Annotated in this window: 52 protein-coding genes and 1 tRNA gene (1 of these 53 cut by a window edge); 46 read left to right on the forward strand and 7 right to left on the reverse strand. The window is 63.8% G+C overall.

Translation table 11 applies throughout. From position 1 onward, the window contains the following. The first annotated feature begins 206 nt into the window (after positions 1-206). The 3 genes from QM467_RS16680 (at position 207) to QM467_RS16690 (ending at position 1378) form a co-directional block, all read left to right on the forward strand. The gene (locus tag QM467_RS16680; protein WP_283367469.1) at positions 207-659 is read left to right on the forward strand and encodes a nuclear transport factor 2 family protein; all 453 of its coding nucleotides are present in this window, start codon (positions 207-209) and stop codon (positions 657-659) included. A 196-nt stretch (positions 660-855) separates the two neighbouring features. Further along, a tRNA-Trp gene (locus QM467_RS16685) sits at positions 856-931 on the forward strand. A 231-nt stretch (positions 932-1162) separates the two neighbouring features. Then, positions 1163-1378 carry a hypothetical protein gene (locus tag QM467_RS16690; RefSeq protein WP_283367470.1) on the forward strand — a complete coding sequence of 72 codons (216 nt, stop codon included), beginning with the start codon at positions 1163-1165 and terminating at the stop codon, positions 1376-1378. Between the two features lie 63 nt (positions 1379-1441). Here the strand turns inward: QM467_RS16690 and QM467_RS16695 are convergent, their stop codons facing one another. Next, entirely contained in the window at positions 1442-2704 is a 1263-nt protein-coding gene (locus QM467_RS16695) for a glycerate kinase type-2 family protein (protein WP_283367471.1), read from the reverse strand. An 85-nt stretch (positions 2705-2789) separates the two neighbouring features. On the opposite strand from QM467_RS16695, the gene QM467_RS16700 reads away from it, so the two are divergent. The 27 genes from QM467_RS16700 to QM467_RS16830 all read left to right on the forward strand — a co-directional run bounded on the left by QM467_RS16700 (position 2790) and on the right by QM467_RS16830 (position 27835). Continuing rightward, positions 2790-3785, forward strand: coding sequence for an NADH-quinone oxidoreductase subunit B family protein (locus tag QM467_RS16700; RefSeq protein WP_283367472.1), 996 nt, complete (start codon positions 2790-2792; stop codon positions 3783-3785). After that, entirely contained in the window at positions 3782-5224 is a 1443-nt protein-coding gene (locus QM467_RS16705; protein ID WP_283367473.1) for a nickel-dependent hydrogenase large subunit, read from the forward strand. The genes QM467_RS16700 and QM467_RS16705 overlap by 4 nt, the downstream gene beginning before the upstream one ends. A gap of 227 nt (positions 5225-5451) precedes the next feature. After that, positions 5452-6543, forward strand: coding sequence for a hydrogenase small subunit (locus QM467_RS16710; RefSeq protein WP_283367474.1), 1092 nt, complete (start codon positions 5452-5454; stop codon positions 6541-6543). 114 nt (positions 6544-6657) lie between these two features. After that, positions 6658-8448, forward strand: coding sequence for a nickel-dependent hydrogenase large subunit (locus tag QM467_RS16715; protein ID WP_283367475.1), 1791 nt, complete (start codon positions 6658-6660; stop codon positions 8446-8448). 315 nt (positions 8449-8763) lie between these two features. Continuing rightward, on the forward strand, positions 8764-9489 hold the full coding sequence (gene cybH / locus QM467_RS16720; protein WP_283367476.1) for a Ni/Fe-hydrogenase, b-type cytochrome subunit: 726 nt from the start codon (positions 8764-8766) through the stop codon (positions 9487-9489). Between the two features lies 1 nt (position 9490). Then, entirely contained in the window at positions 9491-10081 is a 591-nt protein-coding gene (locus QM467_RS16725) for a HyaD/HybD family hydrogenase maturation endopeptidase (RefSeq protein WP_283367477.1), read from the forward strand. Position 10082: 1 nt separating this feature from the next. Continuing rightward, positions 10083-10670: a HupE/UreJ family protein gene (locus QM467_RS16730; protein WP_283367478.1), complete on the forward strand. Its 588-nt coding sequence runs from the start codon at positions 10083-10085 to the stop codon at positions 10668-10670. Between the two features lie 22 nt (positions 10671-10692). Next, positions 10693-10983, forward strand: coding sequence for a HypC/HybG/HupF family hydrogenase formation chaperone (locus QM467_RS16735; RefSeq protein WP_283367479.1), 291 nt, complete (start codon positions 10693-10695; stop codon positions 10981-10983). A 188-nt stretch (positions 10984-11171) separates the two neighbouring features. Further along, positions 11172-11612: a hydrogenase accessory protein gene (locus QM467_RS16740; protein WP_283367480.1), complete on the forward strand. Its 441-nt coding sequence runs from the start codon at positions 11172-11174 to the stop codon at positions 11610-11612. A gap of 3 nt (positions 11613-11615) precedes the next feature. Then, positions 11616-12473, forward strand: coding sequence for a hydrogenase expression/formation protein (locus QM467_RS16745; protein WP_283367481.1), 858 nt, complete (start codon positions 11616-11618; stop codon positions 12471-12473). Next, positions 12470-12685, forward strand: a complete 216-nt coding sequence (locus QM467_RS16750) for a rubredoxin (RefSeq protein ID WP_283367482.1) — start codon at positions 12470-12472, stop codon at positions 12683-12685. Before QM467_RS16745 ends, QM467_RS16750 begins: the two co-directional genes overlap by 4 nt. Further along, positions 12678-13181: a [NiFe]-hydrogenase assembly chaperone HybE gene (gene hybE / locus QM467_RS16755; protein WP_283367483.1), complete on the forward strand. Its 504-nt coding sequence runs from the start codon at positions 12678-12680 to the stop codon at positions 13179-13181. The genes QM467_RS16750 and hybE overlap by 8 nt, the downstream gene beginning before the upstream one ends. Continuing rightward, positions 13178-14212: a nickel-dependent hydrogenase large subunit gene (locus tag QM467_RS16760; protein WP_283367484.1), complete on the forward strand. Its 1035-nt coding sequence runs from the start codon at positions 13178-13180 to the stop codon at positions 14210-14212. The genes hybE and QM467_RS16760 overlap by 4 nt, the downstream gene beginning before the upstream one ends. Continuing rightward, complete coding sequence (hypA, locus tag QM467_RS16765; RefSeq protein WP_283367485.1) at positions 14205-14546, forward strand: hydrogenase maturation nickel metallochaperone HypA; 342 nt, start codon at positions 14205-14207, stop codon at positions 14544-14546. The genes QM467_RS16760 and hypA overlap by 8 nt, the downstream gene beginning before the upstream one ends. Beyond that, positions 14546-15568, forward strand: a complete 1023-nt coding sequence (gene hypB / locus QM467_RS16770; protein WP_283367486.1) for a hydrogenase nickel incorporation protein HypB — start codon at positions 14546-14548, stop codon at positions 15566-15568. The genes hypA and hypB overlap by 1 nt, the downstream gene beginning before the upstream one ends. Further along, a complete protein-coding gene (gene hypF / locus QM467_RS16775; RefSeq protein ID WP_283367487.1) occupies positions 15565-17817 on the forward strand; it encodes a carbamoyltransferase HypF in 2253 nt (750 codons plus the stop codon). Before hypB ends, hypF begins: the two co-directional genes overlap by 4 nt. 31 nt (positions 17818-17848) lie before the next feature. Continuing rightward, positions 17849-18082 (forward strand): HypC/HybG/HupF family hydrogenase formation chaperone, encoded by a 234-nt coding sequence (locus QM467_RS16780; RefSeq protein WP_283367488.1) that lies wholly within the window; start codon positions 17849-17851, stop codon positions 18080-18082. Beyond that, positions 18079-19224: a hydrogenase formation protein HypD gene (hypD, locus tag QM467_RS16785; protein ID WP_283367489.1), complete on the forward strand. Its 1146-nt coding sequence runs from the start codon at positions 18079-18081 to the stop codon at positions 19222-19224. The genes QM467_RS16780 and hypD overlap by 4 nt, the downstream gene beginning before the upstream one ends. Next, a complete protein-coding gene (hypE, locus tag QM467_RS16790; protein ID WP_283367490.1) occupies positions 19221-20270 on the forward strand; it encodes a hydrogenase expression/formation protein HypE in 1050 nt (349 codons plus the stop codon). Before hypD ends, hypE begins: the two co-directional genes overlap by 4 nt. A gap of 12 nt (positions 20271-20282) precedes the next feature. Then, on the forward strand, positions 20283-21956 hold the full coding sequence (locus QM467_RS16795; RefSeq protein ID WP_283367491.1) for an enoyl-CoA hydratase-related protein: 1674 nt from the start codon (positions 20283-20285) through the stop codon (positions 21954-21956). Next, entirely contained in the window at positions 21953-23401 is a 1449-nt protein-coding gene (locus QM467_RS16800) for a sigma-54-dependent transcriptional regulator (protein ID WP_283367492.1), read from the forward strand. Before QM467_RS16795 ends, QM467_RS16800 begins: the two co-directional genes overlap by 4 nt. Then, complete coding sequence (locus tag QM467_RS16805; protein WP_283367493.1) at positions 23391-24758, forward strand: sensor histidine kinase; 1368 nt, start codon at positions 23391-23393, stop codon at positions 24756-24758. Before QM467_RS16800 ends, QM467_RS16805 begins: the two co-directional genes overlap by 11 nt. A gap of 84 nt (positions 24759-24842) precedes the next feature. Then, the gene (locus QM467_RS16810; RefSeq protein WP_283367494.1) at positions 24843-25583 is read left to right on the forward strand and encodes a TerC family protein; all 741 of its coding nucleotides are present in this window, start codon (positions 24843-24845) and stop codon (positions 25581-25583) included. Between the two features lie 162 nt (positions 25584-25745). Beyond that, positions 25746-25937, forward strand: coding sequence for a preprotein translocase subunit SecE (gene secE, locus QM467_RS16815; protein WP_283367495.1), 192 nt, complete (start codon positions 25746-25748; stop codon positions 25935-25937). A 71-nt stretch (positions 25938-26008) separates the two neighbouring features. After that, positions 26009-26542: a transcription termination/antitermination protein NusG gene (gene nusG, locus QM467_RS16820; RefSeq protein ID WP_283367496.1), complete on the forward strand. Its 534-nt coding sequence runs from the start codon at positions 26009-26011 to the stop codon at positions 26540-26542. A gap of 159 nt (positions 26543-26701) precedes the next feature. Then, a complete protein-coding gene (locus QM467_RS16825; RefSeq protein ID WP_283367497.1) occupies positions 26702-27304 on the forward strand; it encodes a DJ-1/PfpI family protein in 603 nt (200 codons plus the stop codon). 117 nt (positions 27305-27421) lie between these two features. Continuing rightward, positions 27422-27835: a ribbon-helix-helix domain-containing protein gene (locus tag QM467_RS16830; protein ID WP_283367498.1), complete on the forward strand. Its 414-nt coding sequence runs from the start codon at positions 27422-27424 to the stop codon at positions 27833-27835. Between the two features lie 43 nt (positions 27836-27878). Here the strand turns inward: QM467_RS16830 and QM467_RS16835 are convergent, their stop codons facing one another. Beyond that, positions 27879-28619 (reverse strand): Crp/Fnr family transcriptional regulator, encoded by a 741-nt coding sequence (locus QM467_RS16835; protein ID WP_283367499.1) that lies wholly within the window; start codon positions 28617-28619, stop codon positions 27879-27881. Positions 28620-28815: 196 nt separating this feature from the next. On the opposite strand from QM467_RS16835, the gene QM467_RS16840 reads away from it, so the two are divergent. The 8 genes from QM467_RS16840 (at position 28816) to rpoC (ending at position 41280) form a co-directional block, all read left to right on the forward strand. Continuing rightward, positions 28816-29070: a hypothetical protein gene (locus QM467_RS16840; RefSeq protein ID WP_283367500.1), complete on the forward strand. Its 255-nt coding sequence runs from the start codon at positions 28816-28818 to the stop codon at positions 29068-29070. A gap of 97 nt (positions 29071-29167) precedes the next feature. Beyond that, on the forward strand, positions 29168-29572 hold the full coding sequence (locus tag QM467_RS16845) for a cupin domain-containing protein (protein WP_283367501.1): 405 nt from the start codon (positions 29168-29170) through the stop codon (positions 29570-29572). A gap of 228 nt (positions 29573-29800) precedes the next feature. Then, entirely contained in the window at positions 29801-30229 is a 429-nt protein-coding gene (rplK, locus tag QM467_RS16850; RefSeq protein ID WP_283367502.1) for a 50S ribosomal protein L11, read from the forward strand. 4 nt (positions 30230-30233) lie between these two features. After that, a complete protein-coding gene (gene rplA / locus QM467_RS16855) occupies positions 30234-30932 on the forward strand; it encodes a 50S ribosomal protein L1 (RefSeq protein ID WP_283367503.1) in 699 nt (232 codons plus the stop codon). Positions 30933-31642: 710 nt separating this feature from the next. Next, a complete protein-coding gene (rplJ, locus tag QM467_RS16860) occupies positions 31643-32158 on the forward strand; it encodes a 50S ribosomal protein L10 (protein ID WP_283367504.1) in 516 nt (171 codons plus the stop codon). A 56-nt stretch (positions 32159-32214) separates the two neighbouring features. Further along, positions 32215-32592 carry a 50S ribosomal protein L7/L12 gene (rplL, locus tag QM467_RS16865; RefSeq protein ID WP_283367505.1) on the forward strand — a complete coding sequence of 126 codons (378 nt, stop codon included), beginning with the start codon at positions 32215-32217 and terminating at the stop codon, positions 32590-32592. Positions 32593-32815: 223 nt separating this feature from the next. Further along, entirely contained in the window at positions 32816-36949 is a 4134-nt protein-coding gene (gene rpoB / locus QM467_RS16870; RefSeq protein ID WP_283367506.1) for a DNA-directed RNA polymerase subunit beta, read from the forward strand. Positions 36950-37074: 125 nt separating this feature from the next. Then, a complete protein-coding gene (rpoC, locus tag QM467_RS16875) occupies positions 37075-41280 on the forward strand; it encodes a DNA-directed RNA polymerase subunit beta' (protein ID WP_283367507.1) in 4206 nt (1401 codons plus the stop codon). Between the two features lie 89 nt (positions 41281-41369). On the opposite strand, the gene hpnJ is transcribed toward rpoC, so the two are convergent. Both hpnJ and QM467_RS16885 read right to left on the reverse strand, forming a co-directional pair. Continuing rightward, entirely contained in the window at positions 41370-42800 is a 1431-nt protein-coding gene (hpnJ, locus tag QM467_RS16880; RefSeq protein ID WP_283367508.1) for a hopanoid biosynthesis associated radical SAM protein HpnJ, read from the reverse strand. Between the two features lie 124 nt (positions 42801-42924). After that, entirely contained in the window at positions 42925-43122 is a 198-nt protein-coding gene (locus tag QM467_RS16885; protein WP_283367509.1) for an AbrB family transcriptional regulator, read from the reverse strand. 128 nt (positions 43123-43250) lie between these two features. Between QM467_RS16885 and QM467_RS16890 the strand changes: the two genes are divergently transcribed. After that, positions 43251-44300, forward strand: a complete 1050-nt coding sequence (locus QM467_RS16890; RefSeq protein WP_283367510.1) for a threonine aldolase family protein — start codon at positions 43251-43253, stop codon at positions 44298-44300. A 15-nt stretch (positions 44301-44315) separates the two neighbouring features. On the opposite strand, the gene QM467_RS16895 is transcribed toward QM467_RS16890, so the two are convergent. After that, the gene (locus QM467_RS16895; protein WP_283367511.1) at positions 44316-45245 is read right to left on the reverse strand and encodes a glutaminase; all 930 of its coding nucleotides are present in this window, start codon (positions 45243-45245) and stop codon (positions 44316-44318) included. A 156-nt stretch (positions 45246-45401) separates the two neighbouring features. Between QM467_RS16895 and QM467_RS16900 the strand changes: the two genes are divergently transcribed. The 5 genes from QM467_RS16900 to QM467_RS16920 all read left to right on the forward strand — a co-directional run bounded on the left by QM467_RS16900 (position 45402) and on the right by QM467_RS16920 (position 52658). Further along, positions 45402-46562, forward strand: a complete 1161-nt coding sequence (locus tag QM467_RS16900; protein ID WP_342395137.1) for an HlyD family secretion protein — start codon at positions 45402-45404, stop codon at positions 46560-46562. Beyond that, the gene (gene rbbA / locus QM467_RS16905; RefSeq protein WP_283367512.1) at positions 46559-49339 is read left to right on the forward strand and encodes a ribosome-associated ATPase/putative transporter RbbA; all 2781 of its coding nucleotides are present in this window, start codon (positions 46559-46561) and stop codon (positions 49337-49339) included. The genes QM467_RS16900 and rbbA overlap by 4 nt, the downstream gene beginning before the upstream one ends. Continuing rightward, positions 49339-50463 (forward strand): ABC transporter permease, encoded by a 1125-nt coding sequence (locus QM467_RS16910; protein ID WP_283367513.1) that lies wholly within the window; start codon positions 49339-49341, stop codon positions 50461-50463. The genes rbbA and QM467_RS16910 overlap by 1 nt, the downstream gene beginning before the upstream one ends. 54 nt (positions 50464-50517) lie before the next feature. Further along, positions 50518-50748: an FmdB family zinc ribbon protein gene (locus QM467_RS16915; protein WP_283367514.1), complete on the forward strand. Its 231-nt coding sequence runs from the start codon at positions 50518-50520 to the stop codon at positions 50746-50748. A gap of 83 nt (positions 50749-50831) precedes the next feature. Further along, on the forward strand, positions 50832-52658 hold the full coding sequence (locus QM467_RS16920) for an alkaline phosphatase family protein (protein ID WP_283367515.1): 1827 nt from the start codon (positions 50832-50834) through the stop codon (positions 52656-52658). Positions 52659-52668: 10 nt separating this feature from the next. Here QM467_RS16920 and QM467_RS16925 read toward each other — a convergent pair whose 3' ends face one another. After that, positions 52669-54741 carry an elongation factor G gene (locus tag QM467_RS16925; RefSeq protein WP_283367516.1) on the reverse strand — a complete coding sequence of 691 codons (2073 nt, stop codon included), beginning with the start codon at positions 54739-54741 and terminating at the stop codon, positions 52669-52671. A 207-nt stretch (positions 54742-54948) separates the two neighbouring features. On the opposite strand from QM467_RS16925, the gene QM467_RS16930 reads away from it, so the two are divergent. Next, a complete protein-coding gene (locus QM467_RS16930) occupies positions 54949-55737 on the forward strand; it encodes a sulfite exporter TauE/SafE family protein (RefSeq protein WP_283367517.1) in 789 nt (262 codons plus the stop codon). Between the two features lie 183 nt (positions 55738-55920). After that, positions 55921-56961, forward strand: a complete 1041-nt coding sequence (locus QM467_RS16935; RefSeq protein WP_283367518.1) for a SphA family protein — start codon at positions 55921-55923, stop codon at positions 56959-56961. Positions 56962-57196: 235 nt separating this feature from the next. Here QM467_RS16935 and QM467_RS16940 read toward each other — a convergent pair whose 3' ends face one another. Beyond that, positions 57197-57271, reverse strand: partial view of a TolC family outer membrane protein gene (locus QM467_RS16940; protein ID WP_342395138.1) — the 3' end only. It continues 1338 nt past the right edge of the window; 75 of the gene's 1413 nt are visible here — the last part of the coding sequence; its start codon lies beyond the right edge, outside the window; it ends in the stop codon at positions 57197-57199.

The raw sequence follows: 57271 nt of genomic DNA on the forward strand, positions 1-57271 counted from the left end.
GTGATCATTTAAAGACTTATTGTAAGTCTATGGAAAGGGAGCCATTTATGGCTCCCTTTCTTTTTGCGTTCCGCCATCACGGGGCTTTGATTGGGCGATATATCCTTCGGGTGATAGCTTTCCGGCCGAGGCGACGCGGGCGCGGGCGGAGACCTGCCCGGGCCTTTGCGGCGCAAGAGCCTTCCCCGAATGAAGGAGAACTCGCCATGAACCATGTTGACTTCGTCAAGTCGCTCTATGCCGCCTTCCTGAAGGGCGACATCGACAAGATCCTGGCCGGGGCGGACCAGAACATCGAATGGGTTTCCAACGCCGATCCGGCGCTCTTGCCCTGGGGTGGCGAGCGCAAGGGCCTCCGCGAGATCCGGGCCTATTTCTCCCAACTGGCGGAAAATGTCGAAATCGAGAGCTTTACGCCGCGCGATTTTTACGTCGGGATCAATTTCGTCGTCGTGCTGGGCCATTCGACAGGGCGGATGAAGCGGTCCGGCGGCCGTTTCGACGATGAATGGGCGCATTTCTTCCGAATCACCGGCGGCAAGGTCGTGTCTTTCCGCGAATATCTCGACACGCACGCGATCGTACAGGCCTATATCGGCGGCGATATCCACGCCGTTGGTCTGCCCGCGGCGGGGGAGAGCATGGAGCGCCGCCACTAGCGCCCTGCAAGGGGTTTTGGCCCCATGCCTTGCCTGCGGCCCCGCCATTTCGGCGGGGCTCGCTTTTTCAGGATCGGCGCAAGGCTTGGGCAGGGGCGAAGCGCTTTTTTGGTTCATTTCTCGCCCGGCGGGCTTGCGCGAGCGAGTTCATTGCGGCTAAGAGAACACCGCTGGCCGCGTCGAAAGACGCGCATGCAGGAGTGTAGCTCAGTTGGTAGAGCACCGGTCTCCAAAACCGGGTGTCGCAGGTTCGAGCCCTGCCACTCCTGCCATTCCAGCCATCGCCCACTTATAGCACAGAAACCAACGCTGCAGCCGCCGCGGACGGCGTTTCCGAAGGCCATCCGGTCATGTCTGCGCTGAAATCGCGCGATAAATCACATTGATGCAGGTCATGGCCGCCTTGTTGTCCCGGCGTAGAGTCGCGCCATCATTTCAACCAACCGAGGCTGGGCGTGAATCATCATCATCGTAAAATTCTGCAGTCGCTCTTTGCTCATCCCGTGAGCACGAATATTGACGTCAACGACGTCAGCCACGTGCTGGGCGAACTCGGCGCGGATGTCGAAACCAAGAATGGCAGCAAGATTGAGGTTTCCCTCAACGGGCATAAGGCGTCCTTCCACCGCAACAACCACAGCTTGCCGAAAGCCGAGGTTCTACAGATCAGGAAGTTCCTGGAAACCTGCGGCGTCTCGCCGGAAGCTTTTCCGGTCTGAACAGCGCATGGGCGCATTTCGATCAGGGGCGGGAGGGCGATCCCTCCGCCCCGCCAAAGGCGTTCAGGCCTTTTCAATCAAGATCGCCCGGAAGTCATTGACATTGGTCAGCGTCGGGCCGGTGACGACGCTGTCGCCCAAGGCCTCGAAAAAGCCGTGGCCGTCATTGTTGTCCAGAGCCGCGAGCGGATCGATCTTCAGCGCCCGGGCGCGGGCCAGACTGTCCGGCGCGAGGAGAGCCCCTGCGATGTCCTCCATGCCGTCCACGCCATCCGTGTCGCCCGTCAGCGCGTAAACGCCGGGCAGGCCGCCGAGCGTCAGGCCGAGCGACAGCAGAAACTCCACATTGCGCCCGCCGCGCCCTTTTCCACGCACGGTCACGGTGGTTTCGCCGCCTGACAACAACACGCAAGGCGGCGCGAAGGGCTCGGCCTTCAGCGCGACGTGGCGCGCAAATCCGCCGAAGACCTTGCCGACTTCGCGGGCCTCGCCCTCAATGCCGTCGCCGAGAATATGCGCCGCATAGCCCGCCGCGCGCGCGATTCCGGCCGCCGCCTCCAGCGAGGCGAGCGGCGTGGCAACCAGAACGGCTTCGCTGCGCGCGAGCCGCGGATCGCCGGGCTTCACGCTCTCGCTCGCGCCGCTTTCCAGCATGGCCCTTATGTGCGCGGGCGGCGAAATGTCATAGCGAGCCAGTACGGCGAGGGCGTCGGCGCAGGTGGTCGGATCGGGAACGGTCGGACCCGAGGCGATGTCGATGGGATCGTCGCCGGGCACGTCGGAGATCAGCAGGGCCACGACCCGCGCCGGTGCGCACAAGGCGCCGAGTCGTCCGCCCTTGAGCGACGACAAATGCCGCCGCACGCAGTTCATTTCCGAAATGGTCGCGCCGCTCTTGAGCAGCGCCGCGCTCAAAGCGCGCTTGTCGGCCAGCGTCACGCCCGGCGCCGGAGCTGCGAGCAAGGCTGAGCCGCCGCCCGAAATCAAAGCGATGACGAGATCGTCCTTGGTCAGGCCGCGCACCATGTCGGCGATCCGCTCCGCCGCCTTAAGGCCGGCTTCGTCCGGCACCGGATGGGCGGCCTCGACGATCTCGATGCGTTCACAAGGGACGCGATAGCCGAAGCGGGTGACGACGAGGCCATCGAGCGGCCCCGACCAATTGTCCTCCAGCGCCCGCGCCATGGCGGCGGAGGCCTTGCCGGCGCCGATGACAATGGTGCGCCCCTTGGGCGGCGCGGGCAGATGCGGGGGAATGCAGAGCGTGGGCTGCGCGGCGGCGATGGCGGCGTCGAACATGCGGCGCAACAGGTTTTTCGGGTCCATGTTTTTCCTCCCCCTCGAATGGGGCGACATTCCTTCGCCTCCGGGGCTATAGTAATCTGGAAACATTCCGGCGAAGGTCAGCAGAATGAGCCCTGCACCCAAAAATCTTCTGTGGCTTCAGGCCGGCTCTTGCGGCGGCTGCACCATGGCCGTGCTGGAGCACGGCGCCGCCGGCTGGTTCGCCGAATTGAAGAGCTTCGGCATCAATCTCCTGTGGCATCCGAGCGTGAGCGAGGAAACGGGCGACGAGGTGCTGGACATTCTGGCCCGCGTCGAGAGCGGCGAGACGCCGCTGGATATCCTGTGCATCGAAGGCTCGATCCTGCGCGGGCCTCATGGCACGGGGAAATTCAATCGCATGTCCGGCACGGGCCGCACCCTGCTCGACATTTCGCGCAGCCTCGCGGCGCGTGCGGACTATTGCGTGGCCGTTGGAAGTTGCGCCGCTTATGGCGGCATTCCGGCGGGAGACCCGGACCCGACGGACGCCTGCGGCCTGCATTACGACGGCGCCGAGCCTGGCGGGGCGCTTGGCCGCGACTATCGTTCCGCGAGCGGCCTGCCGGTGATCAATGTCTCGGGCTGCGCGCCGCATCCGGGTTGGATGATGGAGACGTTTCAGGCTTTGGCGATGGGCGATCTCGCGGCGGATGACCTCGACGCTCTGGGCCGGCCCAAGTTTTTCGCCGCGCATCTCGCGCATCATGGCTGCTCGCGCAACGAGTTCTATGAGTTCAAGGCCAGCGCCCGCGTGCTCTCGGAGCGCGGCTGCATGATGGAGCATCTTGGCTGCAAGGCGACGCAGGCCATCGGCGACTGCAACCAGCGCGCCTGGAACGGCGGCGGCTCCTGCACCCATGCGGGCTTCGCCTGCATCTCTTGCACCGCACCGAATTTCGAGAACACGCGCAATTTCCATGTCACGCCCAAGGTGGCGGGCATTCCGGTCGGCCTGCCGCTCGACATGCCCAAGGCCTGGTTCATGACGCTTGCGGCCTTGTCGAAATCCGCCACGCCCGAGCGCGTGCGGAAAAACGCCGAGGCCGACCGCATCGTTGAAAATCCGAGACGCGGCAAATGACGCGTCTCATCGTGGGGCCATTCAACCGCGTCGAGGGCGATCTCGAACTGACGCTCGACATCGCGGAAGGCCGGGTTGCGCAGGCGCGCGTCGCCACGACGCTTTACCGGGGTTTCGAGCAGATTCTGGTGGGGCGCCTCGCCGCCGACGCCTTGACCATCGCGCCGCGCATCTGCGGAATCTGCTCGCTGTCGCAAAGCATGGCGGCTGCCGCCGCCTTGCGTGGGATCAGCGGCGTGCAGCCGCCGCCCAATGGCGTGCTGGCGGCCAATATCGCCCACGCGGCGGAGAACATCGCCGACCATCTCACCCATTTCTATCTGTTCTTCATGCCCGATTTCGCCCGCGCGTCTTACGCCGGCGAGGGCTGGTTCGCCCCGGTCGCGGCGCGGTTCACGGCTGTGTCGGGCGCGGCGGCGCAGGAGGTTCTGCCCGCCCGCGCAAGGCTGCTGCATGTGATGGGGCTGATCGCGGGAAAATGGCCGCATTCGCTGGCGATCCAGCCCGGCGGCGTCACCCGCGCGCTCGATCTCGGCGAGAAGATGCGGCTGATCGCCATCCTGAGCGATTTCCGCGCCTTTCTCGAAAGAAGCCTTTTCGCCGCGCCGCTCGAACAAGTGGCGGCCATTGCGACGCCGGAGCAATTGGCGGATTTTTCCCAAGGGCAGGGCGATTTCGCCGCTTTCCTTCGGGTGGCGGAGAGCCTGCGGCTCGAAACGCTCGGCGCCGTGGCCCTGCCGCTCATCAGCTTCGGCGCCTATCACAGCGCTCAAGGCGCCCTGTTCCCCGCCGGCCTGTTCGATCCGGGCGCGTCGGAGGCTCGGCCTCTGCCGATCGGGGCGATCGGCGAGGACGTGGCTTTTTCCTATATGCGCGACAGCGCCGCCGATCCGGCCAGGTCCGTGACGCAGCCGGACGCGGATCGGGAAAACGCCTATTCCTGGGCCAAGGCGCCGCGCCTTTCTGGCGAGCCAGCGGAAACCGGCGCCGTCGCGCGGCAGGCGGTCGCGGGCGATCCGCTCATCCGTGCGCTCATCGCTCAAGCGGGCGGGACGAATGTCTTCGTGCGCGTCGTCGCGCGGGTGATCGAGATCGCGCGGCTGGCGCTGGCGGCGGAAGGCTGGGCGCGCGAGATCCGGCTCAAGGAAAGCTTTTCCGAACATGGTCCCGCGCCGCTTCACGGCGAGAGCATCGGCATGGTCGAGGCCGCGCGCGGCGCGCTCGGCCATTGGCTGAGCGTCGAGAAGGGCGTGATCCAGCGCTATCAGATCGTCGCGCCGACGACCTGGAATTTTTCGCCGCGCGACGCGCGCGGCGTTCCCGGGCCGCTGGAACAGGCGCTGGTCGGGGTGGATGTCGGCGCCGCCGGCGCCAAGGCTCCGGTGATCCAGCATGTCGTGCGCTCCTTCGACCCCTGCATGGTTTGCACGGCGCATTGATGGCAGTGCTGCAAAGCAGTTTTTCGCACCGGAAAAAGACTTTCCATATAGAACCGGTGGCGAGCAGAAGCACCCGCCCGCTTTGACGATTCAACTAATTGAAATAAAACGGAAAAATAGAAATATTTCGTTTTCGTCACATTTGGCGCCCTTTTTGCCAACCTCTCCCCAACCGCCCGCCTCGAAAGGCGCGGCGAATAAGACCAAGGGAAAAGGGGAGGCGCTATATGTCCGTTGCCGAGACATTTTACGATGTGATCCGCCGACAGGGGATCACGCGCCGGAGTTTCACAAAATTCTGCAGCCTGACCGCCGCCAGCATGGGCCTCGGCGCGACCGGCGCCGCGAATGTGGCGAATGCGCTGGAGACCAAGCCGCGCGTGCCGGTGATCTGGATGCACGGCCTTGAATGCACCTGCTGCTCGGAGAGCTTCATCCGCTCCGCGCATCCGCTGGTGAAGGACGTCGTCCTGTCGATGATCTCGCTCGATTACGACGACACGATCATGGCGGCGGCGGGCCATCAGGCCGATGCGATCCTCAAGGAGACGCGGGAAAAGTACAAGGGCCAGTACATCCTTGCTGTTGAAGGCAATCCGCCGCTCAACGAAGACGGCATGTTCTGTATCGACGGCGGTCGTCCCTTCGTCGAGAAGCTGAAGGAAATGGCGGCGGACGCCTCCGCCATCATCGCCTGGGGCGCCTGCGCCTCCTGGGGCTGCGTCCAGGCCGCCAAGCCGAACCCGACCCAGGCCACGCCGATCGACAAGGTCATCACCAACAAGCCGATCATCAAGGTGCCGGGCTGCCCGCCCATCGCCGAGGTCATGACCGGGGTCGTCACCTTCATCACCACCTTCGGACGCCTGCCCGAACTCGACCGGCAGGGCCGGCCGCAGATGTTCTATTCCCAGCGCATCCACGACAAATGCTATCGCCGTCCGCATTTCGACGCGGGCCAGTTCGTCGAGCAATGGGACGACCAGAACGCGCGCGAGGGCAAGTGCCTCTACAAGATGGGCTGCAAGGGTCCGACCACCTATAACGCCTGCTCGACGGTCCGCTGGAACAATGGCGTGTCCTTCCCCATTCAGTCCGGCCACGGCTGCATCGGCTGTTCCGAGGACGGGTTCTGGGACAAGGGGCCGTTCTACGAGCGCCTCTCCAACATCAACCATTTTGGCGTCGAATCCAACGCCGACAAGATCGGGCTGACAGCCGCTGCAGTGGTGGGCGTCGGCATCGCGGCCCATGCCGCCGTCACCGCGCTCGGCCGCGTCACCGTCAAGCATGACGACAAGGCGCCGCCAAAGGCCTGAGCGCAGTCGTCAATTGCGGGCCGGCGGAGGTGACCTCCCCCGCTTCCGTCGGCCAGACGCCCGTCTCGCGGCGGGCAACGCGCCGGCTAACAACCAAAATCCGAGGAAACACCCATGGGCGTCCAGACTCCGAACGGTTTCAATCTCGATAACTCCGGCAAGCGCATCGTCGTCGATCCGGTCACGCGCATCGAAGGCCATATGCGCGTTGAAGTGAACGTCGATTCCAACAATGTCATCCGCAACGCCGTCTCCACTGGCACGATGTGGCGCGGCATCGAGGTCATCCTGCGTGGCCGCGACCCGCGCGACGCCTGGGCCTTCACCGAGCGGATATGCGGGGTCTGCACTGGCACTCACGCCCTGACATCGGTGCGCTCGGTCGAAGACGCGCTGCAGATCAAGATCCCGGAAAACGCCAATTCGATCCGCAACCTGATGCAGCTCGCGCTGCAGGTGCATGACCATATCGTGCATTTCTACCACCTCCATGCGCTCGACTGGGTCGATGTCGTCTCGGCGCTTTCCGCCGATCCGAAGGCGACCTCGGCGCTGGCGCAGTCGCTCTCGCCGTGGCCTCTGTCCTCGCCGGGCTATTTCCGCGATTTGCAGGGGCGTTTGAAGCGCTTCGTGGAATCCGGCCAGCTCGGCCCGTTCAAGAACGGCTATTGGGGCAGCAAGGCCTATCGGCTGCCGCCCGAGGCCAATCTGATGGCGGTGGCGCATTACCTCGAGGCGCTCGATTTCCAGAAGGAAATTGTGAAGGTCCACACCATTTTCGGCGGCAAGAACCCGCATCCGAACTGGCTGGTCGGCGGCGTGCCGTGTCCGATCAATGTGGACGGGATCGGCGGCGTCGGCGCGATCAATATGGAGCGCTTGAACTACATTACGGAAATCATTGATCGGACGATAGAATTCAACGATCAGGTCTATATTCCGGACGTCATGGCGATCGGCTCCTTCTACAAGGACTGGCTCTATGGCGGCGGGTTGTCGAGCAAATCCGTGCTGGCCTATGGCGACCTGCCGGAAAACGCCAATGATTATTCGCCAGCGAATCTGCTTCTGCCGCAGGGCGCGATCATCAACGGCAATCTCAATGAGATTCACCCCGTCAATCACCGCGACCCGAATGAGATCCAGGAGTTCGTGACCCATTCCTGGTACAAATATCCGGACGAGACCAAGGGGCTTCATCCCTGGGACGGCATAACGGATCCGCATTATGAGCTTGGCCCCAACACCAAGGGGACGCGCACCAATATCGAGAGCCTCGACGAGAGCGCCAAATATTCCTGGATCAAGTCGCCGCGCTGGAAAGGCAACGCGATGGAGGTCGGGCCGCTCGCGCGGTGGACCGTCGGCTACGCCCAGAACAAGGCGGAGTTCAAGGAACCTGTCGACAAGCTATTGAAGGACCTCGGCCTGCCGCTGAACGCGCTGTTCTCGACACTTGGCCGTACGGCGGCGCGCGCGCTGGAATCGCAATGGGCCGGCTACAAGATGCGGCATTTCCAGAACAAGCTGATCGCCAACATCAAGAACGGCGACAGCTCCACCGCCAATGTGGACAAGTGGGACCCGAAGACCTGGCCGTCAGAGGTCAAGGGCATCGGCTTCACCGAGGCCCCGCGCGGCGCACTGGCGCATTGGATCAAGATCAAGGACGGCAAGATCGAGAACTACCAGGCGGTCGTGCCGACCACCTGGAATGGCAGCCCGCGCGATCCCAAGGGCAATATCGGCGCCTTCGAGGCCTCGCTCATGGACACCCCCATGGCCGACCCGAACCAGCCGGTCGAGATCCTGCGCACGCTGCATTCCTTCGATCCCTGCCTCGCCTGCTCGACCCATGTCATGAGCGAAGACGGCCAGGAAATGACCAAGGTCCAGGTGCGCTGAGGCCGATATCCTTCTCCCCATAGGGCGTCGAAAGACGCCCGTCCAAGGACGGGCTATGGCGGGAGAAGGTGGTGCGCGAAGGGCGTCGAAAGACGCCCGTCTCTCGACGGGCTTTGGCGCGTCGAAAGACGCCCGTCTCTCGACGGGCTTTGGCGCCGGATGAGAGGTTCGTGCCGGCGCATAGCCCCTCGTCCGTCTCGCGCCTTTGGCGCGAGCCACCTTCTCCCGCCCCAGGCGTTCGTGAGGAGGCCCGTCTGTCGACGGGCTAGGGGGAGAAGGGCGACGGCAAAAACATTATAAGTTGGGGAGGCCGCGATGAATGTTATTACGCAGGTCAACGATATTTCGGACTCGCATGGCGAAAAAACGGTCGCGCGCCGCACCGTCTATGTCTATCAGGCGCCCGTGCGCATCTGGCACTGGATCAATGCGTTCGCCATGGTGACCCTGTTCATTACCGGCTACCTGATCGGCACGCCGCCGGACAGCGTCACGGGCGAGGCCAGCGCGCATTTCCAGATGGGCTATATCCGTTTCGCGCATTTCGCCGCCGGCCAGGTCATGGCGGTCGGCTTCCTGCTGCGCATCTACTGGGCTTTCGTCGGCAACGCCCATTCCGCCCAGATCTTCTACATCCCGTTCTGGCGCGGCGATTTCTGGAAGGGCGTGTTGCACGAAATCCGCTGGTACGCCTTTCTGGAAAAATACCCCAGGCAATATGTCGGGCATAATCCGCTCGCCCACACCATGATGTTCCTGGTCTTCACGCTGGGCACGCTGTTCATGATCGTGACGGGCTTCGCGCTCTATTCAGAAGGCGCGGGACGCAGTTCCTGGCAATACAAGGCGTTCGGCTGGGTATTCTCGATCTTTCCGAACAGCCAGGATGTCCACACCTATCATCATCTCGGCATGTGGGCGCTGGTATGTTTCACGGTCCTGCATATTTATGCGGCGGTCCGCGAGGACATCATGTCGCGCCAGTCGATGATCTCCTCTATGATCTCCGGTGAACGCCAGTTCCGCGACGAGGAAGTCTGAGATGGACGCGCGCTCCCCCAAGAAAATCCTCGTCCTCGGCATCGGCAATATTCTCTGGGCGGACGAAGGCTTCGGCGTCCGCGTGCTTGAGACCTTCAACACGCTCTATGCCGCGCCGGAAAACGTCAGCCTGCTCGACGGCGGCACGCAGGGACTCTACCTCGTGCAATTCGTGCAGGAGGCCGATTATCTGCTGGTGTTCGACGCGATTGATTACGGTCTGGCGCCGGGAACGCTGAAGATCGTACAGGGCGACGAGGTGCCGAAATTCACCGGCGCCAAGAAGATGAGTCTGCATCAGACCGGCTTTCAGGAAGTGCTCTCCGCCGCAGATCTGATGGGCGGCTATCCCAAGAAGCTCGCCCTGATCGGCTGCCAGCCGCTCGATCTCGAAGACTGGGGCGGGCCGCTTACGCCGCCCGTGCGCAATCGGCTGGTCCAGGCGGCGGAGCTCGCCGCCGTCATTCTCGAACAATGGGGCGCGCCCTGTCGCTTGCGCGCCCCCGGCGAAGCGGTCGAGCCGCTGCTCGCCAATGACATCGACATGCAGAATTACGAGACGCGGATGGCCAATGTCCGCACGGGAGGATGAGATGAAGAGCTTGTTGAAGACCCGGCTGAAAACCGCCGCGCTGGCCGGCGCGCTCGCTGCATTTCCCTTCGCTGCGTCGGCTCACCCGGGGCTGCATGCGGCTGGCTTCGAGGATGGTTTCATCCATCCCTTCACCGGCGCGGATCACCTGCTCGCCATGATCGCCGTCGGCTATTGGGCCGGCCAGTTCGTGGGCCGGGCGCGCTTCGTCCTTCCGGGCGTTTTCGCCGCCCTGATGGTGGTCGGCGCTGCGCTGGGCTTCCATGCCGAGGCGCCCGCGCTCGTTGAATATGGGATTGCCGCTTCGGTCGTGGCTCTGGGCCTGCTGCTGGCCTTTGACGTCAAGATGCCCGTCGCGCCCGCCGCGGCTCTGGTCGGGCTGTTCGCCCTGTGCCACGGCTTCGCCCATGGCGCCGAGGCGCCCGCCGCAGCGAGCCAGGCGCAGTTCTTCGGCGGCTTCGTTGCGGCAAGTCTGATCCTGCAGGGCGTCGGCCTCGGCCTCTCGATGCTCCGCCACAGCAAGAGTCTCGCCCGCATCGCCGGAGCCTTGGTCGCCATGACCGGCGTCTGGATGCTTGGCGCCGCCTGAGGCGGGCAGAGGAAAACAAGCCATGTGCCTGGGCATTCCGATGCGCATTCTGGAAGGCGACGACATTTCGGCGCTTTGCCAGCGCGGCGCCGAGCAGCGGCGCGTCTCGATGCTGCTGCTCGGCGCGCAGCCCATCGGCGCCCAGGTTCTCGTTCATATCGATACCGCCGTGCGCGTGCTCGAGGCGGATGAGGCGGCGTTGATCGATCAGGCCCTCGATGGCCTTGCCGCCGCGATGCGCGGCGAGGATTTCGATTCAGCCTTTGCGGATCTGATCGACCGCGAGCCGCAATTGCCGGAACATTTGCGCTGAGAGGCTGAAAAGCTTCCATACACTTGTGCAAACATACCTGCCATGCGAAATTCACGGCTGGCGGCCCAGGCGCAAGAAAACCTGCCATTTGCTGGCCATTTCCTTTTCGCCGGCTTTGGCGCCGTTTTTGCGGAACTGAACGGAACTGCGCCCAAAGCGGCGAAAAAATGCGAACAAGAGGAAACGCCATGACTGCGCCCTTTCTGGACGCGCTGATCCAGCGCACCAGCCTTCCCTTGGTCGACGAGACCAATGTCGACGCCTTTCTCGCCCCTGCGGCCGGCGAATGTCCCAATGCCCTGCTGTTTTTCTCGGGGGCCGCCGCCCCGCGTCCGGAAAGCTCGGACGTGGCCGCGGTGCTGCCCGAAATCCTGCGCGCTTTCTCCGGACGGCTGCGCGGCGCGATCGTCGCGCCCGAGGCCGAGGCCAAACTGAAGGGCCGCTTCCAGATCTTCGTCCTGCCTTCGCTTTGCGTCACGCGCGCAACCGAGCCGGTCGGCGTCCTGCCGAAAATCCTCGACTGGTCGGACTATGTTGAGAAGATCGAAGCGGCGCTCGATCCGCAGGCTCCGGTGCTGAGCGCGCCCGCCAAGCCGAAAACGCAATTCACCTTTTCGCAGGGAGCTTGAGCGATGAAAGCGGGATTTTGGGTTGCGCCCGAGGGCGCCGAAGACGCCATGACCGTGATGCCGATCGGCGGCGACGTGCTGGACGAGGCGCCGGGCCGGCGCAGGCTTTCGCTGCTGGCGACCGGCAAGGCGGAAAATCTGATCCGGGCCTGCCCGCGCGTCAGCAAGATGTTGCCGGAAATTGTCGCGGCGCTCGAGACGCAAGCTGAAAACGCGCAGGGCCGACTGTTCGACCTCACCGAGTTTTCCGCCGAAGAAATCCTGCTGATCGAGGATGTGATTGGCGAGGGCGAGGTGACGGGACTGGTGTCGCTGCCTGATGGCGTCGATGCGCAGATTCAGGAATCCGTCATGGCGGGCCTGTGGCGCGTTCGCTTCACGAACCTGCAGGGCAAGCTTTTCGCCGATTATCTCGAAGTGTCGAGCCTGCCCGAGATCGCCCGCCGCGCCGCTCTGGTCAATTGCCAGCCGCTTGACGCCGGCGAGCCGCCCGCCGGCGCAATGAACGTCATGCCGCTGCTGGCGGAGATCGCGGGCCGCTCCGCCGCGCATAAAACCGGCGAGCCGACCCATACCATCACCTTCTCGCTGCTGCCGATGTCGCCGGAAGACATGAGCCATTTGCAAAAATGCCTCGGCGCCGGTTCGGTCCGGCTGATTTCGAAAGGCTACGGCTCCTGCCGCATCCTCTCCACGGCGACCATGAATGTCTGGTCGGTGCAATTCTTCAACGCCATGGACGAGATCATCCTCGACACGCTCGAAATCGGCGACGCGCCCGCGGCGGCTCGCGCGGCGGAAGAGGATTTCCGCGACAGCGCCAAGCGCCTGCGCGAGATTGAGGAGGCCTATTTCGCATGACCGGCTTCGAGAACTTCGGCAAACAGCGGAATGTCGAGGACGATGCGAAAATGGAATGCGGCGTCTGCTGGCATGTCTATGACCCGGCGCAGGGCGACAGCGTGTGGCAGATCCCGCCTGGCACGCCATTCACGGCTCTGCCCGAAGACTGGCGCTGCCCCAATTGCGACGCGGCGCAGGCGCGCTTCATGAGGCTCGGCGAAAATGAATGAAACTGCGCGCATCGAGGAATGCGCGCGGCTCGCCGAAGGGCTGGAAGCGCATTTTCGCGGCGTCCAGGCGCGAGCGATGAAGGATGTGCCGATCTGCAATGAAAATCTCGCCGTCGCCAGCACGGGCTTCCGGCCCTGCGGAGATTGGGCCTTGGGCATCGTCGTCACGCCCTGGTTCATGAATATTGTCGCGTCGCCGCTCGCCGGCGCGGCCCCGGTCGCCGCCTTGCCAGGCGAGACGCAAAGCCTTGTCCTGCCTTGCGGCATGGTGGAATGTCTCGCGGCGAAGCTTGATGGCTTCGACCGGCTGCTGATGTGCTCTCTTTTTTCGCCAATGCAGGATTTTGAAGATCAGGAGGCGGCGCTGGCGACGGCGAAGGCGGCTTTCGAGCTAATGTTGACGCCGCCCGCGCCGCCGCCGGAGCCTCCCGCGGCCAAACTGGACCGGCGCGCCTTCTTTCGCGGCGGTTTTCGCGCGCCGGAGGCGACGTCGTGAGCGCGGTCCCGGCAAACCTGCTGTTGCGCGCAAAGCTGCGTGGCGGCTTCGTCGCGGATATCGACATCGTTTCGCCGCGCGCCGATCCTTCGCCGGTTTTCATCGGCCTCGCTCCGGCTGAGGCCGCGACGATCGCCGGGCGACTGTTCTCGCTGTGCCCAATGGCGCAATCCCTGGCCGCGCAGGCGGCGGGCGAGGCGGCGTTTGGCTTCGAGGCGGGCGCGTCGCAACGGCGAGAGCGGGCGCTGAAACTTCTGTGCGAGCGTTTGGGTGAGATGCTTCGCGCCAGCCTGCTTGACTGGCCGGGCGACGCGCCTCCCGCGCCTCAGGATATTTCGCGCCTGCGCCTGGCGCTCAAGGCTTTGCGGGATTTTCCTCAGACGGATGGCGCGCTTGAACGGATCGATGCGCTCGCCGCCGCCCTGCTTGGCCTGGACGACATGTTCGTCCGCCAGCAAGCCGAGGTCCTTGCAGACGAGTCGAATTGGGAGCTGGCCGCCCTGGGGCCGGATTGCCTTGGCGCGGCGGATGACGCAGCCGTGTTTGAAGCGATGACCCGCGACACTGTTTTTTCGCGCGCGCCCGCTTTGCCGGGCCGCTGCGCGGAAACCGGAGCCGCCGCGCGCCAACAGGCGCCGGGCGGCGGCCTGGCGTCGCGGCTGGCGGCGCGCCGGGTTGATATGGCGGCAACGCTCGACGGCATCCGCGCGCTTCTGGCTGGCGGCGCCGCGCCGGACGGGCTGCTTGGCGCGCAAGGCGATGCGTCAGGCTGGGGCTTCGCGGCGGTCGATTCCGCGCGAGGACGGCTCTATCACGCCTTGCGGCTCGACAGCGCCGGCCGGATAGCGGATTATCGCATCGTCGCGCCGACCGAATGGAATTTTCATCCCGAAGGGCCTTTCGCCCGACTGCTGCGCGGCGCGCGGATCGGCGCGGGGGCGGCGGCCAAGCGGCGGATCGAGCGGCTGGCTTTCGTCTTCGACCCCTGCATTCGCGCTTGCGCCGAAGTTTTGGACGAAGACGATGCATGAAATGTCGCTGACCGAAAGCGTTGTCGAAATTTTATGCGAGGAGGGCCGCCGCCAAGGTTTTGCGCGCGTCAAGACGGTCTGGCTGGAGATTGGGACGCTGTCCGGCGTCGAGCCGGGCGCGATGGAATTCTGTTTCGACGTGGTGACGCGTGGGACGCTGGCGGAGGGCGCGCGTCTGGAAATCGTCCGCACGCCGGGGCAGGGCTGGTGCCTGGATTGCGAAAAAAGCGTGGCGCTCGTCGAACGCTTCGGCGCCTGCCCCGAATGCGGCGGCTACAAGGTGCAGATGACCAGCGGCGACGAAATGCGCGTCAAGGAATTGGAGGTCGAATAATGTGCACGGTTTGCGGATGCGGGACGGCGACTCAGGAGGGCGACAAGGCCCATGGCGACAAGGGCCAAGGCGACAAGCACGGCCATTCGCATTCCCATGCGCATGGCGATCATGACCATTCCCACGCGCATGATCACGACCACCACCATCACGATCATGACCATCATCACGGCCACGACCATGATCACGACCAAGATCACGGCCATGACCACCACCACCATGACCACCACCACCATGACCACGATCATTCCCATGGCGCCGGCGGCGAGGCTTTGGATTATGGCGCGGGCCTTGCGGGCGTGCATGTGCCCGGCATGAGCCAGGAGCGCATCGTCCAGATCGAACGCGACATTCTCTCCAAGAACCGGTCCTACGCCGAGGAAAATCGCGGCTATTTCGGGCGCAAGGGCGTGCTGGCGCTCAATTTCGTCTCCAGCCCCGGATCGGGCAAGACGTCGCTGTTGGTGCGCGCCATCAACGATCTGAAGGACAAGCACGCCATCGCCGTGATCGAGGGCGACCAGCAGACCTCAAACGACGCGGAGCGCATCCGCGCCACCGGCGCCAAGGCGATCCAGGTCAATACCGGCAAGGGCTGCCATCTGGACGCCCATATGGTCGGCCATGCTTTGGAGACGCTCGATATCGCCGACAATTCGCTGCTGTTCGTCGAAAATGTGGGCAATCTGGTCTGCCCGGCCGCTTTCGATCTCGGAGAGGCGCATAAGGTCGTGCTGCTCTCGACTACCGAGGGCGAGGACAAGCCGGCCAAATATCCCGATATGTTCGCCGCTGCCGACCTTATGCTGCTGAACAAGTCGGACCTGCTGCCGCATCTCGATTTCGACGTCGGCGCCTGCATCGCCCACGCCTTGCGGGTCAATCCCAACCTTCAGACTCTGATCGTCTCAGCGAAAACGGGCGAGGGTCTCGCCGCTTTCTACGCCTGGGTCGAAGCGCGCTCCAACTTGGCGCGCTCCGATCTGGCCCGCCGCAAGGCTGAAGCGCGGAAGGCGGGATGATGCACGCCGCTCCGGCCGAGGCGAAGACGGAAATGACGCGCCTGCGTCTGCGCCTGCGTGGCGCGGTGCAGGGCGTCGGCTTCCGTCCTTTCGCCTTCGGGCTGGCGGCGCGCTATGGTCTTGGCGGCTTCGTGCGCAATGACGCTCAGGGCGTGACGCTCGAGGTCGAAGGCGCGGAAACGGCAAATTATGTCGCGGCCCTGCGGCGCGAATTGCCGCCGCTCGCCCGACTTGACGCAATGGAGATCGAGCCGGTCGCGCTGCGCGGGGACAAGAATTTCGTTATCGAGTCCACGCGTTCCGGCCCTGCGCGGACGCGCATTCCCGCCGACGCCGCAACCTGCGAGAAATGCCTCGACGACCTGTTCGATCCGTCGAGCCGCTTTCATCTCTATCCTTTCGTCAATTGCACCCATTGTGGCCCGCGCTATACGCTGACGCGGCGCCTGCCTTACGACCGCGCGCAGACGTCGATGGCGGGCTTTCAGTTCTGCGCCGATTGCGGGCGCGACTATGCGGACCCCGCCAACCGCCGCTTCCACGCCGAGCCGATCGCCTGTCCGCGCTGCGGCCCGCGCCTGTCGCATTCCCCGATGGAAATCACCTCCGCCTTGCGCGCGGGAAAAATCGTGGCGCTGAAGGGAATTGGCGGCTTTCATCTGCTTTGCGACGCGAGCAACGCCGGAAGCGTCACGCGGCTGCGGGCGCGGAAAAATCGCGAGGCCAAACCTTTCGCAATCATGGTCGCCAACGAGGCCTCCGTCGCGCTTTTCGCCAAACCGCGCGCGGACGAGCTGGAGCTGCTGCGGTCGCCCGCCCATCCCATCGTGCTCGTCGAGAGCCTCAGGAAACTTCCCGACGCCGTCGCGCCCGGGATGGCGCGGCTGGGCGTGATGCTGGCTTACGCGCCGGTTCATCACCTGCTGTTCCACGCGGCTGGCGGCGCGCGGCAAATCCATGAGCGCAATTTGGCTCAGGATTTCGCTCTCGTGGCCACCTCCGCCAATCCGGGCGGCGCGCCGCTCATCAAGGACAATGCGGAGGCGCGTGAAAAACTCGCGGACATCGCCGACCTCGTCGTCACCCACGACCGTGACATTGTCGTGCGCGCCGATGACAGCGTCATGCAGTTCGTCGATGGCGCGCCCGCCTTCCTGCGCCGTGCGCGGGGCTTCGTGCCGGAGCCGATCGACCTTGGCGCGGATGGCCCCAGCGTGCTGGCCTGCGGCGGCCATCTCAAGGCGACGCTAACCGTCACCCGGGGCCGCGAGGCTTTCGTTTGCCAGCATGTCGGCGATCTCTCGGACGCCGAGACCTTTCGCTTCTATGGCGAGAGCGCGGCGCATCTGCTGCGGCTGCTGGATGTGAAGCCCGAGGCCGCCGCTTGCGACCTTCATCCCGATTACCTCTCGACACGCTTCGCCGAGCAAAGTGGCGCGCCCGTGCTGCGATTTCAGCATCATGCGGCGCATGTCGCGGCCATCGGCGCCGAACATGGCGTAACCGGCGCGCTGTATGGCGCGGCGCTCGACGGCCACGGTCTTGGCGAGGATGGCGGCAATTGGGGCGGCGAGGCCTTGCGGCTCGACGGGCGCGGCGGCTTTGCGCGGCTCGGCCACGTCGCGCCTCTGGCTCTGTTCGGAGGGGATCGCGCCGCGCGCGAGCCTTTGCGCATGGGGATCGCGGCCTTCGCCGCGCTTGGGCGGCTGGACGAGGCGGCGGGTTATTTCGCTGGGAAGGCGGAGGCGGCGCAACTGGCGAAGATATTCGCGGCGCGGCTCGCGCCCGCCACGACCAGTCTTGGCCGGCTGTTCGATGCGGCTTCCGCGTTGCTTGGCTTTGCCGAACGTCAGGATTTCGAGGGGCAGGCGGCGATGCGGCTTGAGTCTCTGGTCCGCGCGCCGCACGCGCTGCATGGCGGCTATGTCCTGCGCGCCGCCATTGTGGATTTTGCGCCGCTGCTCGCGCATTTCATCGATGCCCGTCCGGACGCGCGCGACGGCGCGGAACTTCTGCACGGAACGCTGATCGAAGGGCTGGGCGCATGGCTCGCGGCTTCGGCCAAGCCAGGCGAAAAAATCGCGCTCGGCGGCGGCTGCCTGATGAACAGAATTCTCGCGGAAGACCTTGCGGGCCTTTTGCGGGACAAGGGCTTCACACCGCTGCTGGCGCAAAAAATGCCGCCCAATGATGGCGGGCTTTCGCTGGGTCAGGCCGCCTTGGCGCGGACGGTCCTGATGGCTGGCTGAGTCTGCGGCGTGGATAAACGGGAGAGAAAAAATGTGCCTGGCCATTCCAGTGCAAGTGACGGAATTGCTCGAGGGCGACATGGCGCGCGTCACGCTCGACGGCGTGCGGAAGACAATTTCGCTGGCTCTGGTCGATGACGTGAAGGCGGGCGATTATGTCATCCTGCATGTCGGCTATGCGCTGAACAAGATCGACCCGGAGGAGGCGGAAGCGACTCTCGCCCTGCTGGCGGAAGCCGGGCAACTTCAGGGAGCGGGCGCATGAAATATGTCGACGAATATCGCAACGGCAAGCTCGCGAGCGCCATAGCGGCGACGATCCGCGCCGAGGCCCGGCCCGAGCAATCCTATCGCTTCATGGAGTTCTGCGGCGGCCACACCCACGCCATCGCGCGCTATGGGCTGGAGGATCTGCTGCCGGAGAATGTGCGCATGATTCACGGGCCAGGGTGCCCGGTCTGTGTGCTGCCGGTGGGGCGCATGGACGACGCCATCAAGCTGGCGCAGCGCCCGGACGTCACGCTCTGCACCTATGCCGATCTTATGCGCGTGCCGTCCTCCAATGGCATGAGCCTGCTGAAGGCCAAGGCGGCGGGCGCGGATATTCGCATGGTCTATTCCACGCTCGACGCCCTGCGCATCGCGCGCGAAGAACCCGCGCGCAAGGTTGTGTTTTTCGCGATCGGCTTCGAGACGACGACGCCGCCGACCGCCATTGCCTTGCTGAACGCCCAGAGCGAAGGGCTGAAGAATTTTTTCGTCTTCTGCAACCACGTCCTGACCCCCGCGGCGATCCAGAATATTTTGGAAAGCCCGGATGTGCGCGAGTTGGGCCTGATCCGGATAGACGGTTTCATCGGCCCCGCCCATGTTTCGGTGGTGATCGGCGCCGGGCCTTACGAATTTTTCGCCGAGGAATTCCAGAAGCCGGTTGTAATCGCGGGATTCGAACCGCTCGACGTAATGCAGGCCGTGCTGATGCTGGTGCGGCAGGTCAACGACGGCCGCTACGAGGTTGAGAATGAATATATCCGCGCCGTCACGCCGGAGGGCAATCTCAAGGCGCAGGACATGGTCAGCCGCATTTTCGAATTGCGCGATACCTTCGAATGGCGCGGGCTGGGGCAGGTTCCCTACAGCGCCTTGAAATTGCGCGAGGAGTTTTCCGCCTTCGACGCCGAGAAGGTTTTCGACATCCGCACCGTTCCCGCCAAGGACAATCCGGCTTGCGAATGCGGCGCTATCCTGCGTGGCGTGAAGAAACCGACGGATTGCAAATTGTTCGGCACTCTCTGCACGCCGGAAACGCCGATGGGCTCCTGCATGGTGTCGTCCGAGGGCTCCTGCGCAGCGCATTGGACCTATGGCCGGTTTCGCGACGCCAAACAGGAAAGGCAGGCCTCATGAACGCGCCGCGTCTCAGGAGCCGGAAGCTCGACCTCAAGAACGGGCGCGTCGATCTGACCCACGGCTCGGGCGGGCGCGCCATGGCGCAGCTCATCGGCGATATTTTCCGCGACGCCTTCGATAATGACCTGCTGGCGCAGGGCAATGACCAGGCGGTGTTCGACATGTCCGCGGGCCGCCTCGCCATGACTACCGACGGCTATGTCGTCTCGCCGCTTTTCTTCCCCGGAGGCGACATCGGCTCACTGGCGGTTCACGGCACGGTCAACGACCTGGCCATGGCCGGCGCCCGGCCGCTCTATCTTTCCGCCAGCTTCATTCTGGAGGAGGGCTTTCCTCTCTCGGACCTGCAACGCATCGCCCAAAGCATGGGCGCGGCGGCGCGCGAGGCGGGGGTGAAAATCGTCACGGGCGACACCAAGGTCGTCGAGCGCGGCAAGGCCGACGGCGTGTTCATCTCCACCGCCGGGATCGGCATGGCGCCGGAGGGGCTGCATCTCTCCGGGGAAAAGGCGCGGCCCGGCGACGCCATTCTCGTGTCCGGCTCGCTCGGCGACCATGGCGTGGCCATCATGTCGAGCCGCGAGAACCTGCAATTCGACACGCAGATCCTGTCGGATTCCGCCGCCCTGCACGGGCTGGTCGCGGATATGGTCGGCGCCTGCGGCCCGCATTTGCGCCTGATGCGCGACCCCACGCGCGGCGGCCTCGCCGCGACTCTAAACGAGATCGCGCATCAATCGGGCGTCGGCATTCGCATCGAGGAAGACGCGCTGCCCATCAAGAAGGAAGTCGCGGCGGCCTGCGAGCTGCTAGGCCTCGATCCGCTTTATGTGGCGAACGAGGGCAAGCTCGTGGCCTTTGTCGCGGCGGAGGCGGCGGACGAACTGCTCGCCGTCATGCGCGCACATAAGCTTGGCGGCGACGCCGCGATCATCGGCCATGTCGTGCGGGATGAGCATTGCTTCGTGCAGATGACCACGAGTTTCGGCGGCGAGCGCATCGTCGACTGGCTGTCCGGCGAGCAATTGCCGCGTATTTGTTGAGCGAACGCGAAAATGAGGATCCTGTTGCTTTGCCATTCGTTCAACAGCCTGACGCAAAGGCTGTTTGTCGAATTGCGCGAACGCGGGGAGGAAGTCAGCGTCGAATTCGACATTTCCGACGATATTTTACGTGAAGCGGTGGCGCTTTTCGCGCCAGACATCATCCTCGCGCCCTTCCTGAAACGCGCCATTCCGCCGGACGTCTTGAGGCAGACCCTTTGCCTCGTGGTCCATCCCGGTCCGCCCGGCGATCGCGGGCCTTCGGCTCTCGACTGGGCATTGCTGGAAGGGCGCGAGGAGTGGGGCGTCACCTTGCTCGAGGCGACGGCGGAACTTGACGCCGGCCCCGTCTGGGCGTTCAGAAAATTCGCGATGCGCGCCGCGACGAAATCCAGTCTTTATCGTCACGAGGTGACGCGGGGCGCGGTCCAATGTTTGTTCGAGGCGCTCGACCTTCTCCGCGGCGACAAACGTCCGGCGCCGCCGGAACGGATCGGGCCGATGCGGCCGCCGTGCCTGCGCGTGGATCGGCAGATCGATTTCGCCGCCGATAGTGTCGCGGACGCGCTGCGGAAAATCCGTTCAGCCGACGGCTCTCCTGGGGCGCCGGCGAAAATTGGCGGCGGTGACTTTCTGTGCTTCGACGCGCGTCCCGCACCCGATCTCGCGGGAAAGCCCGGCGAACTGCTGGCGCGCTGCGGCAAGGCGGTGGCCGTCGCCGCGCGTGACGGCGCCTTGTGGATTGGCCATTTGCGCGAGCCGCGCGTGGGCGCCTTGAAGCTGCCGGCCACATTTCTGCTGTCCGGGCGGGCGGAAGGACTGCCCGAAGCTCGCCGCCGGACGGACATTCATTACGAGCAGGTCGGCGACGTCGGCTATCTGTATTTTTCTTTCCACAACGGCGCGATGGGCGTTGAGGATTGCCGCGCGCTGCAAGCGGCGATCGTCGAAGCGCGACAGGCCAAGGCCCGGGCGCTTGTGCTGATGGGAGGCTCGGATTACTGGTCGAACGGCCTTCATCTGGGCCTGATCGAGGCGGCGGCGAGCGCGGCGGATGAATCGTGGCGCAATATTGAGGCGATGAATGATTGCGTCCGCGCTCTGCTGGAAATCGAGGATCGTCTGGTCGTCGCGGCCTTGCGCGGCAACGCCGGCGCCGGCGGCGTCTTTCTCGCCCTCGCCGCCGATCTCGTATTGATGCGCGAGGGCGTAATCCTCAATCCGCATTACAAGGATATGGGCAATCTCTACGGCTCGGAATATTGGACCTATCTGCTGCCTCGCCGCGTCGGCGCCGTCCATGCGCGGGCTATTTCTCAAGGCCGCCTGCCCATCGGAGCGCAGGAGGCCTTGAGGTTGAAACTGATCGATGGAATCTTGCCGGAGGACCCGACCGAGGCTGTGGCGTCCTTGCATGTCTTTGCTCAATCGCTTGTCGCGTCGGAAGATTTCGCGCGGCGGCTGGGAGAAAAGAACGCAGCGCGGACGCGCGACGAGGCCGTGAAGCCTCTGGCCGCCTATCGGGCCGAGGAGCTTGAAAGAATGCGCCGCAATTTCTGGGGCTTTGATCCCAGCTATCACGTCGCGCGGCATAATTTCATCCGAAAAGTCGTCAAGTCGCGCACGCCATTGCATCTGGCGCCGCACCGCTCGGCGCGGCCGCTTCGCAGGGGATCGACATCATGAATCCGTCCGGCGCGGTCCTCATCGTCGATGATGAATTGCGCTCGCGCGAGAGCCTGCATCGCGTGCTCAGCGAGGAATTCGACGTGCTCTGCGCGCAGAACGCGCAGGAGGCCGAGGCTATCCTCGCCGGCGATCTGGTTCAGGTCATCCTGTGCGACCAGCGCATGCCGGGCGAGACGGGCGTGGATTTCCTGCGGCGCGTGCGCGAGACCTGGCCCGATCCGGTGCGGATGATCATTTCCGGCTTTTCGGAATCCGAGGACATCATCGCCGGCGTCAACGAAGCCGGCATCTATCAATATGTCACCAAGCCCTGGCATCCCGAGAAGCTGATCGAGTGCGTGCGCGACGCGGTGAAGCTCTATCGCATGCAGAAGGAGCCGGGCGGCCTCGGCGCCGACGCGAAGCCTTCGCATGACACGCTCAATCGCGTGCTGGCGGACCGGCGGCGCGAGCAGCGGCGGATGTTCGAATTCGACCGCATCGTCCATGAGCCGGACGGCCCGATGGTGGAGACGCTGTCGCTGGCGCGCCGGGCGACCCGTTACGATATTTCCGTCCTGATCTCCGGCGCCTCGGGCGCGGGCAAGGAATTGCTGGCGCGCGCCATCCATTTCGGCTCCGCGCGTGGCGACAAGCCATTCGTGGTCGAGAATTGCGGCGCCTTGCCGGACGAATTGCTGGAAAGCGAATTGTTCGGTTGCAAGAAGGGCGCTTACACCGGGGCCTATCAGGACCGCATCGGCCTGTTCGAACTGGCGGACGGCGGCACGATATTCCTCGACGAAGTGGGCGAAACCTCGCCCGCCTTCCAGGTCAAGCTGCTGCGCGTGCTGCAGGAGCGCGAGATCCGCCCCCTGGGCGCTACGCGCTCCAGAAAAGTCGACGTGCGCGTCGTCTCGGCCACCAATCGCGATCTGGAAGTCGAGATGGAGGAGGGGCGTTTCCGCCGTGACCTGTTCTACCGGCTCAACGCCTTTCCGATCCACCTGCCGTCCCTCGCGGAGCGCAGCGGCGACATTTCCAAGATCGCGGCCAATCTTCTCGCCGAGGTCAATCAGGCCTTTCGCCGCAAGGTTCCGGGCTTCGCGCCCGAAACGATGGCGCGGCTGCGCGCCTATAACTGGCCCGGAAATATCCGTGAACTGCGCAATGAGATTCAGCGCATGGTGGCCATGTCCGACGAGGACGCCCCGCTCGGCCCGGACCTGCTTTCCCGGCGTATCGGCGCCGCCGAGGGGCCTCGCCTGGCGCCCGAGGGCAATGGCGGCGACGTGTTGAAGGATCAGGTCGAGGCGCTGGAGCGGACGATCATCGCGCGGGCGCTCGCGGAGCTTGACGGCAATATCAGCCGGGCGGCGGAGCGGCTCGGCCTGTCGCGGGTCGGCCTGCGCGCCAAGATCGAGCGCTACGACCTGCGCAAGGATGTGAGCCATGACGGGTGAGCGCCGCGACCGCCCGGATAATATTCTGGCCCTCACCGGATCGGGGCTGGAGACCGAACTGACCGACAATCAGGAATCGGTCTGGCGCGACGTCGTCAAAAGGGTCGATGAAGTTTATTCCGATCTCTTGCGCTACGAGGCCGATCTCGAAAGCAAGAACGCGGAGCTGGAGGAGGCGCAAAGCTTCATCTCCAGCGTCATCGCCTCGGTCTCTGACATTCTGGTCGTCTGCGACGAGAACGGGCTGGTGCTTCAGGCCAATCCCGCCTTTGTCGCGCTGCTGGGGCAGGCCGAGGCGGAACTCGTCGGCCGCCCGCTCCTCGATCTCGTCGGCGCGCCGGATCATGACGAGGCGCGCCGCCACCTCTGCGCCGGCGCGCGCGGGGACGCCGGAGCCCGGGCGACAGATTGCGAACTGCATTTCCTGACCGCGCGCGGGCCATCCGACGTCATGGCGATCAATTTTTCCGGACGGTTCGATCATTCGGGGCGCTGCGTCGGCTCGGTGCTCACCGGACGGCCGATCGGCGAATTGCGCCGCGCCTATCAGGCCCTGCACGGCGCGCATCTGGAATTGCAGAAAGCGCAACGCAAGCTGATCGAACAGGAGAAAATGGCAAGCCTCGGCCGCCTCGTCGCGGGCGTGGCGCATGAGCTGAACAATCCGATCTCATTCGTCTATGGCAATGTCCATGTGCTGGACCGCTACCGCAAGACGCTCGCGGATTATTTCGCCGAGGAGGAGCGGCTGGACGCGGGCGAGGGCGGCGAATTGCGCCGAAAATACCGCGTCGATTCCATCCTCGCCGATCTGGAGCCGCTGATCGAGGGCACGCTCGAAGGCGCCAAGCGGATCAGCGAAATCGTCAAGAACCTGCGCCGCATTTCCTTCAACCGCACCCAGGAGGCGCACAGGATTGACGTCGAACGCATTCTGACCACCGCGACGCAATGGGCGGCGCGGGCGAAGAAGAACCACGCCAGGATTGACGTCGAGGTCGCGCCGGGGCTGGCCGTCTGGGGCAATGAGGGCCAGATCCACCAGATCGTGGTCAATCTGATCGACAACGCCCTCGACGCGGTGCGCGGGCGCAAGCATCAGCAGATCGAGGTGCGGGCGGCGCTTTCGGGGGGCGAGGTCGAGATCGTTGTCGCCGACAACGGCGCCGGGATCGCCGACGCCGCCTTCGACAAGATGTTCGAGCCCTTCTTCACCACCAAGACCGTGGGCGAGGGGACCGGCCTCGGCTTGTGGATTTCCTACGCCATCGCCCGCGAGCATGGCGGCTCCATCGCGGCGGTCAACCGCGAGCATGGCGGCGCCCAGTTCACCCTTCGGCTTCCGGTCGGCGGCTGAGGCTTTGCTGCTTTCTCTTCACATTCGATCGGCTATATTGCTGCTGGAGCGCGCGCGCCGCCGCGCAATGTCTGGGAATCTTGCTTGGAATATCTTGCCGTTTTCGCCCATCCGGAGGCGTGGGCCAGTCTGCTGACGCTGACTGTGCTGGAAATCGTCCTCGGGGTGGACAATCTGGTCTTCGTCGCGCTCGCAACTCAGGGCCTGCCTCCCGACCGCGCCGTCGTCGCAAGCCGGCTCGGCCTTGGCATGGCAGTCTTCTTTCGGCTCGGCTTGCTGGCGGGCATGGTCTGGCTCACCCGCCTGACGGCGCCCTTGTTCGCCGTTTGGGGCCATGACATCTCGGGGCGCGACATCATCCTCACGCTGGGCGGATTGTTCCTGCTCTACAAGGGCACGGTGGAAATCCACGAGGAAATCGACCCCAACGAGGAAGGCGAGCATAAGGCGGGCGGCAAGAGCTTCTGGAAAGCCATCTTCCAGATCGCCGTGCTGGATATCGTTTTTTCGCTCGACAGCGTGCTGACCGCTATCGGCATGGCGGATGAATTCATCATCATGGCTCTGGCGGTCGTCATCGCCGTCGGAATGATGATTCTCGCCGCCGGGCCGGTCGGCCGGTTCATCCGCGAAAACCCGACTGTCAAGATGCTCGCCTTGTCCTTCCTGCTCCTGATCGGCATGACGCTGATCGCCGATGGCGCTGGCTATGAGATCCCCAAGGGCTTCATCTATTCGGCGATCGGCTTCTCGCTGATGGTGGAAGGCCTGAACCAATGGGCGCGCCGCAGCCGCAAGGCGCAGGGCGGGGGCGAGGAAGCCTGAATTCCAGCCTGTCAAGAAAAAAACTTGGCGCGGCCGCAAGCCTTCGCTATAAGCATTTCTTGTGGCGCGCGGCCGAAAGGTCCCGCGCCCCTTTCTTTTCGCAACCCGCCGCGCCAAGTCTTTGATTCTGACGGCTGGCTTGGCGGTCGAATCGGGACGAACATGGCCAATCCGTTCAATTTTCTGCAGGAAGTGCGCGCCGAGGCCAATAAGGTGACCTGGCCCACTCGCCGCGAAACCCTGATCACGACCGGGCTCGTGGCCCTGATGGTCTTCATGGCGGCCCTGTTCTTCGTTTCGGTCGATCAGGTCATCCGTCTCGGGATTCAATTCATTCTCAGTTTCGGACGCTGATCGCTCGCCACGCGCGAACTGCCCCGGCTTCCCAACCTGACTTGTCCATCCAGACCCTTCGCGGAAAAATCATGACCAAACGCTGGTATATCGTCCACGCCTATTCCAACTTCGAGAAGAAGGTCGCGGAAGCGATCAAGGAAGGCGCGGCGCAGCGCGGACTCAGCGACAAGTTCGACGAGATCCTTGTTCCGACGGAACAGGTGGTGGAAGTCCGGCGCGGCCGCAAGTTCAATTCCGAGCGCAAGTTCTTCCCCGGCTATGTGCTGGTGAAATGCGACCTCTCCGACGATGTCTTCCATCTGATCAAGAACACGCCGAAGGTCACGGGCTTCCTCGGCTCTGACAACAAGCCGATGCCGATTCCCGAACATGAGGCGGATCGCATCAAGGGTCAGGTGGCCGAGGGCGTGGATCGCCCCAAAACCTCGATCTCCTTCGAGGTCGGCGAAAAGGTCCGGGTCAACGATGGGCCCTTCGCCTCGTTCGAGGGCCTTATCGAGGAAGTCGATGAGAGCCGCTCGCGCGTCAAGGTCGCGGTTTCGATCTTCGGCCGCGCCACGCCGGTCGAACTGGAATATGGGCAAGTCGACAAACTCGCCTGAACGCGCCGCATCATGCTTTTCATGCAAGGGCCGGGATTTCCCGGCCCTTTGCTTTTCGACGCGATAACCGGGTAACACCCGCGCGCCCGGGCGCAGGCCATAATCCCTCCCGCATGCGAATAGCGGCTCGAGCCGCAGTCTTGCTCCAGGGAGGATTTGATGAGCGCCAAGAATATCCTGATGATCGTCGGCGATTTCGGCGAGGACTATGAGATCATGGTCCCGTTCCAGACGCTGGCGGCGGTTGGCCATCGCGTCCATGCGGTCTGCCCCGACAAGGCGGCGGGCGACGCCATCGCAACCGCGATTCATGATTTCGAAGGCCAGCAAACCTACACCGAAAAGCGCGGCCATAATTTCGCGTTGAACGCGACATTCGCCGAAATTCGCGCCGAGGATTACGACGCCCTCGTCATTCCCGGCGGCCGCGCGCCGGAATATCTGCGCCTGAACCCGAAGGTGCTGGAAATCGTCCGCCACTTCTTCACGGCCAACAAGCCTGTCGCCGCCGTCTGCCATGGCGCGCAGCTGCTGGCCGCCGCAGGCGTTCTGAAGGGCCGGACCTGCTCCGCTTATCCGGCTTGCCAGCCGGAGGTTGAGCTAGCCGGCGGCGTCTATGCCAATATCGCCATTGACGCCGCCGTGACGGACGGCAATCTGATCACGGCGCCCGCATGGCCGGCCCATCCCGCGTGGCTTGGCCAGCTCTTGCTTCAGATCGGCGTTCCGGTGGCGCAGCAGAAACATCTCGCGGCGGCCTGAGCTTTTTGCTGGGCGCGGATTTGCAAAGATCCGCGCCCGCGCCTATCTTTTTTCCCGGAAGCCCGGTTCAGCGCGTCGGAAAGTGGGCGATACGCTGCGCAATGGGCGTGAGGCGCCATGTGCCAGTTATTCGTGAATGCCGACCCCACCATGTGGGAAACGCGCCTGCGCTCCGTGCGCATGCACGGCTTCGCCACCAGCGTCCGTCTGGAAAAAATCTACTGGATGCTGCTTGAAGAAATCGCGCGACGCGATGGCTTGAGCGTCGCCGAAATCCTGGCGCGTCTCTATGAGGAATTGCTCGAAACCCACGGTGTCGTCGAGAATTTCGCCTCGTTCCTGCGGGTCTGCTGCGCGCGTTACCTTATGCTGCAGCTTGCCGGCGACATCCCGGCCGATCTGGCCCAGCCAATCGCAGGCCTCGACGCCCGATCGATCCTCGCGCGCGAGGAAAAGCGGCTCGCCGCGAAGAATGGCGAGCGGACGGAGGAAGTTCGTCGCCGCGAAACGCAGCCCAGCGGGATGATCTGATTCCGTCGCCGCCCGCCCGACGGGCCGGCGATATGGGCGACGATCACGCCCTGAATTTCACTTTCTCGTGCGCGCCATCCGCCGAAAGCGCGCCGCTGTCCGCGATATAGTCTTCGAGCCGGGCGCGCGAGGGAATGACCACGGCGCCATAACGCATCGAAACAAGGTCCTTGTCCGCAAGACTGCGCAGCAGGCGGCTGACCTTCTGGCGCGAACCGAAGCCAAACTGGCTGATATGGGTCTGGGTGAGGGCGGTGGGCTGGCCTTCGCGGGCGATGCCGCAAGCGCTGGACGAAGCGAGCAGCAGTAGATAGGCGAGCCGCTTTTCAGCGCCAAAGGCGGAAAAGGAGAGCATCCAGCCAGTCAGGAAGCGGGTCCATTCGCCGACATGCTCGATTACCTGCCGCAAGGCCTCGGGATTGTCGCTGACGGTTTTCAGAATGTCGCGGCAAGGGAAGGCGATGGAGATCGCGTTGCCGGAACTCCACAGGTCATGCACCAGCGGCTCGGACCCGAAACAGCCGAGCCACGTCGCCCAGCGGCCTTCGAATACAGGCAGGCAGGAGAAGCCGCCCTCGGCGGTCGAAAGCACGAGGTCGATGGAGCCGCTGACGATGTAACGCAGGTGCTCCGGCTTCTCGCCGCGCAAGGTCAGCAGCGTCCGCTCGGAAAAATGCTCGATGCGCGCCTTTCCGCTCAATTCGCGGAGCTGAGACTCGCTCAGGCTCGCGAAGACGGTGCAGGATTTCAATGCGCCAAGGACATCAATGGATTTCGTGTTCATTGCTCAGTTTTTAGTTAATTTAATTAACCATGACCAACAGAAACGGTGGAAGGTTAAGTAAATGTCTCTCCCACGCCATTCCTGTTGCATGCGCTCGATTAGATTGTGACGATTGGCGCGGAAAGCGTCCTTAACGTGGCAGCTTAGGCTTTTACGCTCTACAAGCGCGTAATTTTCCCGGACAGGGTTAACACTTATGAAAAATGGGGCGCCTGACAAGCTTGACACTGAGGTCGTGGAGAATTTCCTGCTCGAGACCGTCGTGTCGGCGCATTACCTCGTGCTGCAGATGCGCATGCTGGCCGGCGCCAGGGATTTTCCCGGCGCCGGCGAGACCGCACTCATGGCTGATTCGCTGAGCCGCTGGGCGCAGCTTGTGGCGGGCCAGTTGCCCGCCGACGAGCGGGAGTCCTTTACTGAACCGGCGGTGGAAGGCGAATGCCGCGCCTGATCCGCGAATGGATGGGCGCTGCTGGCGGCGGTCCATTTCCTTTGCTAGATTTGCCGGGCGTCGGGACGCTCACGAAACCCGGCCAGAGAGGGCGGCCATGCTGACGCGTCGCGGTTTCGCTTCCTGCGCCTTGTGCGCGCTGACCGGATTCGCCGCGACGTCGGTCGAGGCCGAGGGCCCGGCGCCGGCGGGGATCAAAAGGGAAATCCTCAAGAGGATGGACGGGCCGACGTCGGACTACGAGACGATCATCGCCGCCGCGGAGATCGCGCCGGGCTTCACAGTGCCCCGGCACATTCATCCGGGCATTGAATCCGCCTATATCGCCGAGGGCGGGGGCCTGTTCACGGTTGATGGCGAAGACGCGCGCGAGATCAGGGCTGGCGATGTCGCCCAGGTTCCGCCGCGGCGGCCGCATATGCTCAAGAACGGCGACAAGCCGACCCGGATCATCTCGACCTATATTCTCGAGAAGGGCCAGCCGCTCTCGATACCGGCGTGAGGGGCGGCGTATTTCTTCGTCTTTTCCTTGCCAAGGCGGATGAATCCGTATAGACACCCGCAACCTTCACACTGAAGGCGCATCTGCGGGAGGCTCTCCGGTCGCCAGCCGGGTTCCGGGCCGCACCGCAAACTGCAACCCGCGCGGGACGGATGGTCCGTCTACCGCGCGTTTTTGTTTTGGCCCCAGCTGGGGCTGAAACAAAAAAACCCAATGGGAGCAGCCATTATGGCAAAGAAGATCACGGGTTACGTGAAGCTTCAGGTCCCGGCCGGCGCAGCGAATCCTTCGCCGCCGATCGGCCCCGCGCTGGGTCAGCGCGGCCTGAACATCATGGAATTCTGCAAGGCGTTCAACGCCAAGACGGCGCAGATCGAGAAGGGGACTCCGATCCCCGTCATCATCACCGCCTATGCCGACCGCAGCTTCACCTTCGAGATGAAGCAGCCGCCGGTCACGTTCTTCCTCAAGAAGGCGGCCAACATCAAGTCCGGCTCCAAGACCACGGGCCGCGGCTTCGTTGGCAAGGTGACCCGCGAGCAGATCCGCGAAATTGCGGAGAAGAAGGCGGCGGACCTCAATTCGCATTCGATCGAATCGGCCATGGCCATGATCGAAGGCTCCGCCAAGTCCATTGGCCTTGAGATCGTGGGATAAGACGATGAGCGGCAAGAGAATCGTCAAGGCCCGCGAGGGCATCGAGCGCACCAGGCTTTATCCGGTCGGTGACGCCATCAAGCTCGTCCGCGAGCGCGCCAGCGCGAAATTCGACGAAACCGTCGAAATCGCCCTGAATCTCGGCGTGGACCCCAAGCATGCGGACCAGATGGTGCGCGGCGTGGTCAACTTGCCCAACGGCACCGGACGCACTCTGCGCGTCGCTGTCTTCGCGCGCGGCGCCAAGGCTGACGAAGCCAAGGCGGCGGGCGCGGATGTGGTCGGCGCGGAAGAGCTGGTCACCGCCGTCCAGGGCGGCACAATCGATTTCGATCGCTGCATCGCCACGCCGGACATGATGCCGCTGGTCGGCCGTCTCGGAAAGGTGCTCGGTCCGCGCGGCTTGATGCCGAACCCGAAGGTCGGCACCGTCACCATGGACGTCGCCGCCGCTGTGGCCGCCTCCAAGGGCGGCGCTGTCGAGTTCCGCGTCGAAAAGGCCGGCATCGTGCAGGGCTCTGTCGGCAAGGCCTCGTTCGGCGAAGAAAAGCTGGCGGAAAATATCGCCGCTTTCGTCGATGCGGTCGTCAAGGCCAAGCCGGCTGGCGCGAAGGGCACTTACCTGCAGCGCGTCGCCTTGTCCTCGACCATGGGTCCAGGCGTCAAGGTCGAGCCGGGCTCCATCGTGATCGCCCAGAACTGATTGAGCAAGCGGCGCGATTTATGGTCGCGCCGCTTGACAATTTAAAAAATATGTTGTCGCCCCCTCTTGGCAGGTGCGGCGAGAGTGTTTACAAGACACGTTCCTGGCGGCGGATTCGTCGCCTGTTTTTGGGCATGTCGCCGCGATCATTTTCCACGCCCTGGAAAGATGATGTGTTGAAAGGGAATTTGGGACGCGTTGACCGCTTCGGCCCGTTCGTCCCGAGTATTTGCTGCTTCACGAATTGACCGATCGGTTCAATTTCGCGCCATGTTCAAAGAAATTCAGCTTCCGCCGGGCTCGGAATTTTTGCGTTCCGGGTTTTGGCGGTGGGTAGGCCGGAGGCTCCGTTTCGCCCCTGGGGGTGAGGCGTTGTCCTTTCCGGCCATGTCCTGTCCGAGACTGCCGGCGCTTTGGCCTTGTGCAAAAGCTTAATTGTCCGCCCATTCTGTTCATTCAGGAGAGGCGAGCGGCCAGCATAGACGGGGAAAGACCGGATTTCCGGAGGCTGCGGCCTTCGGCGTGTTTGGTTCGAACCCTCTGATCCACAGGGGCGCGCCGCCTGGCGCCGCCTTCGTGGGGACAGGCTTTTCGGCGCCGCATGGCTTTCGCCTTGCGGCATGTCGGCAACCGGCGAGGCCCATGGGGCGTTCGAAAGAGCGCCCGTCCAAGACGGGCTATGGGTCTTCGCTCATTGAAGTGAGAGCACTGTGGACAGAGCGGAAAAGAAAGAAGCGGTAGCCACACTGCACGACGTCTTCTCGAAGACGGGCGTGGTTGTGGTTGCGCGTTATTCCGGCCTGACCGTCGCGCAGCTCCAGAACCTGCGCAAGCAGGCGCGGGCAGCTGGCGCGAGCGTTCAGGTCGCCAAGAACCGCCTTGCCAAGATCGCCCTCGAAGGCACTGACGTCGCCTCGATCGGCTCCCTGCTCAAGGGACCGACCCTGATCGCCTATTCGGACGATCCGGTGGCGGCGCCCAAGGTCGCGGCCGCGTTCGCCAAGGATTTCGACAAGTTCGTCATCCTCGGCGGCGCCATGGGCGCGACCGTCCTGAACCCGGATGGTGTGAAGTCGCTTGCGACCATGCCCTCCCTCGACGAACTGCGCGCGAAGCTGGTTGGCCTTATCTCGGCCCCGGCGACCAAGATCGCGCAGCTCTCGACCGCGCCTGCGGCCAAGCTGGCGCGTGTGTTCGGGGCTTACGCCAACAAGGATGCGGCCTGATCCTGGCCCGGCATTGAAAATCATCGAACCAAACCCAAGATATACAGGAACTGAAAATGGCTAACCTCGAAAAGATCGTCGAAGAGCTTTCGGCCCTCACCGTTCTCGAAGCCGCTGAACTGGCCAAGCTTCTTGAAGAGAAGTGGGGCGTCTCGGCCGCCGCCGCTGTCGCCGTCGCCGCCGCTCCTGGCGCCGCCGCCGCCGCCGCCCCGGCCGAAGAGCAGACCGAGTTCACGGTCGTTCTCGCCGCCGCCGGCGACAAGAAGATTGAAGTCATCAAGGAAGTCCGCGCCATCACCGGCCTGGGCCTCAAGGAAGCCAAGGACCTCGTCGAAGGCGCTCCGAAGCCCGTCAAGGAAGGCGCCTCCAAGGAGGACGCCGCCAAGATCAAGGCCGCCCTCGAGAAGGTCGGCGCCAAGGTCGAGCTCAAGTAATTATGCCTTCGAGGGTTCCGGCCCTCTAATGAAAAAGACGGCTCCGGGGTTTCCCCGGGGCCGTCGCGGCCGTGACGGGGACGAGTTCGTCGTGACGGTTTCGAAGAGGTGGGGAGGCCTCCGATCCTTCCCAGGAATATGCGCGGATTTTCCGCGCGTCCCGGCGACGCCGGGGAGGCGAGAGGCATTTCAGCCCGCCTGAAAATGAGGGACGAGGAGCGATATGGCGCAAACGTTCACCGGCCGGAAGCGTGTCCGCAAATTCTTCGGTCATATCCGCGAAGTCGCGGTCATGCCCAATCTGATCGAAGTGCAGAAGGCTTCCTACGATCAATTCCTGATGGTCGAGGCCCCCAAGGGCGGGCGCGACGACGAGGGATTGCAGGCCGTGTTCAAGTCTGTGTTCCCGATTTCGGATTTCGCGGGCACGGCTTTGCTTGAATTCGTGAAATATGAATTCGAGCCGCCGAAATACGACGTGGACGAATGCCGCCAGCGCGGCATGACCTTCGCCGCGCCGCTCAAGGTCACGCTCCGCCTGATCGTGTTCGATGTCGATCCGGACACCGCCGCCAAGTCCGTCAAGGACATCAAGGAGCAGGACGTCTATATGGGCGACATGCCCTTCATGACGTCGAACGGCACCTTCATCGTCAATGGCACCGAGCGCGTCATCGTCTCGCAGATGCATCGCTCGCCCGGCGTGTTCTTCGATCACGACAAGGGCAAGAGCCATTCGTCCGGCAAGCTGCTGTTCGCCGCGCGCATCATTCCCTATCGCGGCTCCTGGCTCGATATCGAATTCGACGCCAAGGACATCGTCTACGCCCGCATCGACCGCCGCCGCAAGATTCCGGCGACGTCGCTGCTCTATGCCCTCGGCTTCGACGGTGAGGAAATCCTGTCGGCCTTCTACAAGAAGGTCGCCTATCAGCGCGAGAAGGACGGCTGGAGACTGCCTTTCGACGGCGAGCGCCTCAAGGGCACCAAGGCGGTGGTCGACATCATCGACGCCGACACCGGCGACGTGGTGGTCGAGGCCGGCAAGAAGCTGACCGCGCGCACCGCCCGCCAGATCGCCGAGCGCGGCGTGAAGTTCATTCGCGCCGTCGACGAGGACCTGTACGGCCAGTTCATCGCCGAAGACCTCTTCAATCCGGAAACCGGCGAAATCTTCGTCGAGGCCGGTGAGGAAATCACCGCCAAGTCGCTGGAGACGCTGCTCGGCCTCGGCTTCGCCGAACTGCCGATCCTCGACATCGACCATATCAATGTCGGCCCCTATATCCGCAACACGCTGGCCGTCGACAAGAACAGCTCGCGTGAAGAGGCCCTGTTCGACATCTACCGCGTGATGCGTCCCGGCGAGCCGCCGACCATCGATTCCGCGGAAGCGATGTTCCATTCGCTGTTCTTCGATTCGGAGCGCTACGACCTCTCGGCGGTCGGACGCGTAAAAATGAACATGCGTCTCGACCTCGACTGCCCGGACACGACCCGCGTCCTTCGCCGCGAAGACATTCTCGCGGTGGTCAAGGCCCTGGTCGATCTGCGCGACGGCCGTGGCGAAATCGACGATATCGACCATCTCGGCAACCGCCGCGTCCGCTCGGTCGGCGAATTGATGGAAAATCAATATCGCCTCGGTCTGCTCCGCATGGAGCGCGCGATCAAGGAGCGCATGTCCTCGGTCGATATCGACACGATCATGCCGCAGGACCTGATCAACGCCAAGCCGGCGGCCGCGGCCGTGCGCGAATTCTTCGGCTCGTCGCAGCTGTCGCAGTTCATGGATCAGACCAATCCGCTCTCGGAAATCACCCACAAGCGCCGCCTCTCGGCGCTGGGTCCGGGCGGCCTGACCCGCGAGCGCGCCGGCTTCGAAGTCCGCGACGTGCATCCGACCCATTATGGCCGCATCTGCCCGATCGAGACGCCGGAAGGGCCCAATATCGGTCTCATCAATTCGCTCGCGACCTTCGCGCGCGTCAATAAATACGGCTTCATCGAGGCGCCCTATCGCCGCGTCAAGGACGGGCTGGTCTCGGATGAGGTCGTCTATCTCTCGGCGATGGAAGAGCAGAAATATTCAGTCGCCCAGGCCAACGCCGCGCTCGACGCCGACGGCCGGCTGACAGAAGACCTCGTGGTCTGTCGCCGCGCCGGCGACGTGGTCATGCTCACGCCCGACCATGTCGACTTCATGGACGTGTCGCCGAAGCAGCTTGTTTCGGTCGCCGCGGCGCTGATCCCGTTCCTTGAGAACGACGACGCCAATCGCGCGCTGATGGGCTCCAACATGCAGCGCCAGGCCGTGCCTCTGGTGCGCGCCGACGCGCCGCTGGTCGGCACCGGCATGGAAGGCGTGGTCGCCCGCGACTCCGGCGCCGCCATCGCCGCCCGCCGCGCCGGCGTGGTCGATCAGATCGACGCGACCCGTATCGTCATCCGCGCCACGGAAGAGCTCGACGCGGGCCGTCCTGGCGTCGACATCTACCGCCTGATGAAGTTCCAGCGCTCGAACCAGTCGACCTGCATCAACCAGCGTCCGCTGGTGCGCGTGGGCGACCTGATCAGCAAGGGCGACATCATCGCCGACGGTCCCTCGACCGACATGGGCGATCTGGCGCTCGGCCGCAATGTGGTCGTCGCCTTCATGCCCTGGAACGGCTACAACTTCGAAGATTCGATCCTGCTCAACGAGAAGATCGTCAAGGAAGACATCTTCACGTCGATCCATATCGACGAATTCGAGGTGATGGCCCGCGACACCAAGCTCGGTCCGGAAGAAATCACCCGCGACATTCCCAACGTTTCGGAAGAAGCGCTGAAGAATCTCGACGAAGCCGGCATCGTCTATATCGGCGCGGAAGTTCAGGCGGGCGACATTCTCGTCGGCAAGATCACGCCCAAGGGCGAAAGCCCCATGACGCCGGAAGAAAAGCTCCTTCGCGCCATCTTCGGCGAAAAGGCTTCCGACGTTCGCGACACCTCGATGCGCGTTCCTCCGGGCGTGCAGGGCACCATCGTCGAAGTGCGCGTGTTCAACCGTCACGGCGTCGACAAGGACGAGCGCGCCCAGGCGATCGAGCGCGAGGAGATCGAGCGTCTCGCCAAGGACCGCGACGACGAGTTGGCGATCCTCGACCGCAACGTCTATGCGCGCCTGGCCGACATGCTGATCGGCAAGACGGCTCTTTCCGGCCCCAAGGGCTTCAAGAAGGAGCAGGCGCTCACCCGCGAGCTGGTCGATGAATATCCCCGTTCGCAATGGTGGGTGTTCGCCGTCGACGACGACGCCGTCATGGGCGAGATCGAAGCCATGCGGAAGCAATATGACGAGGCGAAGAAGGGGCTGGAAAGCCGCTTCCTCGACAAGGTCGAGAAGCTTCAGCGCGGCGACGAGCTGTCTCCCGGCGTGATGAAGATGGTCAAGGTCTTCGTCGCCGTGAAGCGCAAGATCCAGCCCGGCGACAAGATGGCCGGCCGCCACGGCAACAAGGGCGTCGTCTCGCGCATCCTCGCTCAGGAAGACATGCCCTTCCTCGCCGATGGCACGCCCGTCGACATCGTGCTCAATCCGCTCGGCGTGCCTTCGCGCATGAATGTCGGGCAGATTCTCGAGACGCATCTGGGCTGGGCCTGCCGCAACCTCGGCAAGCAGGTCGCGGAAGCGGTCAACGCCTATCAGCGTTCGCTCGATTCGGCGCCGCTTCGGCAGAAGCTGGTCGAGCTCTATGGCAAGGGCGCCGCGACGGCCGATCTGGATCAGGTCGGCAACAACGAGCTGGTCGAGATCGCGCAGAACCTGACGCGCGGCGTGCCGATCGCGACGCCGGTCTTTGACGGGGCGCGCGAGCCGGACATCGTCGAGATGCTGGAACAGGCGGGCCTCGACGGCTCCGGCCAGACAGTGCTCTACGACGGCCGCACCGGCGAGGCGTTCGACCGCAAGGTGACGGTGGGCGTGATCTACATGCTCAAGCTGCACCATCTGGTGGACGACAAGATCCATGCGCGCTCGATCGGGCCTTATTCGCTCGTCACACAGCAGCCGTTGGGCGGCAAGGCCCAGTTCGGCGGCCAGCGCTTCGGCGAAATGGAAGTCTGGGCGCTGGAAGCCTATGGCGCCGCCTACACGCTGCAGGAAATGCTCACCGTCAAGTCGGATGACGTGGCGGGCCGCACCAAGGTCTACGAGTCCATCGTGCGCGGCGACGACACGTTCGAATCCGGCATCCCGGAGAGCTTCAACGTGCTGGTCAAGGAAATGCGTTCGCTCGGCCTCAATGTTGAGTTGAACCAGTCCCTGCCGCCGGGGACCGAAGAGCTGCCGCCGGCTGAAGCCGCCGAGTAATTAAAGGGGAGGCGCTGACGCCTCTCTTTCCGCCAAGACGGGAGGCGAAGGCGCCTCCCGGAAGCGCCCAAATTTGGAGCGGGATTCCGCCGCAGCCGCCGGAATCGCCAGCCCAGGAGACAGTGATGAATCAAGAGGTCATGAATCTCTTCAATCCGGTCGTCGCGCCTCAGGCTTTCGATCAGATTCAAATCTCCATCGCCAGCCCGGAAAAAATTCTCTCCTGGTCGTTCGGCGAGATCAAGAAGCCGGAGACGATCAACTACCGGACCTTCAAGCCGGAGCGCGACGGCCTGTTCTGCGCGCGCATCTTTGGTCCGATCAAGGATTACGAGTGCTTGTGCGGCAAGTACAAGCGCATGAAATACAAGGGCGTCATCTGCGAGAAGTGCGGCGTCGAGGTCACACTGTCGCGCGTTCGCCGCGACCGCATGGGCCATATCTCGCTGGCCGCGCCCGTCGCGCATATCTGGTTCCTGAAGAGCCTGCCGTCGCGCATCGGCCTGCTGATGGACATGACGCTCAAGGATCTTGAGCGCATTCTCTATTTCGAATCCTATATCGTCATCGAGCCCGGCCTGACGCCGCTCAAGCCCCGTCAGCTGCTGAACGAAGAAGAATATGTCATCGCCCAGGACGAATATGGGCAGGACAGCTTCACGGCGATGATCGGCGCGGAGGCGATCCGCGAATTGCTGCGCGGGCTCGACCTCGAAGGCATCGCGGCCCAGCTCAAGGTCGAGATCGCGGAAGCGACCACCGAGCTGAAGCCCAAGAAGCTCGCCAAGCGCCTCAAGATCATCGAGGCCTTCATCAATTCCGGCAACAAGCCGGAATGGATGATCCTCACCGAGGTTCCGGTCATTCCGCCGGACCTCCGTCCGCTTGTGCCGCTCGACGGCGGCCGTTTCGCGACCTCGGACCTCAACGATCTCTACCGCCGCGTCATCAACCGCAACAACCGCCTGAAGCGGCTGATCGAACTGCGCGCGCCGGACATCATCATCCGCAACGAAAAGCGCATGTTGCAGGAGGCGGTCGACGCCCTGTTCGACAACGGCCGCCGCGGCCGCGTCATCACCGGGGCCAACAAGCGTCCGTTGAAGTCGCTCGCCGACATGCTCAAGGGCAAGCAGGGACGCTTCCGCCAGAACCTGCTCGGCAAGCGCGTCGATTATTCGGGCCGTTCGGTCATCGTCGTCGGTCCGGAGCTCAAGCTGCACCAGTGCGGCTTGCCGAAGAAGATGGCGCTCGAGCTTTTCAAGCCCTTCATCTATTCGCGCCTCGACGCCAAGGGCCTCTCGGCCACGGTGAAACAGGCCAAAAAGCTGGTGGAGAAGGAAAAGCCGGAGGTTTGGGACATCCTCGACGAGGTCATCCGCGAACATCCCGTGATGCTCAACCGCGCGCCGACGCTGCATCGCCTCGGCATCCAGGCCTTCGAGCCGACGCTGATCGAAGGCAAGGCGATCCAGCTGCATCCGCTGGTCTGCGCCGCCTTCAACGCCGACTTCGACGGCGACCAGATGGCCGTGCACGTCCCGCTGTCGCTGGAAGCGCAGCTCGAAGCGCGCGTGCTGATGATGTCAACCAACAACATCCTGCACCCCGCGAACGGCCTGCCGATCATCGTGCCGTCGCAGGATATCGTGCTCGGGCTCTATTACCTGACCCTCGTCCGCGACGGCGAACCGGGCCAGTATCTCGAGGATCCGGTCACCAAGGCGCCGCTGCAGGGCGTCTATTCGAACATGGCCGAGATCGAGCACGCGCTGTTCGCCAAGGCCATCACCCTGCACACCAAGATCAAGGGCCGCGCCTGGACCTTCGACGAGAACGGCAAGCGCGTCTCGAAGATTTTCGACACAACGCCAGGCCGCATGATCCTTGGCCAGCTCGCGCCCGACCATAACAAGATCCCCTTCGACGTCATGAACAAGCTCATGACCAAAAAGGAAATCTCGGGGATGATCGACACCGTCTACCGCAACTGCGGTCAGAAGGAGACGGTGATCTTCTGCGACAAGATCATGGGCCTCGGCTTCCGCGAAGCTTGCAAGGCGGGCATTTCCTTCGGCAAGGACGACATGGTCGTGCCGGAGACGAAGAGCCGCATTGTCGAGGAGACGCGCAGCCTCGCCAAGGAATATGAGCAGCAGTACAACGACGGCCTCATCACCCAGGGCGAGAAGTACAACAAGGTCGTCGACGCCTGGGCGAAGTGCACCGACAAGCTCGCCGAGGAAATGATGGGCCGCATCTCGGCCGTCCGCAAGGACGACGCCGGCCGCGACAAGCCGATCAACTCGATCTACATGATGTCGCATTCCGGCGCGCGCGGCTCGCCCGCGCAGATGAAGCAGCTCGCCGCCATGCGCGGCCTGATGGCCAAGCCGTCGGGCGAGATCATCGAGAGCCCGATCATCTCGAACTTCAAGGAGGGCCTGACCGTTCTCGAATACTTCAACTCGACCCACGGCGCCCGCAAGGGCCTCGCGGACACCGCGTTGAAGACCGCGAACTCGGGCTATCTGACCCGTCGCCTCGTCGACGTGGCGCAGGATTCGATCATCACCTCCTATGATTGCGGTTCGACGAACGGCATCCGGATGCGGGCGATCATCGACGCCGGCCAGATCGTCGCGTCGCTGGCGGTCCGCATCCTTGGCCGCTTCACGGCCGAGGACCTGCTTGACCAGGACGGCGCGGTCATCGTCAAGGCCGGCGAGATGATCCAGGAATGGCATATCGACCGCATCAATGCGGCCGGCATCCAGGAAGTGAAGATCCGCTCGGTGCTGACCTGCGAGGCCAAGAACGGTTGTTGCGCGGCTTGCTACGGTCGCGATCTGGCGCGCGGCACGCCCGTCAACATGGGCGAAGCGGTCGGCGTCATCGCGGCGCAGTCGATCGGCGAGCCGGGCACCCAGCTCACCATGCGCACCTTCCACATTGGCGGCGCGGCGCAGATTGCGGACAGCTCCTTCATCGAGGCCAATTTCGACGGCGTCGTGAAGCTGCGCAACCGTCATGTCGCGCGCAATTCCGACGGCGACCTCATGGTCATGGCGCGCAATGTCGCCGTGGTCATCTGCGGTCCGGACGGAACGGAGCGCGCGGTGCATCGCGTGCAATATGGCTCGCGGCTCAAGGTTGACGAGGGCGACCAGGTCAAGCGCGGTCAGCGCGTGGCGGAATGGGACCCCTATACCCGTCCGATCCTCACCGAGGTCGAGGGCGTCGTCGGCTTCGAGGATCTGGTCGAAGGCCAGTCGCTCGCGGAAACGGTGGACGAGGCGACGGGCATCGCCAAGCGCATGGTCATGGACTGGCGCATGAACGCGCGTTCGTCGAGCCTCAAGCCCTGCCTTGTCATCAAGGGCAAGGACGGCAAGATCCTGAAGCTGGCGCGCGGCGGCGAAGCCCGCTACACGCTGCCGGTGGATTCGATCCTGGCGGCCGATCCCGGTTCGACGGTGCAGGCCGGCGACGTCATCGCCCGTATCTCGCTCGAAAGCGCCAAGACCCGCGATATCACCGGCGGTCTGCCGCGCGTCGCGGAATTGTTCGAGGCGCGCCGTCCCAAGGATCACGCGATCATCGCGGAGATCGGCGGCACGGTGCAGTTCGGCCGCGATTACAAGAACAAGCAGCGCCTGTCGCTCATCCCGGCCGAGGATGGCGTCGAGCCCGTCGAATATCTGATCCCCAAGGGCAAGCACATCCATCTGCAGGATGGCGACATTGTCGAAAAGGGCGATTACATCGTTGACGGCAACCCGGCGCCGCATGACATCCTTGCGATCAAGGGCGTCGAGGAACTGGCGGCCTATCTCGTCAACGAGATCCAGGAAGTCTATCGCCTGCAGGGCGTGAGCATCAATGACAAGCACATTGAAGTGATCGTCCGCCAGATGCTGCAGAAGGTCGATATCACCGATCCCGGCGAGACCGACTTCCTGGCCGGCGAGCAGGTCGATCGCATGGAAATGGACGAGGCCAACGAAAAGGCAATCGAAGAGGGCAGGCGTCCGGCTTCCGGAACGCCGGTTCTGCTCGGCATCACCAAGGCGAGCCTGCAGACCCGCTCCTTCATCTCGGCCGCTTCCTTCCAGGAAACCACGCGCGTCCTCACGGAAGCCGCGGTCAATGGCAAGATCGATACGCTGGAAGGCCTCAAGGAAAACGTCATCGTCGGCCGCCTCATCCCGGCGGGCACCGGCGCGGCGATGGCCAAACTGCGCCATATCGCCACGACACGCGACGATCTCATCCTGCAGCAGAAGGCGGAAGCCTCCGCCGCGCCGCCGCAGCTTCCCGCGGCGGAATGATCAAGCAAAAGGCCGCCTCTCGGGGCGGCCTTTTCATTTTGAACCAAGTTTGAAAACGCTCGGAAAGCGCGTCCCGCTGGAGACGCGACTCAGCCGTGAACGGCCTGCTTGCGCTCGCGCAGGAACTGGAAGAATTCCACGCCTTCGCGCAGGCGGCGCTTCATCATGGCGCGGTCGCGGACCATCTCGTTGACGATCGAGGCAATCTTACTCGGGCGGAAATAGAACTGGCGATAGAAGGTCTCGACGGCGTCGAAGATTTCCTTGTGGCTCAGGTCGGGATAATGCAGCGGCGCGATCTGAACGCCGTTCTCGTCCACCAGTTCGGCGTTGGCGCTGTCGAGCCAACCGTTTTCGAGCGCCTGGTCATAGAGGAAGGTGCCGGGATAGGGCGCGGCAAGGGACACTTGCAGAGTGTGCGGATTGACCTCCTTGGCGAAGGCGATCGTCTCCTTGATTGTCTCGCGCGTCTCGCCGGGCAGGCCCATGATGAAAGTGCCGTGGATGGCGATGCCGAGTTCGCGGCAATCCTTGGCGAATTGCTTCGCCACCTCGACGCGCATGCCCTTCTTGATGTTGTGCAGGATCTGTTGATTGCCGGATTCATAACCGACCAGCAGCAGCCGCAGGCCATTGGCGCGCATCACCTCGAGCGAGGCGCGGGGCACATTGGCCTTGGCGTTGCACGACCAGACGACGCCCAGCTTGCCGAGTTCTTTTGCAATGGCTTCGGCGCGGGGCAGGTCGTCGGTGAAGGTGTCGTCGTCGAAGAAGAATTCCTGCACCTGCGGGAAGTTCTCCTTGCACCATTTGATCTCCTCGATCACATGCGCGACGCTGCGGGTGCGGTAGCGATGGCCGCCGACGGTCTGCGGCCACAGGCAGAAGGTGCAGCGCGACTTGCAGCCGCGCCCCGTATAGATGGAAATATAGGGGTGCCTGAGGTAGCCGATGAAATAGTTCTCGATCTTCAGGTCGCGCTTGTAGACGGGTGAAACGAAGGGCAGGGAATCCATGTCCTCGAGGATCGGCCGCTCGGGATTGTGATGGATGTTTCCATCGGCGTCGCGCCAGGAGAGGCCGAGAATGTCCTTCCAGTCCTTGCCGTCGGCGACGTCCTTGACAGTGAAATCGAATTCGTTGCGGGCGACGAAATCGACGCAGGGCGCGTCCTTCAGGCTGCCGGCGGCGTCGACCGCCACCTTGGCGCCGATCAGGCCGACCTTGAGGTTTGGATTGGCGGCTTTCAGGGCCTGGATGCATTTCACATCCGATGCGAAGGACGGCACCGAAGTATGCACGATGACCAGGTCGAAATCCTTGGCCTGCGCGACGACTTCGGCGAGGCTGGTCTTGTGCGGCGGGGCGTCGATCAGCTTGGAGTTCTCCACCAACGCGGCGGGCTGGGCCAGCCAGGTGGGATACCAGTAGGAGGCGATTTCGCGCCGCGCCTGATAGCGCGAGCCGGCGCCGCCATCGAATCCGTCAAAAGAAGGCGCTTGCAAAAAGAGAGTGCGCATTCGGTCCCGCTCCGCCTAAGCTATCTGAAAAATAGAAAATTCTCGCGCCACAAAGCCCCGCAATCGCGGCCATTCCGTGGCGGCATGTCCATGTTCAACGCGTCTTAAACAACATCGCGCCCGATCAATCAATCGCGGGGTCGTTTTCGCCGGGAACAGCCAGGTCGACGACGGGCGCATGGTGGCAAAGAAAGCGCGCCAGCACGGGGCCGACGAGGATGACCACAAGAACGCGCGACGTCTGCAAGGCCATGACGGAGGACATGTCGCGCGTGGCCGGAGCCGCGATGATGGCGACTGCATCGATCCCGCCTAGGCTCATCGCTCCTGTCCAATCTCCTCGCGCAGGACGCCAGTCCGATCGAGACGCCGGCAGCAGCCCTAACAAAATGAAATTGTCGGGAAGCGAGGGCTTGTCCGGGGCGTGAGGATCGGGGCAGACTCGCAGCCATGACAAAGCCCCTTCAGCAATTTGCGAGCGACAATTACGCGGGCGTCTGCCCGCAGGCCTGGTCGGCGATGGCGGAAGCCAATCGGGGCCATGCGGCGGCCTATGGCGAAGATGTCTGGACGCATCGCGCGTCCGACGCCTTCCGAGCCCTGTTCGAGACGAATTGCGAGGTGTTTTTCGCCTTCAACGGCACGGCCGCGAACGCCCTCGCGCTTGCGGCGCTGTGCCAGTCGTTCCACAGCGTAATCTGCTCCAGCGTCGCCCATGTCGAAACCGATGAGTGCGGCGCGCCGGAATTCTTCTCCAACGGCTCGAAGCTGTTGGTCGCGGCGGGCGAGAACGGCAAGCTCACGCCGCAAGCCGTGCGGGCTTTGGCGACGGGCCGTTCGGATATTCATTTTCCCAAGCCGAGCGCCGTGACGATCACGCAGGCGACGGAAACAGGCCAGGTTTATTCCATCGCTGAAATCAAAGCGCTTTCAGCCGTCTGCCGAGAACTTGGCTTGCGCCTGCACATGGATGGGGCGCGTTTCGCCAACGCTTGCGCGACGCTGGGCTGCACGCCGGCGGAACTCACCTGGAAGGCGGGCGTCGACGTGCTCTGCTTCGGCGGGACCAAGAACGGCATGGCCGTGGGAGAGGCGATCCTGTTCTTCGATCCGCGCCTTGCTGAAGATTTCGATTATCGCTGCAAACAGGCGGGACAACTCGCCTCGAAAATGCGGTTTCTGGCTGCGCCATGGGTCGGCATGCTGGAAAGCGGCGCCTGGCTTTTCAACGCCGCCCATGGCAACGCCTGCGCCAAACGCCTGGAGGCCCAGATCGCCGACATTACGGGCGTCGCGCCGCTGTTCCCGGTCGAGGCCAATGCGGTCTTTCTCAGCGCCAGCCCGGGGGTCCTGGAAGGATTGCGGCAAAGAGGGTGGCGCTTCTACACCTTCATCGGCGGCGGAGGTCGCTTCATGTTCGCCTGGGACGCCGATCCCGGCCGCGTCGATGCGTTGGCCGCCGACATCCGGGAGTTGGCCCGCATCCATCCGGGCGGCTGACGACGCTTCGCCGGCTTACTCGCCGAAGATCGACCATTTCATCTTGCGCGCCAGTTTTTCCAGCGCGATGCGTCCGAGGTGCGAATTGCCGGTGGGGTCGAGCCCCGGCGCCCAGACCGCGATCGACGCGTGGCTCGGCGCCACCGCCAGAATGCCGCCGCCGACCCCGCTTTTGCCGGGCAGGCCGACGCGATAGGCGAATTCGCCCGAGCCGTCGTAATGGCCGCAGGTCAGCATCAGGGCGTTGATGCGCCGCGCGCGCTCGGGCGAGATCATGCTGCAATTGGTGTCCGGATTGCGCCCGGAGTGGGCGAGGAAACGCCCGGCCAGAGCCAGCTGGCGGCAGCTCATGGCGATGGCGCAATGATGGAAATAGGTCCCCAGCACATAGTCCACCGGGTTCTGCAACACGCCGAAGCTCTTCATGAAATTGGCGAGGGCGACATTGCGGAAGCCGGTCGCCTTTTCCGAGCGCGCGACATGCTCGTCGATGTGAATGGAGTCGTCCTGCGCGGCGAAGCGGATGAAGCGCAGAATCTCGCCGAGCGCCTCGCGCGGCGGGTGGCCGGACAGGATGACGTCGGTCACGGCCAGCGCCCCGGCGTTGATGAAGGGATTGCGCGGCACGCCCTGTTCCAGCTCCAACTGGACGATGGAATTGAAGGCGTTGCCCGAGGGCTCGCGGCCGACGCGCTTCCATAACTGGTCGCCGGCGACGCCCAGCGCGAGCGTGAGGGTGAAGACCTTGGAAATGCTCTGGATGGAAAAGGGAGTATCGCTATGCCCGGCGCAGGCGATTGATCCGTCGGCGGCGGCGACAGCGAGCCCGAACTGGCCCGGATCGACATGGGCCAGTTGCGGAATATAGGTCGCGACCTCGCCGCGATCATCGCGGCGGCTCATCTCCTCGGCGATGTCGCGCACCACGGCGTCGAGTTGCGGCAATTCATTCTCCCTCGCGCCCTTGCGCCGGTCCCTGCGGGGCGCCACATGCTGGCCAAAGGCTAGCGGAAAACGTCCCGCCGCAATAGCGTCAGATCAAGGCGTTAAGACTGCGGAGACGATAATTCTTTCTTCCGTTTCGCCGTTCGAGGTTTTCCGTTGAGCGAGAACAATGACCATGGCGCGCCCGTAAAGACCGAAGCCGGTCTTGAGGTCGCCAAACCCGCGCGTTTGCCTGCGACTGTCCCGCAGACCGAGCAGGCGCCGGCGATTGTCGAACATCGCCCCCTGAGCCGGGGGTGGGTCTGGACGCGGCGCCTTGTCCTGCTCGCGCTGGTCGGCGGCGGCGCCGGCTTCGCCTTCTGGCAGGCGCATCGCGCGCCGGCGATTCCCGCCTGGATCGTCTATGGCAATGGCCGCCTTGAGGCGGACCCGATCGACATAAGCACCAAGTTCGCCGGCCGCATCGCCGAGTTGCGCGCCGATGAGGGGGCCAAGGTCGCCGCCGGCCAGATTGTCGCCGTGATGGACACCCGCGATCTCGCCCAGACCCTGCAAAAACAGCAGGCGCAGTTCCAACAGGCGCAAAAGGCCGTGGAGGAGGCGCAAGCCACGCTGGAGCAGGTCCGCAGTTCGGCCGTGCTCGCCCAGCAGCAGATGGAGCGCGCCGAAAAACTGCTCGCCAGCGGCTTCACGACCCGCGAAACCTATGACCAGCGCAAGCAGTCGCTGGACTCCACGCGCGCGATCCAGATCGCTGCCGAGCACCGCGTCAACGAGGCGCAGAACGCCCTCAAGGCGGCGCAGCATGATTTCCAGCTAACCCAGGTCAATATTGACGACAACAAGCTGATCGCGCCGCGCGACGGGCGCATCGAATATCGCCTCGCCAATATCGGCGAAGTTCTGGGCGCGGGCGGCAAGGTCTTCACCATGCTCGACACGTCCTATGTCTATATGGACGTCTATCTGCCGACCCTCGCCGCCGACAAGGTCAATGTCGGCGCCGACGCGCGCATATTGCTCGACGCTTTCCCTGACCGGCCGATTCCGGCGAAGGTCGCGTTTCTCGCGAGCAGGGCGCAATTCACGCCGAAAATGGTCGAGACCAAGAACGACCGCGACAAGCTGATGTTCCGCGTGCGCGTGAAGATCGATCCCGACCTCGCCCGGGCCCATGCCGAGGAGGTGCGCAGCGGGTTGCCGGGCGTGGCCTATGTCAAGACCGACGCGGCGCAGCCCTGGCCGGCGTCGCTTCAGGGGAAGGCCCTCGAAGGGACCGCGCCCCCCGAGAACGCGCCACGGGATCGCAAGGAATGAACTCGGACGCGGCATCGCCGGTCGTCCGCCTGCTTCACTTGCGCCACGACTATGGCCGGACGCGCGCGCTCGATGGTCTCACGCTCGATATTCCCTCGGGCTGCATGGTCGGCCTCGTCGGGCCGGACGGCGTTGGCAAATCGACCCTGCTCGGGCTGATCGCCGGCGCCAAGGCGCTGCGGGACGGTGGAATCGAGGTGCTCGGCGGCGATATCGGCGACGCGCGGTTCCGGGACGAGACCTGCCATCGCATCGCCTACATGCCTCAGGGGCTGGGCAAGAACCTTTATCCCGACCTGACTGTCGCGGAAAACATCCGCTTCTTTTCGCGCCTTTACGGGCAGGGCCGCGCCGAGGGCATGGCGCGGGCGGCGCAACTGATGCGCGACGTCGGCCTCGCATCCTTCGCGGGCCGTCCGGCGAACAAACTGTCCGGCGGCATGAAGCAGAAGCTCGGCCTGTGCTGCGCCCTGATCCACGATCCCGAACTGCTCATCCTCGACGAGCCGACCACCGGCGTCGATCCGCTGTCGCGGCGGCAGTTCTGGGATCTCGTGGACCGCATGCGCCAGACCGCGCAAGCGGTTGGCGAAGGCCAGAGCGGCGCGCAAAAAATGAGCGTCATCGTCGCCACCGCCTATATGGAGGAGGCCGAGCGTTTTGATTTTCTCATCGTGCTCAACGCCGGCAAAATTCTCGCCACCGGCGCGCCCGCCGCGATCAAGGCGCAGACCGGCGCGGCGAGCATCGAGGACGCCTTCATCGCCCTGCTGCCGCAAGAGGAGCGGGGCAGGGCGAGCAAGCTGGTCATTCCGCCGCGCGGCGACGACGGCGACGGGCCGGTGATCTCCGCGCGGGGGTTGACCCGCCGCTTTGGCGATTTCACCGCCGTCGACCATGTCGATCTCGACATCGAACGCGGCGAGATCTTCGGCTTTCTCGGCTCCAATGGCTGCGGCAAGTCCACGACCATGAAAATGCTCACTGGCCTGCTGCCGGCGAGCGAGGGCAGCGCGCGGCTGTTTGGCCAGACCATGGAGGCCGGCGGCATGGAATCGCGCCGCCGCGTCGGCTACATGTCGCAGAGTTTCTCGCTTTATTCCGAATTGACCGTGCAGCAGAACCTCGACCTGCATGCGAGGCTGTTCCAGTTGCCGCGCGAGGAAGCCCGCGCGCGGATTGAGGATCTGGTTGCGCGGTTCGGGCTCGAAGGCCATCGCTATGCGCTCGCCGCCGACCTGCCGCTCGGCATCAGACAGCGCCTCGCCCTCGCCGTGGCGCTGGTTCATCGGCCCGAACTGCTGATCCTTGACGAGCCGACTTCGGGCGTCGATCCTCTGGCGCGCGACGAATTCTGGCGGCTGCTGATCGAACAATCGCGCGCGCATGGCGTCACGATTTTCATCTCCACCCATTTCATGAACGAGGCGGCGCGCTGCGACCGCATTTCGCTGATGGATTCCGGGCGCGTTCTCGCGACCGGGACGCCGGCTGAACTCGTCAAAGCCAAGGACGCCGCCAATCTCGAAGACGCCTTCATCGCTTATCTGGAGGAGGCCGGCGCAGGGCGGGGGAACACGGTCGCGCCGGAAGAGACGGTATTCCCGCCATCGCCCGAAGGCGCGCGGAAGACGCCGTGGTTCAGCTTCCGGCGCATGATGGCCTATACGATCCGCGAAATTCTGGAGCTGTCGCGGGATCCAATCCGCCTCGGCTACGCCTTGTTCGGTCCCGCCTTGCTTTTGCTCGTGCTGGGGTTCGGCATCACGACGGATGTCGACTCGCTGACCTATGCGGTGCTCGACCGCGACAATTCTTTCCTCAGCCGGGCCTACGCCAGCGAAATCCGCGGTTCAGCCTATTTCCTGGAGCAATCGCCGATCCGCGACGCCGAGGATTTGCGCGCGCGCCTGAAAAGTGGCGCCGTAAGCGCGACCGTCGAAATCCCGCCCGGTTTCGGCCGCGACATCAAGCGGGGCCGCCCGACCGAGGTTTCCGTCTGGATCGATGGCGCCATGCCGTTCCGCGCCGAGACCATTCACGGCTATCTCGCGGGCGTGCATCAGCAATTCCTGGCCGATCCCGCCATTCGCGGCATGGGCGCAGGCTCGGGCTCCGGCGCGCAGGCCCTGCCGGCCTCCATCGAGACGCGCTTCCGCTACAATCAGGATTTCGACTCGATCTATTCCATGGTTCCGGGCGCCATTGCGCTGCAGCTCGCCTTGATCCCGGCCATTCTGATGGCGCTGGCCATCGTGCGCGAGAAGGAGCTGGGCTCGATCACCAATCTCTATGTGACGCCCGTGTCCCGGCTTGAGTTCCTGCTCGGCAAGCAGCTTCCCTATATCGCGCTGGCCTTCATCGATTTCCTCGTGATGTTCCTGATGGCGATTACGATCTTCAAGGTTCCGCTCAAGGGCGGCTTCGGGATTCTCGCGCTCGGGGCGCTGGCCTATGTCGCGGCGACGACCGCCTATGGCATGGTGGTTTCGGCCTTCACACGCACCCAGATCGCGGCTCTGTTCGGCACGGTCATTCTCACGATCTTGCCCGCGAGCATGTTTTCCGGCCTGAGTACGCCGGCCTCGTCCGTGACCGGCTTCGGACGGGTGATGGGAGAATTCTTCCCGATGACCTATTTCCTGCCGATTTCGGTCGGCGCTTTCACCAAGGGCCTCGGCTTCGCCGACCTGTCGCATTACCTCGCCCTTCTGTCGCTGTTCGCTCCGGCGCTCATCCTGATCAGCCTCCTGCTGCTGCGAAAACAGGAGAAATGATGCAGACGCTTCGCAACATCTACTGGCTGGGGACCAAGGAGCTGCGCAGCTTCTTCCGCGACTGGGTGCTGCTCGGGCTGGTGATCTATTCCTTCTCGCTGGCGATCGTCGCGCAGGCGCAGAGCAATGCGCAGGAGCTGCATAACGCCTCGCTCGCCGTGGTGGACGAAGACCATTCCGAACTCTCGGGCCGTCTCGCACGGGCTTTCCTGCCGCCCTATTTCCTTCCCGCCGTCCCGGTTGCGCAAGGCGATGTCGACCGCCTGATGAACACGGGCGCCTATACCTTCATCCTCGACATCCCGCCCAATTTTCAGCGTGACCTGCTGGCGGGGCGCCGGCCGGTGCTGCAATTCAATGTCGACGCCACGGCCATGATGCAGGCGGGCATCGGCTCAGGCTATGCGCAGCAGATTCTGGCCGACGAGATCGCCAAATTCCTGACCCGGCAGGACCAGCCATCGCCGGTCCTCGTCGGCCAGGCGGTGCGGATCGCATTCAACCCCAATCTGGTCACGGCCTGGTTCACCAGCGTCATGGGAATCATCGGCTCCATCACCATGCTGTCGATCATTCTCGCCGGCGCGGCGGTGGTGCGCGAACGCGAGCATGGCACGGTCGAGCATCTGCTGGTGATGCCGGTGACGCCCTTCGAGATCGCCATGGCCAAGATCTGGGCCAACAGCCTGATCATCGCCGGCGCGGTCTGGCTGTCGCTGGTTTTCGTGGTTCAACGCCTGCTCGCGATACCGATCGAAGGTTCGATCCCGCTTTTCATGTGCGGCGTGGCGATCTATCTGTTCTTCGCCACGTCGATCGGCATTTTCCTTGCGACCATCGCCCGGACCATGCCGCAGCTTGGGCTGATTTACCTGCTGGTCGCGGTGCCGCTGAACCTGCTCTCGGGCGGCAACACCCCGCTCGAATCCATGCCGCCCTTTCTGCGTACGCTGATGCAGGCCTCGCCTTCGACCCATTTCGTCGCCATCGCCCAGGCGATCCTTTATCGCGGCGCGGGATTCGACATTGTGTGGCCGCGCTTCGTCGCGATGGCCGCGATCGGCGCCATCTTTCTGGCTCTGGCCCTATGGCGTTTCCGGAGCGTGTCCACGCAATCAGCCTGAAAATACTGGCCTGAAACTTGCTTAAATTTGAGGCAGAACTTTCGGGGAACCATGATGCCGCTCTATTCCTTCCATTGCGCCGAATGTGAACAGGATTCCGAACTTCTGATGGGCTTCAACGACGCCGCCGTCTGTCCGGCCTGCGGAAGCCAGAAAATGGAGCGCCTCGCCTCGCGCGTCGCGCCGGATTTCAAGCTGAAGGCCAAAGCCAAGATTTGGCGCGCCCAGGCGGAGCGGGAAGGCCATATGAGCAATTTCAGCAAGGAAGAACGCAAGGTCAAATAGCGGCCGAGACGTATGGCTTCAAACGCATTTGTCACGAAAAGGTCACGGCCTCCGGTCTAACCAATCGGAAATTGGAGGCCGCGATGCGCTGTTTTTCCGCTCTTTTTCTGACGCTTGCCCTGACCGCCCAGGCGGCGGCGCAGCAGAGGCCGCATAATGTCGTGCTGTTTGTCGCCGACGGCCTGCGGCCCGGCATGGTCAACGAGCAGACCGCCCCGGCCATGACCGCCCTGATGCGCAAGGGCGTGACCTTCGCCAACAGCCATTCGGTCTTCCCGACCTTCACCACGCCCAATGCCGCCAGCTTGGCCACCGGCCATTTCCCCGGCGACCATGGCGATTTTTCCAATACGATCTATACCGGCTTTCCCGTTCCCGGCGCGGGCGACAGCGTGACGCCCTTCCTTGAAAACGACCCCGTGCTCGGCGACGTGGACGAGCATTTCGCGGGCGATTACCTGAACGAGGAAACCATTTTGCGCGCGGCGCGCGCAAAGGGCTATTCGACCGCGACCATCGGCAAGCTCGGCCCGGCGCTCATCATGGACCACCTCGCCAACCGGCGTGACAAGAGCGTCGTTCCGGATGCCATCGTGGTGGACGATAGCACCGGCTCGCCGGCCGGCGTCGCTCTCTCCGACGAGGTCAAGGCGCGGATCGCCGCCGTGGGCCTGCCCGACAAGGCGCCGGGGCGCGGCCCCAACAAGAGCGCGGGTTCGGCGACAGAGCCGGGGACCTTGTCCGCCAATGTCGAGCAGCAGGATTATTTCGTCAAAGTCGCGACCAAGGCGGCGCTGCCTTTGTTCAGGGAGCGCGGCAAACCCTTCGTGCTGGTCTATTGGTCGCGCGATCCCGATGGCACGCAGCATAATCAGGGCGACAGCCTGCTGCGCCTTATTCCCGGCATCAATGGTCCGACCTCGCTCGCGGCGATCCGCAACGCCGAAAATAATCTCGCCGCCTTGCTCGACGCGCTCAAGGCCGAGGGGCTGGATGGGGACACGGATGTGATCCTGACTTCGGACCACGGGTTCTCGACCATTTCCAAGGAAAGCGCGACGAGCTGGGCGGCGGCGCAGAGCTATCCCAACGTCCCGGCGCGGCTGTTGCCGCCGGGCTTCCTCGCGGTCGATATCGCCCATGGCCTCGGCCTGCCTCTGTTTGATCCGGATGGCAAGAACGCCCTTGTCGCGCCGGGCGCTTTTCCCAGCCGCGCCAATGGGCTGATCGGGCTTGATCCGGCGCAGCCCGACGTGGTGGTGACGGCCAATGGCGGCTCGGACCTCGTCTATCTGCCAAAAAAGGATCCCGCTCTGGCGCGCAAAGTCGTCGAGATTCTCTCGGCGCAGGATTATGTCAGCGGGCTTTTCGTGGATGACGATCTCGGCGACATTCCGGGGACGCTGCCTTTGAGCGCAATTGCGCTGAAAGGGACAGCGGTGACGCCTTTCCCGGCGATCGCAGTGAATTTCCGCAGTTTCTCGCTCGGCTGCGACGACTCGACCACCTGCGGGGTCTCGGTCGGCGACACCGCTTTGCAACAGGGGCAGGGCATGCATGGTAGCTTTTCGCGCGCCGACACCCGCAACATCATGGCGGCGGCCGGACCCAGCTTCAAGGAAGGCTTCGTCGATCCCGCGCCGGCGAGCAATGCCGATATTGGCAAGACCGTCGCGCGCCTGCTCGATCTCGACATGAAGGATCGCGGCAAGCTGGTCGGGCGTGCGCTGGCCGAAGCCATGCCCAACGGGGCCATGCCGGAGTGGAAGAGGGAAACGCGCCGCTCCGCGCCGGACGCGCTCGGCCATGTGACCGAATTGCGCTTCCAGACGTCGGGCGACACGCTCTATTTCGATGTCGCGGGCTATCCGGGGCGCACGCTTGGATTGCCGGCGGACGAGGGCAGGTAAGAGCCCCGACTCAGTGCGCCGGGGCCTTGGTCCCGTTGTGATGGGCGACGATGGCGTCGGCGGGTTTTCCGACGATTTCGGCGAGATGGTCGAATTTCTGGGTGAAGAAGCCGACGCCCGCCGTCGCGGAGCGCAGCTCCACGATCAGGCCGTCCATTTCCGCCTCGGGAATCAGGGCGTTGAGCACGTCCCAGCCTTCCCAACCGGGACGTCCGTCATAGCCGAGAATCTGGCCGCGACGGCTGGTCGTGATCGCGGTGATGCGGGACAGTGCCTCGCTCGGCGCGGTGATCTCGACATTGAGGATCGGCTCCAGCAGAACCGGATTGGCCTTGGCCAGAGCCTCGGACACGCCGATGCGCGCCGCCGTGCGGAACGCCATGTCCGAGGAATCGACGGAATGATAGGAACCGTCCGTCAGGGTGACGGCGACGTCCACCACCGGGAAGCCCAGCGGGCCCTTTTCCAGCGCGTCCTGGCAGCCTTCCTCGATGGCGCCGAAATAGTTCCTCGGCACGGCGCCGCCATGGACGGTTTCGCCGAAGGCGAAGCCTTCGCCACGGGGCAGGGGCGCGACATCCAGCGCCACATCGCCGAACTGGCCATGGCCGCCGGATTGCTTCTTGTGGCGGCCGCGCACGGAGACGCCGTGGCGGATCGTCTCGCGATAGCCGACGACCGGCTTGTGGGTCTCGACCGTCACGCCGAAGCGCGCGGCGAGCCGCTCCAGCGCGACGCGCAAATGCATCTCGCCCTGGCCATAAAGCTTGAGTTCGCCCGCTTCCTGGTCGTGCACGAAGATCAGCGAAGGATCTTCGTCGTTCAGCTTGGCCAAAGCCGCCGCGAGGCGCACTTCGTCCTTGCGATCCTTCACCGCCAGCGCGACGGCGTGGGTCGGCTGCGGCGGCGCCACCGCGTTGACGGCGGCGGCGGGGGCGCCGTTCCTGGTATCGACGAAACTGTCGCCCGTCGCGACATGGTCGAGACGGCCGAAGGCGGCGCAATCGCCCTCTTCGATCTTGCCCTGCTTGGAGCTGGCCAGCCCCATCAGGCGCGACAGGCCGGAGATGCGGTCCTCGCCCTTGGCGCTCCGCACCACACTGCCGTCGTTGAACGAGCCGCGCAATACGCGGGCGAAGCTGAGCTTGCCGCCATGGGCCGTGTGGATGGTTTTGACGACATGGGCGAGGGCAGGGCCTTCGTCGTCGATGCCGAGGCGAGCGCGAAGTCTGGCGATTCCAGGCGATTCGTGACGCAGAGCCTTCAGCAGGCGGGTGACGCCGTGGCCGGCTTCCGCTGAGCCGATCAGCACCGGGGCGACAAGGCCCTCGCGCAGGTCGCGGGTGAGGTCGTCGAAAATCTGGTCGCGGGGCGGCTCGATGTCGGCGATCAATTCTTCCATCAGGGCGTCGTCATAATCGGCCAGGCGCTCCAGCATGGTATAGCGGGCTTCCTTCTCGCGCGGCATTTCGCCGGCAGGCACGTCCACGACTTCGGAGGGTGCGTGTTCGCGATAGACGAATGCGCGCTCCAGCGCGAGATCGATGAAGCCGGTGACGATGCCGTTCTGCCAGAGCGGAATCTGGCGCAGCAGCAGCGGCGTGCGCGAGGTTGGCTGCAGCATCGCCAGAGTCTCGCGGATGCGCATCGAGGCCTGGTCGATCTTGTTGAGGAAGAGAATGCGCGGGGTTCCGAGATCCTCCAGTTCGCGCAGGATCACGCGCAGCGCCGGCAGCTTGCGCTCGTCCGCCTCGCAGACGACGATGGCGGCGTCGCAGAGCGGCAGGATATTGCGCGCCTCATGGGCGAATTCGATCGAGCCGGGCAGGTCGACGAAGGTCAGCCGGTCGCCCAGATAATCGACCGAGGCGATATTGGCCTCCACACTCGCAGCATGGGCGCGGGCCTCGGCGCTGCTGTCCCCGACGGAGGAGCCGTCGCGCACAGAGCCTTGCCGCGACAGGGCGCCGGCGCGGGCGAGGAGACATTCGAGCAGGGTCGTCTTGCCGCTCTGGAAGGGACCGACGACGGCAATCAGTCGCGGCCCGCTCACACGTTTGTCGACGTTCCGGGATTCGCTCATTTTTCGTTCCTTCCCCCACGCGGGCCAGCCGGGGCCGGCGTGTCGCAAATATTTCATGCGCTGCCGGAAAAGCCAATGATTTTGCCGCGACAGATCGGCGCAAGCTTGGCCTTACGCGAGAAAAAACTTCTATGGATATAAAAAATATCAATTGACCTAATAGGTAGAAATTACATACCTGCTTTATAAAGCGGCGGCGAGCGTGTGATGCAGATCGATCATTTCATCCATTTTCCCTATACGTTTGCAGGCCTCGCGGTCGGCGCGCTGGTCGGCCTGACGGGCGTTGGCGGCGGTTCGCTGATGACGCCGCTGCTGGTCCTGCTGTTCGGCGTCCATCCCGCGACGGCCGTGGGAACGGACCTGCTTTACGCCGGACTCACCAAATTTACCGGCACTGCCGTTCATCACCGCAACGGCTCGATCGAATGGGCCGTCATGCGGCGCCTCGCTGCGGGGAGCGCGCCGGCCGCGCTGGCGACGCTGGCGCTGCTCGCCCACTGGGGCGTGCAATCGCAGCGCTCGGGCTCGGCGATCTCCGTCATCCTCGGCTATGCGCTGCTGTTGACGTCAACGGTGCTGCTGTTCCGTCCCTGGCTCGTGGAAAAGACCCGGCCGGCTTTCGCCAGATTGTCCGACCGGCATATCGCGGCGCTGACAATCGTCCTTGGCGCTGCGCTGGGCGTGATGGTTACGCTTTCATCTGTCGGCGCCGGCGCCATTGGCGTAACGGTCTTGCTGATGCTCTATCCGAATATGTCGACCTTGCGCATCGTGGGGACGGACATCGCCCATGCCGTGCCGCTGACGCTAATCGCCGGCGCCGGGCACTGGGCCATCGGTTCGGTCGATTGGCCGATGCTGGTCTCTCTGCTGCTGGGGTCGATCCCGGGCATCATGATCGCCAGCCATTTTGCGACCCGCGTTCCCGACCGCGCCCTGCGCGCGTTGCTGGCCGTCGCGTTGGCGCTTGTCGGCGCCAAGCTCGCCTTCTGAACCTTGATAGCACTATGATTTATTATAACATCCGTCGCTGCAAGGCGAAACGATCGGCGCGGTGCGATAATTAGATGTTTTCTAAACTGACACAATTGGATTGGGCGAAAGGTCGCTGCCGTCTACACGCTAATGTCAAGGTCTCCGTGTAGAATTCCACGGCGCGAATCATTGGGGGCGTTAATGAATTTGGGCAAGGCTTTCGGCGCGTCCCGCGCCGTTATCGCCCGAACAGCGGCGATGGCGGTTCTGGTCGCGGTTCCGGGAGCGGCCTTCGCGGATGAAGGCGGGACGAGCTATTGGGTGCCGGGATCGTTTGGCAGCATGGCGGCCGTTCCGACCGCGTCCGGCTGGTCAGTGACGGGTTGGCTCTATTATGCCAATACCCAGCAGAAGGCCTCCGCGATTTTCGTGCGGGATCCGGTGCTTGGGGCGCCGCCTGCGAATGTCGCCGCGATACCCTCCGCCAGGCAATATAATTCCACTTATCAGGACTATATCGTCCCGACCTATACGTTCAAGGACCCCGTTTTGGGCGGCCAGCTGGCGTTGGGCGTGACCGCTCAGGTTGGACCAGCCTTCACAACGGTCAGTGGCGTCTGGTCCGGCTATTCTTCGACGCCATCCGGAGCCCAGCGCTACACCGAATATCGAACGGCCGGCGACACTATTGCGGGACTCGGCGATCTGGCGCCCCAGGCTAGTCTGAAATGGGCTTTTGGCGTCCATAATTTCCTTGCCTATGCCGGTTTCAACATTCCGGTCGGCCAATTCAGCGCCACTCGCTATGCCAATATTGGAATCGGCCATTGGGCGATCGACGCTGGCGGCGGTTATACCTATTTCGATCAGAAGAGCGGCTGGGAGTTTTCGGGCGTTCTTGGCTTTACCTACAGTTTCATTAATCCGTCGACGCAATATCAGGACGGCGTCGACATGCATTTCGACTGGGCGGCTTCTTATACAATCAACGACAAGCTTTCAGTGGGCGTTGTCGGCTATGCGTTCAAGCAGCTCACCTGCGACGGCGGCAGGGGGGATTTCGACGCGTGCGACATTTCTCAGATCGTGGGCGCTGGCCCGCAACTGACCTATAATTTTCCGGTGAATGACTGGCAGGGTTCGCTGAACTTCAAGGTGTACAGGGAGTTCTTCGCCCAGAGCCGGCCCGCGGGATGGAACGGCTGGATAACGCTTTCGATTTCTCCACCGTCGCAAAGCTAAGTCGGCGTGGCCTCATGGCCGCGAGCAAAATACATGTTTTTCGAGCAGGAATTTAAGCCCGCGATCGCAGAACTGATAGAATTTATTCCCGACGTTTTGGCCGCTCGCGCCGTATGTTGGCGATTATGCCGTGTTTCGGCATTTCCGGTCTCCACTATGTCGGCGAAGGGCGGATGTCGGATGCCGGTTTCCGGCGCCCCCCATTTCGGGGGAGGAACTCAAGTCGGGCCAACCGTCAGCGACCGTCCGGAGCGCTCGTGCCGAAGAAGCGATTCTTCGTCTGTTCGTAATGAATTTTCGGATTGTATGT

The sequence above is a fragment of the Rhodoblastus sp. 17X3 genome (assembly GCF_030056575.1).
Taxonomy (GTDB): domain Bacteria; phylum Pseudomonadota; class Alphaproteobacteria; order Rhizobiales; family Beijerinckiaceae; genus Rhodoblastus.

Coding starts and splice junctions, on each gene's coding strand:
- rbbA (WP_283367512.1), top strand. CDS start 46,559: ATGAACTCGGACGCGGCATCGCCGGTCGTCCGCCTGCTTCACTTGCGC.
- QM467_RS16830 (WP_283367498.1), top strand. CDS start 27,422: ATGTGCCAGTTATTCGTGAATGCCGACCCCACCATGTGGGAAACGCGC.
- QM467_RS16890 (WP_283367510.1), top strand. CDS start 43,251: ATGACAAAGCCCCTTCAGCAATTTGCGAGCGACAATTACGCGGGCGTC.
- QM467_RS16920 (WP_283367515.1), top strand. CDS start 50,832: ATGCGCTGTTTTTCCGCTCTTTTTCTGACGCTTGCCCTGACCGCCCAG.
- QM467_RS16805 (WP_283367493.1), top strand. CDS start 23,391: ATGACGGGTGAGCGCCGCGACCGCCCGGATAATATTCTGGCCCTCACC.
- hypB (WP_283367486.1), top strand. CDS start 14,546: ATGTGCACGGTTTGCGGATGCGGGACGGCGACTCAGGAGGGCGACAAG.
- hypF (WP_283367487.1), top strand. CDS start 15,565: ATGATGCACGCCGCTCCGGCCGAGGCGAAGACGGAAATGACGCGCCTG.
- QM467_RS16680 (WP_283367469.1), top strand. CDS start 207: ATGAACCATGTTGACTTCGTCAAGTCGCTCTATGCCGCCTTCCTGAAG.
- QM467_RS16705 (WP_283367473.1), top strand. CDS start 3,782: ATGACGCGTCTCATCGTGGGGCCATTCAACCGCGTCGAGGGCGATCTC.
- QM467_RS16910 (WP_283367513.1), top strand. CDS start 49,339: ATGCAGACGCTTCGCAACATCTACTGGCTGGGGACCAAGGAGCTGCGC.
- hypE (WP_283367490.1), top strand. CDS start 19,221: ATGAACGCGCCGCGTCTCAGGAGCCGGAAGCTCGACCTCAAGAACGGG.
- hpnJ (WP_283367508.1), bottom strand. CDS start 42,800: ATGCGCACTCTCTTTTTGCAAGCGCCTTCTTTTGACGGATTCGATGGC.
- rplA (WP_283367503.1), top strand. CDS start 30,234: ATGAGCGGCAAGAGAATCGTCAAGGCCCGCGAGGGCATCGAGCGCACC.
- QM467_RS16885 (WP_283367509.1), bottom strand. CDS start 43,122: ATGAGCCTAGGCGGGATCGATGCAGTCGCCATCATCGCGGCTCCGGCC.
- rpoB (WP_283367506.1), top strand. CDS start 32,816: ATGGCGCAAACGTTCACCGGCCGGAAGCGTGTCCGCAAATTCTTCGGT.
- hybE (WP_283367483.1), top strand. CDS start 12,678: ATGAATGAAACTGCGCGCATCGAGGAATGCGCGCGGCTCGCCGAAGGG.
- QM467_RS16745 (WP_283367481.1), top strand. CDS start 11,616: ATGAAAGCGGGATTTTGGGTTGCGCCCGAGGGCGCCGAAGACGCCATG.
- rplL (WP_283367505.1), top strand. CDS start 32,215: ATGGCTAACCTCGAAAAGATCGTCGAAGAGCTTTCGGCCCTCACCGTT.
- QM467_RS16710 (WP_283367474.1), top strand. CDS start 5,452: ATGTCCGTTGCCGAGACATTTTACGATGTGATCCGCCGACAGGGGATC.
- QM467_RS16835 (WP_283367499.1), bottom strand. CDS start 28,619: ATGAACACGAAATCCATTGATGTCCTTGGCGCATTGAAATCCTGCACC.
- QM467_RS16840 (WP_283367500.1), top strand. CDS start 28,816: ATGAAAAATGGGGCGCCTGACAAGCTTGACACTGAGGTCGTGGAGAAT.
- QM467_RS16800 (WP_283367492.1), top strand. CDS start 21,953: ATGAATCCGTCCGGCGCGGTCCTCATCGTCGATGATGAATTGCGCTCG.
- QM467_RS16695 (WP_283367471.1), bottom strand. CDS start 2,704: ATGGACCCGAAAAACCTGTTGCGCCGCATGTTCGACGCCGCCATCGCC.
- QM467_RS16915 (WP_283367514.1), top strand. CDS start 50,518: ATGCCGCTCTATTCCTTCCATTGCGCCGAATGTGAACAGGATTCCGAA.
- QM467_RS16740 (WP_283367480.1), top strand. CDS start 11,172: ATGACTGCGCCCTTTCTGGACGCGCTGATCCAGCGCACCAGCCTTCCC.
- QM467_RS16730 (WP_283367478.1), top strand. CDS start 10,083: ATGAAGAGCTTGTTGAAGACCCGGCTGAAAACCGCCGCGCTGGCCGGC.
- QM467_RS16735 (WP_283367479.1), top strand. CDS start 10,693: ATGTGCCTGGGCATTCCGATGCGCATTCTGGAAGGCGACGACATTTCG.
- rpoC (WP_283367507.1), top strand. CDS start 37,075: ATGAATCAAGAGGTCATGAATCTCTTCAATCCGGTCGTCGCGCCTCAG.
- cybH (WP_283367476.1), top strand. CDS start 8,764: ATGAATGTTATTACGCAGGTCAACGATATTTCGGACTCGCATGGCGAA.
- QM467_RS16935 (WP_283367518.1), top strand. CDS start 55,921: ATGAATTTGGGCAAGGCTTTCGGCGCGTCCCGCGCCGTTATCGCCCGA.
- QM467_RS16700 (WP_283367472.1), top strand. CDS start 2,790: ATGAGCCCTGCACCCAAAAATCTTCTGTGGCTTCAGGCCGGCTCTTGC.
- hypA (WP_283367485.1), top strand. CDS start 14,205: ATGCATGAAATGTCGCTGACCGAAAGCGTTGTCGAAATTTTATGCGAG.
- hypD (WP_283367489.1), top strand. CDS start 18,079: ATGAAATATGTCGACGAATATCGCAACGGCAAGCTCGCGAGCGCCATA.
- QM467_RS16780 (WP_283367488.1), top strand. CDS start 17,849: ATGTGCCTGGCCATTCCAGTGCAAGTGACGGAATTGCTCGAGGGCGAC.
- QM467_RS16715 (WP_283367475.1), top strand. CDS start 6,658: ATGGGCGTCCAGACTCCGAACGGTTTCAATCTCGATAACTCCGGCAAG.
- QM467_RS16930 (WP_283367517.1), top strand. CDS start 54,949: ATGCAGATCGATCATTTCATCCATTTTCCCTATACGTTTGCAGGCCTC.
- QM467_RS16845 (WP_283367501.1), top strand. CDS start 29,168: ATGCTGACGCGTCGCGGTTTCGCTTCCTGCGCCTTGTGCGCGCTGACC.
- QM467_RS16825 (WP_283367497.1), top strand. CDS start 26,702: ATGAGCGCCAAGAATATCCTGATGATCGTCGGCGATTTCGGCGAGGAC.
- QM467_RS16925 (WP_283367516.1), bottom strand. CDS start 54,741: ATGAGCGAATCCCGGAACGTCGACAAACGTGTGAGCGGGCCGCGACTG.
- nusG (WP_283367496.1), top strand. CDS start 26,009: ATGACCAAACGCTGGTATATCGTCCACGCCTATTCCAACTTCGAGAAG.
- QM467_RS16795 (WP_283367491.1), top strand. CDS start 20,283: ATGAGGATCCTGTTGCTTTGCCATTCGTTCAACAGCCTGACGCAAAGG.
- rplK (WP_283367502.1), top strand. CDS start 29,801: ATGGCAAAGAAGATCACGGGTTACGTGAAGCTTCAGGTCCCGGCCGGC.
- secE (WP_283367495.1), top strand. CDS start 25,746: ATGGCCAATCCGTTCAATTTTCTGCAGGAAGTGCGCGCCGAGGCCAAT.
- QM467_RS16725 (WP_283367477.1), top strand. CDS start 9,491: ATGGACGCGCGCTCCCCCAAGAAAATCCTCGTCCTCGGCATCGGCAAT.
- QM467_RS16750 (WP_283367482.1), top strand. CDS start 12,470: ATGACCGGCTTCGAGAACTTCGGCAAACAGCGGAATGTCGAGGACGAT.